General features: G+C 68.6%; 54 protein-coding genes and 1 tRNA gene (2 of these 55 cut by a window edge). 20 read left to right on the top strand and 35 right to left on the bottom strand.

The window, feature by feature from the left end; all coding sequences use genetic code 11:
- The 8 genes from F9C11_RS12665 to F9C11_RS12630 all read right to left on the bottom strand — a co-directional run.
- Nucleotides 1-191, bottom strand: the beginning of a protein-coding gene (locus tag F9C11_RS12665) for a serine hydrolase (protein ID WP_409185056.1). The gene continues 703 nt to the left of window position 1, outside the view; only the first 191 of its 894 coding nucleotides appear in the window; it begins with the start codon at nucleotides 189-191; its stop codon lies off the left edge, out of view.
- Entirely contained in the window at nucleotides 188-1,576 is a 1,389-nt protein-coding gene (locus tag F9C11_RS12660) for a serine hydrolase (RefSeq protein ID WP_409185055.1), read from the bottom strand. The genes F9C11_RS12665 and F9C11_RS12660 overlap by 4 nt, the downstream gene beginning before the upstream one ends.
- Before the next feature lie 119 nt (nucleotides 1,577-1,695).
- Nucleotides 1,696-2,583, bottom strand: coding sequence for a serine hydrolase (locus F9C11_RS12655; protein WP_409185054.1), 888 nt, complete (start codon nucleotides 2,581-2,583; stop codon nucleotides 1,696-1,698).
- Nucleotides 2,584-2,772: 189 nt separating this feature from the next.
- Nucleotides 2,773-4,428, bottom strand: a complete 1,656-nt coding sequence (locus F9C11_RS12650; RefSeq protein WP_409185053.1) for a PucR family transcriptional regulator — start codon at nucleotides 4,426-4,428, stop codon at nucleotides 2,773-2,775.
- Nucleotides 4,429-4,505: 77 nt separating this feature from the next.
- Nucleotides 4,506-5,612: an o-succinylbenzoate synthase gene (gene menC / locus F9C11_RS12645; RefSeq protein ID WP_409185052.1), complete on the bottom strand. Its 1,107-nt coding sequence runs from the start codon at nucleotides 5,610-5,612 to the stop codon at nucleotides 4,506-4,508.
- Nucleotides 5,609-6,487, bottom strand: a complete 879-nt coding sequence (locus F9C11_RS12640) for a GNAT family N-acetyltransferase (protein WP_409186888.1) — start codon at nucleotides 6,485-6,487, stop codon at nucleotides 5,609-5,611. Before F9C11_RS12640 ends, menC begins: the two co-directional genes overlap by 4 nt.
- A gap of 47 nt (nucleotides 6,488-6,534) precedes the next feature.
- Entirely contained in the window at nucleotides 6,535-7,692 is a 1,158-nt protein-coding gene (locus F9C11_RS12635; protein WP_409185051.1) for a M20 family metallopeptidase, read from the bottom strand.
- Nucleotides 7,689-9,164, bottom strand: a complete 1,476-nt coding sequence (locus F9C11_RS12630) for an amidohydrolase family protein (protein ID WP_409185050.1) — start codon at nucleotides 9,162-9,164, stop codon at nucleotides 7,689-7,691. Before F9C11_RS12630 ends, F9C11_RS12635 begins: the two co-directional genes overlap by 4 nt.
- Before the next feature lie 151 nt (nucleotides 9,165-9,315).
- On the opposite strand from F9C11_RS12630, the gene F9C11_RS12625 reads away from it, so the two are divergent.
- Nucleotides 9,316-9,699, top strand: coding sequence for a VOC family protein (locus tag F9C11_RS12625; RefSeq protein ID WP_409185049.1), 384 nt, complete (start codon nucleotides 9,316-9,318; stop codon nucleotides 9,697-9,699).
- Between the two features lie 32 nt (nucleotides 9,700-9,731).
- Here the strand turns inward: F9C11_RS12625 and F9C11_RS12620 are convergent, their stop codons facing one another.
- The 6 genes from F9C11_RS12620 to F9C11_RS12595 form a co-directional block, all read right to left on the bottom strand.
- Nucleotides 9,732-10,619, bottom strand: coding sequence for an MBL fold metallo-hydrolase (locus F9C11_RS12620; protein ID WP_409185048.1), 888 nt, complete (start codon nucleotides 10,617-10,619; stop codon nucleotides 9,732-9,734).
- Nucleotides 10,594-11,820 carry an MFS transporter gene (locus F9C11_RS12615; RefSeq protein ID WP_409185047.1) on the bottom strand — a complete coding sequence of 409 codons (1,227 nt, stop codon included), beginning with the start codon at nucleotides 11,818-11,820 and terminating at the stop codon, nucleotides 10,594-10,596. The genes F9C11_RS12620 and F9C11_RS12615 overlap by 26 nt, the downstream gene beginning before the upstream one ends.
- On the bottom strand, nucleotides 11,817-13,070 hold the full coding sequence (locus tag F9C11_RS12610; protein ID WP_409185046.1) for a carboxylesterase family protein: 1,254 nt from the start codon (nucleotides 13,068-13,070) through the stop codon (nucleotides 11,817-11,819). Before F9C11_RS12610 ends, F9C11_RS12615 begins: the two co-directional genes overlap by 4 nt.
- Before the next feature lie 108 nt (nucleotides 13,071-13,178).
- Nucleotides 13,179-13,352 carry a hypothetical protein gene (locus F9C11_RS12605; protein ID WP_409185045.1) on the bottom strand — a complete coding sequence of 58 codons (174 nt, stop codon included), beginning with the start codon at nucleotides 13,350-13,352 and terminating at the stop codon, nucleotides 13,179-13,181.
- A 1-nt stretch (nucleotide 13,353) separates the two neighbouring features.
- A complete protein-coding gene (locus F9C11_RS12600) occupies nucleotides 13,354-13,902 on the bottom strand; it encodes an RNA polymerase sigma factor (protein WP_409185044.1) in 549 nt (182 codons plus the stop codon).
- Between the two features lie 42 nt (nucleotides 13,903-13,944).
- Complete coding sequence (locus tag F9C11_RS12595) at nucleotides 13,945-15,351, bottom strand: fatty acid desaturase (protein WP_409185043.1); 1,407 nt, start codon at nucleotides 15,349-15,351, stop codon at nucleotides 13,945-13,947.
- A gap of 127 nt (nucleotides 15,352-15,478) precedes the next feature.
- Here F9C11_RS12595 and F9C11_RS12590 point away from each other — a divergent pair, with 127 nt between their 5' ends.
- The 7 genes from F9C11_RS12590 (at nucleotide 15,479) to F9C11_RS12560 (ending at nucleotide 23,541) form a co-directional block, all read left to right on the top strand.
- The gene (locus F9C11_RS12590; RefSeq protein ID WP_409185042.1) at nucleotides 15,479-16,720 is read left to right on the top strand and encodes a PucR family transcriptional regulator; all 1,242 of its coding nucleotides are present in this window, start codon (nucleotides 15,479-15,481) and stop codon (nucleotides 16,718-16,720) included.
- 112 nt (nucleotides 16,721-16,832) lie between these two features.
- Nucleotides 16,833-18,527 (top strand): GMC oxidoreductase, encoded by a 1,695-nt coding sequence (locus F9C11_RS12585; RefSeq protein WP_409185041.1) that lies wholly within the window; start codon nucleotides 16,833-16,835, stop codon nucleotides 18,525-18,527.
- Between the two features lie 546 nt (nucleotides 18,528-19,073).
- Entirely contained in the window at nucleotides 19,074-19,223 is a 150-nt protein-coding gene (locus tag F9C11_RS12580; protein ID WP_409185040.1) for a lasso RiPP family leader peptide-containing protein, read from the top strand.
- A 129-nt stretch (nucleotides 19,224-19,352) separates the two neighbouring features.
- Nucleotides 19,353-21,191, top strand: coding sequence for an asparagine synthase-related protein (locus F9C11_RS12575; RefSeq protein WP_409185039.1), 1,839 nt, complete (start codon nucleotides 19,353-19,355; stop codon nucleotides 21,189-21,191).
- Complete coding sequence (locus tag F9C11_RS12570) at nucleotides 21,175-21,429, top strand: lasso peptide biosynthesis PqqD family chaperone (RefSeq protein ID WP_409185038.1); 255 nt, start codon at nucleotides 21,175-21,177, stop codon at nucleotides 21,427-21,429. The genes F9C11_RS12575 and F9C11_RS12570 overlap by 17 nt, the downstream gene beginning before the upstream one ends.
- On the top strand, nucleotides 21,426-21,869 hold the full coding sequence (locus F9C11_RS12565; RefSeq protein ID WP_409185037.1) for a lasso peptide biosynthesis B2 protein: 444 nt from the start codon (nucleotides 21,426-21,428) through the stop codon (nucleotides 21,867-21,869). Before F9C11_RS12570 ends, F9C11_RS12565 begins: the two co-directional genes overlap by 4 nt.
- Entirely contained in the window at nucleotides 21,850-23,541 is a 1,692-nt protein-coding gene (locus F9C11_RS12560; RefSeq protein ID WP_409185036.1) for an ABC transporter ATP-binding protein, read from the top strand. The genes F9C11_RS12565 and F9C11_RS12560 overlap by 20 nt, the downstream gene beginning before the upstream one ends.
- A 411-nt stretch (nucleotides 23,542-23,952) precedes the next feature.
- Here F9C11_RS12560 and F9C11_RS12555 read toward each other — a convergent pair whose 3' ends face one another.
- Nucleotides 23,953-24,153 carry a hypothetical protein gene (locus F9C11_RS12555; RefSeq protein WP_409185035.1) on the bottom strand — a complete coding sequence of 67 codons (201 nt, stop codon included), beginning with the start codon at nucleotides 24,151-24,153 and terminating at the stop codon, nucleotides 23,953-23,955.
- A 23-nt stretch (nucleotides 24,154-24,176) separates the two neighbouring features.
- On the opposite strand from F9C11_RS12555, the gene F9C11_RS12550 reads away from it, so the two are divergent.
- A complete protein-coding gene (locus F9C11_RS12550; protein ID WP_409185034.1) occupies nucleotides 24,177-24,572 on the top strand; it encodes a hypothetical protein in 396 nt (131 codons plus the stop codon).
- Between the two features lie 13 nt (nucleotides 24,573-24,585).
- On the opposite strand, the gene F9C11_RS12545 is transcribed toward F9C11_RS12550, so the two are convergent.
- The 3 genes from F9C11_RS12545 to F9C11_RS12535 form a co-directional block, all read right to left on the bottom strand.
- Nucleotides 24,586-24,659 (bottom strand) — tRNA-Leu (locus F9C11_RS12545).
- Nucleotides 24,660-24,741: 82 nt separating this feature from the next.
- Nucleotides 24,742-26,070 (bottom strand): NAD(P)/FAD-dependent oxidoreductase, encoded by a 1,329-nt coding sequence (locus F9C11_RS12540; protein ID WP_409185033.1) that lies wholly within the window; start codon nucleotides 26,068-26,070, stop codon nucleotides 24,742-24,744.
- An 84-nt stretch (nucleotides 26,071-26,154) separates the two neighbouring features.
- On the bottom strand, nucleotides 26,155-26,838 hold the full coding sequence (locus F9C11_RS12535; protein WP_409185032.1) for a uracil-DNA glycosylase: 684 nt from the start codon (nucleotides 26,836-26,838) through the stop codon (nucleotides 26,155-26,157).
- Nucleotides 26,839-26,890: 52 nt separating this feature from the next.
- Here F9C11_RS12535 and F9C11_RS12530 point away from each other — a divergent pair, with 52 nt between their 5' ends.
- Nucleotides 26,891-28,381 carry a S10 family peptidase gene (locus F9C11_RS12530; protein WP_409185031.1) on the top strand — a complete coding sequence of 497 codons (1,491 nt, stop codon included), beginning with the start codon at nucleotides 26,891-26,893 and terminating at the stop codon, nucleotides 28,379-28,381.
- Nucleotides 28,382-28,421: 40 nt separating this feature from the next.
- Here F9C11_RS12530 and F9C11_RS12525 read toward each other — a convergent pair whose 3' ends face one another.
- On the bottom strand, nucleotides 28,422-29,024 hold the full coding sequence (locus F9C11_RS12525; protein WP_409185030.1) for a DNA-binding response regulator: 603 nt from the start codon (nucleotides 29,022-29,024) through the stop codon (nucleotides 28,422-28,424).
- Complete coding sequence (locus tag F9C11_RS12520) at nucleotides 29,021-30,160, bottom strand: sensor histidine kinase (RefSeq protein ID WP_409185029.1); 1,140 nt, start codon at nucleotides 30,158-30,160, stop codon at nucleotides 29,021-29,023. Before F9C11_RS12520 ends, F9C11_RS12525 begins: the two co-directional genes overlap by 4 nt.
- Before the next feature lie 135 nt (nucleotides 30,161-30,295).
- On the opposite strand from F9C11_RS12520, the gene F9C11_RS12515 reads away from it, so the two are divergent.
- From F9C11_RS12515 to F9C11_RS12495, 5 genes are all read left to right on the top strand, one after another.
- Nucleotides 30,296-31,180 (top strand): ABC transporter ATP-binding protein, encoded by an 885-nt coding sequence (locus tag F9C11_RS12515; RefSeq protein WP_409185028.1) that lies wholly within the window; start codon nucleotides 30,296-30,298, stop codon nucleotides 31,178-31,180.
- A gap of 18 nt (nucleotides 31,181-31,198) precedes the next feature.
- Nucleotides 31,199-31,918 carry an ABC transporter permease gene (locus F9C11_RS12510; protein ID WP_409185027.1) on the top strand — a complete coding sequence of 240 codons (720 nt, stop codon included), beginning with the start codon at nucleotides 31,199-31,201 and terminating at the stop codon, nucleotides 31,916-31,918.
- A gap of 156 nt (nucleotides 31,919-32,074) precedes the next feature.
- Nucleotides 32,075-33,595 carry an alpha/beta hydrolase gene (locus F9C11_RS12505; protein ID WP_409185026.1) on the top strand — a complete coding sequence of 507 codons (1,521 nt, stop codon included), beginning with the start codon at nucleotides 32,075-32,077 and terminating at the stop codon, nucleotides 33,593-33,595.
- 101 nt (nucleotides 33,596-33,696) lie between these two features.
- Nucleotides 33,697-35,202: an alpha/beta hydrolase gene (locus tag F9C11_RS12500; RefSeq protein ID WP_409185025.1), complete on the top strand. Its 1,506-nt coding sequence runs from the start codon at nucleotides 33,697-33,699 to the stop codon at nucleotides 35,200-35,202.
- Between the two features lie 28 nt (nucleotides 35,203-35,230).
- Nucleotides 35,231-36,745: an alpha/beta hydrolase gene (locus F9C11_RS12495; RefSeq protein ID WP_409185024.1), complete on the top strand. Its 1,515-nt coding sequence runs from the start codon at nucleotides 35,231-35,233 to the stop codon at nucleotides 36,743-36,745.
- 42 nt (nucleotides 36,746-36,787) lie between these two features.
- Here the strand turns inward: F9C11_RS12495 and F9C11_RS12490 are convergent, their stop codons facing one another.
- The 7 genes from F9C11_RS12490 to F9C11_RS12460 form a co-directional block, all read right to left on the bottom strand.
- On the bottom strand, nucleotides 36,788-38,503 hold the full coding sequence (locus tag F9C11_RS12490; RefSeq protein ID WP_409185023.1) for a S8 family serine peptidase: 1,716 nt from the start codon (nucleotides 38,501-38,503) through the stop codon (nucleotides 36,788-36,790).
- 83 nt (nucleotides 38,504-38,586) lie between these two features.
- On the bottom strand, nucleotides 38,587-39,585 hold the full coding sequence (locus F9C11_RS12485) for an ABC transporter ATP-binding protein (RefSeq protein ID WP_409185022.1): 999 nt from the start codon (nucleotides 39,583-39,585) through the stop codon (nucleotides 38,587-38,589).
- Nucleotides 39,578-40,603, bottom strand: a complete 1,026-nt coding sequence (locus tag F9C11_RS12480; protein WP_409185021.1) for an ABC transporter ATP-binding protein — start codon at nucleotides 40,601-40,603, stop codon at nucleotides 39,578-39,580. Before F9C11_RS12480 ends, F9C11_RS12485 begins: the two co-directional genes overlap by 8 nt.
- A gap of 5 nt (nucleotides 40,604-40,608) precedes the next feature.
- The gene (locus F9C11_RS12475; protein WP_409185020.1) at nucleotides 40,609-41,565 is read right to left on the bottom strand and encodes an ABC transporter permease; all 957 of its coding nucleotides are present in this window, start codon (nucleotides 41,563-41,565) and stop codon (nucleotides 40,609-40,611) included.
- Nucleotides 41,558-42,484, bottom strand: coding sequence for an ABC transporter permease (locus tag F9C11_RS12470; RefSeq protein ID WP_409185019.1), 927 nt, complete (start codon nucleotides 42,482-42,484; stop codon nucleotides 41,558-41,560). The genes F9C11_RS12475 and F9C11_RS12470 overlap by 8 nt, the downstream gene beginning before the upstream one ends.
- Nucleotides 42,485-42,587: 103 nt before the next feature.
- Nucleotides 42,588-44,216 (bottom strand): ABC transporter substrate-binding protein, encoded by a 1,629-nt coding sequence (locus F9C11_RS12465; protein ID WP_409185018.1) that lies wholly within the window; start codon nucleotides 44,214-44,216, stop codon nucleotides 42,588-42,590.
- A gap of 205 nt (nucleotides 44,217-44,421) precedes the next feature.
- Nucleotides 44,422-45,375: an exopolyphosphatase gene (locus F9C11_RS12460; protein ID WP_409185017.1), complete on the bottom strand. Its 954-nt coding sequence runs from the start codon at nucleotides 45,373-45,375 to the stop codon at nucleotides 44,422-44,424.
- A gap of 180 nt (nucleotides 45,376-45,555) precedes the next feature.
- On the opposite strand from F9C11_RS12460, the gene F9C11_RS12455 reads away from it, so the two are divergent.
- Both F9C11_RS12455 and F9C11_RS12450 read left to right on the top strand, forming a co-directional pair.
- Complete coding sequence (locus tag F9C11_RS12455; protein ID WP_409185016.1) at nucleotides 45,556-46,296, top strand: oxidoreductase; 741 nt, start codon at nucleotides 45,556-45,558, stop codon at nucleotides 46,294-46,296.
- The gene (locus tag F9C11_RS12450; RefSeq protein ID WP_409185015.1) at nucleotides 46,293-47,027 is read left to right on the top strand and encodes an SDR family oxidoreductase; all 735 of its coding nucleotides are present in this window, start codon (nucleotides 46,293-46,295) and stop codon (nucleotides 47,025-47,027) included. The genes F9C11_RS12455 and F9C11_RS12450 overlap by 4 nt, the downstream gene beginning before the upstream one ends.
- Before the next feature lie 4 nt (nucleotides 47,028-47,031).
- On the opposite strand, the gene F9C11_RS12445 is transcribed toward F9C11_RS12450, so the two are convergent.
- The 7 genes from F9C11_RS12445 to F9C11_RS12415 all read right to left on the bottom strand — a co-directional run bounded on the left by F9C11_RS12445 (nucleotide 47,032) and on the right by F9C11_RS12415 (nucleotide 53,333).
- On the bottom strand, nucleotides 47,032-47,925 hold the full coding sequence (locus tag F9C11_RS12445; RefSeq protein WP_409185014.1) for a LysR family transcriptional regulator: 894 nt from the start codon (nucleotides 47,923-47,925) through the stop codon (nucleotides 47,032-47,034).
- A 55-nt stretch (nucleotides 47,926-47,980) separates the two neighbouring features.
- Nucleotides 47,981-49,027 carry a lytic transglycosylase domain-containing protein gene (locus F9C11_RS12440; RefSeq protein ID WP_409185013.1) on the bottom strand — a complete coding sequence of 349 codons (1,047 nt, stop codon included), beginning with the start codon at nucleotides 49,025-49,027 and terminating at the stop codon, nucleotides 47,981-47,983.
- A 727-nt stretch (nucleotides 49,028-49,754) separates the two neighbouring features.
- The gene (locus F9C11_RS12435) at nucleotides 49,755-50,276 is read right to left on the bottom strand and encodes a DUF501 domain-containing protein (RefSeq protein WP_409186887.1); all 522 of its coding nucleotides are present in this window, start codon (nucleotides 50,274-50,276) and stop codon (nucleotides 49,755-49,757) included.
- A gap of 393 nt (nucleotides 50,277-50,669) precedes the next feature.
- Nucleotides 50,670-50,879 carry a hypothetical protein gene (locus F9C11_RS12430; protein ID WP_409185012.1) on the bottom strand — a complete coding sequence of 70 codons (210 nt, stop codon included), beginning with the start codon at nucleotides 50,877-50,879 and terminating at the stop codon, nucleotides 50,670-50,672.
- A gap of 10 nt (nucleotides 50,880-50,889) precedes the next feature.
- Nucleotides 50,890-51,255 carry a septum formation initiator family protein gene (locus F9C11_RS12425; RefSeq protein ID WP_078870811.1) on the bottom strand — a complete coding sequence of 122 codons (366 nt, stop codon included), beginning with the start codon at nucleotides 51,253-51,255 and terminating at the stop codon, nucleotides 50,890-50,892.
- Between the two features lie 193 nt (nucleotides 51,256-51,448).
- Complete coding sequence (gene eno, locus F9C11_RS12420; protein ID WP_409185011.1) at nucleotides 51,449-52,735, bottom strand: phosphopyruvate hydratase; 1,287 nt, start codon at nucleotides 52,733-52,735, stop codon at nucleotides 51,449-51,451.
- Nucleotides 52,736-52,850: 115 nt separating this feature from the next.
- Nucleotides 52,851-53,333 carry a VOC family protein gene (locus F9C11_RS12415; RefSeq protein WP_409185010.1) on the bottom strand — a complete coding sequence of 161 codons (483 nt, stop codon included), beginning with the start codon at nucleotides 53,331-53,333 and terminating at the stop codon, nucleotides 52,851-52,853.
- Nucleotides 53,334-53,403: 70 nt separating this feature from the next.
- Between F9C11_RS12415 and F9C11_RS12410 the strand changes: the two genes are divergently transcribed.
- Nucleotides 53,404-53,808 (top strand): tetratricopeptide repeat protein, encoded by a 405-nt coding sequence (locus F9C11_RS12410; protein WP_409185009.1) that lies wholly within the window; start codon nucleotides 53,404-53,406, stop codon nucleotides 53,806-53,808.
- A gap of 206 nt (nucleotides 53,809-54,014) precedes the next feature.
- Entirely contained in the window at nucleotides 54,015-54,197 is a 183-nt protein-coding gene (locus tag F9C11_RS12405; protein ID WP_409185008.1) for a hypothetical protein, read from the top strand.
- Between the two features lie 150 nt (nucleotides 54,198-54,347).
- On the opposite strand, the gene F9C11_RS12400 is transcribed toward F9C11_RS12405, so the two are convergent.
- A complete protein-coding gene (locus F9C11_RS12400) occupies nucleotides 54,348-55,139 on the bottom strand; it encodes a murein transglycosylase (protein WP_409185007.1) in 792 nt (263 codons plus the stop codon).
- A 268-nt stretch (nucleotides 55,140-55,407) separates the two neighbouring features.
- Here F9C11_RS12400 and efeU point away from each other — a divergent pair, with 268 nt between their 5' ends.
- On the top strand, nucleotides 55,408-55,996 hold the 5' portion of the coding sequence (gene efeU / locus F9C11_RS12395; RefSeq protein ID WP_409185006.1) for an iron uptake transporter permease EfeU. 263 nt of this gene lie beyond the right edge of the window; only the first 589 of its 852 coding nucleotides appear in the window; it begins with the start codon at nucleotides 55,408-55,410; its stop codon lies off the right edge, out of view.

The raw sequence follows: 55,996 nt of genomic DNA, 5'->3' as shown, positions 1-55,996 counted from the left end.
AGCCGTCCGGCGGCGACCTCGCGGGCGTAGGCGAGCGCCACCGGGATCTTGAACACCGACGCGAGCACGACCGGGTCGTCCCCGCCCACCGACACTTCGGGCCCTGGCACGCCGATCTCGCGGGCGTGCAGGAATCCCTCCGTGCCAGCGTCGGCGAAGACGGCCTCGATCCGCGCCTGGATCCCGCTCATGAGGAGACCCGCCGGTCCGCGCGTCCAGTGTGGACGAACTGCGCGCGGCCGGCGCCGTCGTCGCCGACGAACGCGTGGGCCAGATAGACACCGGGAAGCTGCTCGGTTTTCGCGACGAAGGTGTCTCCCTGGTACGGGAACAGTTCTTCAGTGGTCGGCGGCGGGCTGAGTTCCGCGAAAATCCCCTTGGGAGTGCGGGTCAGCCAGAGCTTGCCGTTTTCTTCGGTGACGACCGTGTCGGCGACCATCGACGAGTACTCGCCCACGTAGCGGGAAAGGTCGGCCGGGGCGGCGGCGGGGTTCGGCTCGGGCAGCGGCGGGACCGTGACGCCGGCGAGTTCGTCCAGCAGCTTGGTGTAGATCTCGTGGTACACCTGCAGCGGGTTGCCGCCGTTGGTCAGCAGCGCGATCGCGACGCCGCGCTCGGGCACCACGCGCAGGAAGGCCGACTGGCCGATGGTGCCGCCGTCGTGGCCGATCACCTTGCCGCCGTCCCAGTCGAAGAGCATCCAGCCGAGGCCCCAGTTCTCGGCCATGAGCCCGAGGCAGGGCACGTCCACCTGGGGTTCGCGCATCGCGAGCAGCGATTCCGGCAGCACCACCTGTGCGCCGTCGTCGGCCTTGCCCTCGTTCAAGTGCATCCGGACGAACGTCAGCAGGTCGCGCGGGCGCATCGCGAGCGTCGACCCGGCCGGCGAGTTCGAGCGGGTGAGCGCCCAGACCGGCGCGGGCACCGGGTCCTCGCCCGGCGTCGGCGACACGTGCCCGATCGCGGCGCGGTAGCGGATCGCGTCATACGGGCCGGACGCCGCGTGGGTCAGGCCGAGCGGCGCGAAGAGGTGGTCGCGCACGCAATCGTCCCAGCACTTGCCGCGCAGCACCTCGATGACGCGGCCGAGCACGCAGTACCCGGCGTTGTTGTAGGAGAAGCGCTCGCCCGGCGGGAAAAGCTGCGGCACGTCGGACAGCGTCGCGACGAGCTTCTCCACGCAGTCATCGCCGGTTCCGGTGTCGGTGAAGACGTCGCCCTCGAAACCGGCGGTGTGACAGGTCAGCTGCCGGACGGTGATCGCCGCCGCGGCTTCCTCGTCGCCGAGCGCGAACTCCGGCAGGTAGTCGCGCACCGGCCGGTCGAGGTCCAGCTTGCCCTCGTCGACGAGCTGCATGGCCAGCGTCGTCGTCCACACCTTGGTGATCGACCCGATCTGGAACACCGAGTCCACAGTGGACTCCACGCCGGTGCCCTTGTTCACGACGCCCGCCGCGTGGTCGATCACCTCGCCGTCGGCGAGCACCGCGATCGCGGCTCCGGGAACCTGATGCTTGGCCAGCAAAGCGGCGAAATTCTCCTGAAGCCAGGTCTCGATTTCGGAAATTTTCGACATGTGCACCTTCTGTCCGGAGGAGGGTGGACCGGCGTTTCGGAAATGCTAGGTCGGTGGCGGACGTCACTTGTTCGTCCGGACCGAGGAGAGCGCGGGGAAAGTTCCTCCGCTCCGACGAATCAGGCCGTGCGCAGCGACTCCACTGCCGTCGCCGCGGCGAAACCGATGAACGCGTCGCGCTCGGGCACCCGGGAGCGGGCGTCCTCGGCGCGGGTGAACACGGCGACCGAATACCGGCCGCCGTCCGGGTACTCGACCACGCCGACCTCGTTGCGCACCGCGGGCAACGTCCCGGTTTTGCCGCTGGTGCGGATGCCGTCGTCCGGGAACCCGGACCGCAGCCGGTGCGGCCAGACTTGCAGTTCCATCCAGCGCCGGACGTCCGCGCACGCTTCCGGCGCGGCCGCTTCGTCGCGCCAGATCAGACCGAGCAAGCGGGTCATTTCGGCGGCGGTGGTGCGGCAGGACTTTTCCGGTTGCAGCGCGCGCAACCCGGAAACCTGTTCGTAGGTCAGTTCGGCGAGCGCGCGTTCGTCGTCCTCGTACGAGAGGCCGAGATCTTCGCCGATCGTGGCGAGCAGTTCGGCGCAGTCCTGCGGAACGACGGTCTGGGTGAATCCGAGCCGGCGCAACGTGCTATTCACCGCGGTTTTGCCGATCTCGGCGAGAATCAGATCGGTGGCGACGTTGTCGCTGATTCCGATCATCAGGATCGCCAGATCGTGCCAGGACATCGAGACTTCGTGGCGGAAGGTGGCGAGACCGTACGGGCTCGGCGTCGGATGCCCGGGCTCGACCGTGACGCGGGCGCCGAGATCGAGCGTTCCCTCGGCGGCCTGGCGGGCCAGCTCCAGCGCGATCGGGACCTTGAACACCGACGCGGGGACGACCGGGACGTCCTCGCCGATGCCGAGGCCGCGGGTCCCGTCGACCTCGGCGGCGTGCAGCCGGACCTCGACGCCGACCTCCTCGGCGCGGCGGGCGATCGTTTCGGACGCGGTGGCCATGGCTCTCCTGTCTACAGTGGACGCTTTGAGCAGGAAGTGCTTGGCGTGAAGGGGAATCGCCGCCTGCCGGGGTTCCAGTGTGGCGGAGGAGGGAGGGGCGGGGTTAGTGCGATGGCGGGAAAGGTGCGGGGGAATTTCCGGTCAGGGGAGGTCGTGAGTGGTTATCCCGGTTCTAACCGGCATCGCCACTCACGACCCCTCGTCGGCCCTTTCCACGCGCGGCAGCAAGTGCAACTGCACCATCGCGGCGAACCGGTCCCCCGGATCGTCGAGGTCGATGCCGCCGACTTCGGCCAGCCGGCGCAGCCGGTAGCGGAACGTGCTCGGATGCACGTACGCCGCGGCCGAGGCGGCGCTGATGTCGCCGAACGAATCGAGCCAGCACCGGAGGGTGTGCACCAGCTGGGACTGGTGTTTGGTGTCGTATTCCAGCAGCCGCGCGATCGGTCCGGTCGCGACGTCGCCGCGCGCCGCGGAAAGGTCGGCCAGTTCCAGCATCAACGCCTCGATGTGCGCGTCGTCGGAGGTGATCACCCGCTTGGAGCCGCCGTTGGTGAGCAGCACGCGCAACGCCCGGTCGGCTCCGTCGCGAGACGCGCGCAATCCGGATCCGTCGAGGGCCAGCGGGCCGATGCCGATCGCCGCGGCGACCCGGCGGCCGGTGCGCTCCAGGAAGGTCGACGCGACGCGCACCGAGCGTTCGCGGCAATCGCCGTGGTTCCCGGGCATCGGGACGATCCCGTACGCGACGTCGCCGACCAGCGCTACCGCCGATCGGGGCTGAACCGCGCTGAGGTGCATGGCGAACGCGTCGGCGACCCGCTGGCGTTCGGTGACCAGCCGCAGGTCGTCGTCGGGCGCCTCGAGCAAGCCCATGGCGAGCACGATCGTCGGCTGCCCCAGCAATCCGAGCCGCGCGATCGCTTCCTGCGCGCCGGAGCCGCCTTCGAGCGCGGTGCTGACCAGATCGGCGCGCAACCGGCGTTCGACGTCCGCCCCCGCGCGCAGCCGAAGCATATGCAGGGCAACGATTTTCGACGCGTCGATCAACGCCGCGGTACGCTCTTCGCTTAGCTCTTTGTCGACAGCTGCCCAAATCGACCCGAGAATCTCGTCCCCGGCCCGGACCGCGAGCGCGGCCCGGATCATGACGATCTTCTTGTCGTAGCCCTCTCCCGGATAGACGTACACCGGGCCTTGCTCGCGGTAGAGCCGCTCGAAAACGCCGTCCTTTTCCAGCTCGCGAGTGAACCGTTCGGGCACTTGGCGGCCGAGAATCGTCTCGACGCGCGAGGGGTCGGCCTCGTCTTGGCGGCCGGAGAACGCGAGCACGCGCGAGTTGCGGTCCTCGATGGTGACCGGTGCGTCCAGCAGCGCGGCGATCGCGTTGGCAAGCGCGAAAAGATCACCCGACGGCATCCCGCCGAGCGTCTGCGGGGAGACGTCGCCGACGTCGCCCTCCGCGAGCAACGTGCGGAGCATCGCGGCCAGCTGCGCCCACGAAGCGCCGCTGGCGAGCCCGAGCAGCGCGACCCCGGAGGAATTGGCCGCCCGCACCAGTTCCGTCGATGCGGCCACCGGCGACCGCACGACCAGCGCGGTCGCCCCGCGCGCGGCGACCGTGTGCAGGAGCTGCGCGATCTCGCCGGATTCGCGCACCCCGACGCCGAGCACCACCGCCTGCGCCGGGAACTCCGCGTCGTCGTGCGGATCGTGGATCACCACCCCGCCGAGCTGCCGTCGCGTGTCCCGTCCTACGGCGACCGGTTCGAGGAGCACGTCCCCGAGCGCTTCGAGGACGCGTCCCAGACTCGTGTGCGGCTTGCTCGGCACCGGTGTCAGCACCCCCCGAAGGTAGATCCGGCCTCACGCGGACCGGCTGGTCCGATTCGACCAAATCTACCTCCGGAATTCGTAGCGGGCTACGAACCGATCCACACCTTGGCCGTGGTCACCTCGTCCAGCAGCTCCGGAATCGGTGCCACGCCGAGGCCCGGTCCGGTCGGCACCGGCAGGTGGCCGCCGGACAGCACGAACGGTTCGGTGATGTCGGTCTGGTAGAACCGGTCCGACGCGGAGGTGTCGCCGGGCAGGGTGAAGTTCGGCAGCGAGGCCAGCGCGACGTTCGCCGCCCGGCCGAGCCCGGTCTCGATCATCCCGCCGCACCACACCGGGATCCCGTGCGCCGCGCAGACGTCGTGCACCCGCCGCGCTTCGAGGTAACCGCCGACGCGCCCGGGTTTGATATTCACGATCTGGACCGCGCCGAGTTTGATCGCGTCCGCCGCCGCGCGCGCCGACACGATCGATTCGTCGAGGCAGATCGGCGTCCGGATCCGGCGGGCCAGTTCGGCGTGGCCGAGCACGTCCTCTTCTTCCAGCGGCTGCTCGATCAGCAGCAGGCCGAACGGGTCGAGCTTGGCCAGCTGCGGCGCGTCGCCGAGGGTGTAGGCGGTGTTCGCGTCGACCTGCAGCAGCACGTCGTCGCCGAAGCGTTCGCGGACCGCGCGCACCGGCTCGACGTCCCAGCCGGGTTCGATCTTCAGCTTGATCCGCACGTAGCCCTCGTCGAGATATCCGCCGACGACGTCGAGCAGCTGCGGGATGGTGTCCATGATCCCGACCGAAACGCCGCACGGCACGGAATCGCGGACCGACCCGAGTTCGGCGGCGAACGACCGTTCGTGCGCGCGGAGTTCGGCGTCCAGCACCGCCATTTCCAGCGCGCCCTTGGCCATCCGGTGGCCCTTGAACTTCGCCAGCAGCGGCGTCACCTTCGCCGCGGTCACGTCTCCCGCGGCCAGCAGGGCCGGGATCAGGTGGTGCTGCAGCACGTGTTCGGCGCCGTCGTTGTACTCCGACGAGTACAGCGGCCCGGCCATCGTCACGCATTCGCCCCAGCCCTCGCCGGCCGGCGTGACCGCGCGCAGCAGCAAGAGTTCGCGGACGGACTGGGTGCCGAACGAAGTCCGGAACGGGGCGACGAGCGGCATCTGCACCCGGCGCAATTCCACACCGCTGAGTTTCACTGCTCCTCCTTGGAGATCACGTAGAAGCCGGTTCGGTCGAAGCCGGTCACCCGGCCGCCGTCGGCCATCAGCCCGCCGAGCGATTCGCGCAGCGCGGCCCGCCACGCGTCCGCCCGGCCGGGATCGGTGCTGCGCAAGCCTTCGATGTCCGGCGGGACGGCGACGAGCACCACCGGGGCGTCCGCTTTGCCTGCGGCCGGACCGCCGTCCGCGGCGACTTCGAGGGCCACTGCCGCGCCTTGGCCGAGCAAAGCCTTCGCGTCGGTGCGGATCGGTTCGCCGAACGCGGCGGTCCGCACCGTCGGACTGGCCAGGTCCCAGGACACCATCAGCCGGTCGGTGTCGCCGGAACCGTTGATGCCGTCCGCCATCGGACCGTAGAAATCCCGGAGGTAACGCACCGGGAGCGCGCCGAGTTTGCCGAGGTTGAAATAGGCGTTGCGACGCACCAGCGGATCGAAGGTCCACTTGATCGCCGAGACGTCCTGCGCGAGCGCCCAGCCGCGCTGATGCAATTTCAGCGCGTACCCGATCCCGCGCCCCGCGCCCGCCTTCGAAACTCCGGCGATGTGACTGTGCAGGCTGCCTTTTCCGGGGTTTCCGAAAAAGGCGACGCACGCGCCGAGCAATTCCCCGTCGGCGAACGCGCCGGCCACGTAATTCCCCGCCGACGACAGCGCGCGCAGCAGTTCGGTGGTCACCGGCCGGGTTCCTGGCGCGGACCGCCAGATCGTCTCGAACAGCACCCCGACCGCGGTCATTTCCGCGATCTCGGTGATTTCCCGGACTTCGACCCCCGAGGCGGCGGCCGCCGACTGAGCGGCCGCGACCGCCTCGGCGCACGTTTCCGCCGCGCCGGGTCTTTCCGTGTTCATCGCAAGATTCGTCACGGGATGATCCTTTCCCGGCTTCCCCGCCGACGTCACCGTCGCGCTCGACCAGAATCGCCGTCCGGATTCGTCGGAACCGACGGACTTCCCTTGCTCAGCACGTTCTCCACCAACGCGGCCAGCAACGCCGTCCGCCGCGGCAATTCCGCGACCAGGACGTGTTCGTGATCGGCGTGCGCTCCGCCGCCGACCGCACCGAGCCCGTCGAGTGTCGGCACGCCCAAGCCCGCGGTGTAATTGCCGTCCGAAGCCCCGCCGACGGCCGCTTCGGTCAATTCCGGCAAGCCGAGTTCAGCGGCCAATTCCTTGGCCAGCCCGTACAACGCGGCCGAGGAAACGGCGTCGAGCGGCGGGCGGTTGATCCCGCCGGTGATCCGTACTTGTGCGCCTTCCAGCACCGGTCGTAACGCGCGTACTTCCCGGTCGACGCGAAGCTGTTCTTCCTCGTCCCACACCCGCACGTCGACCTCGACCGCGGCTGTGGCGGGCACGGTGTTGACCGTGGTCCCGGCCGAAAGCACGGTCGGAACCACGCTGGTCCCGCGTTCCGGACTGGCGAGCGCGGCGACCGCAAGCACCTGGTGCGCGATCTCGATCCCGGCGTTGATCCCCTTTTCCGGTTCGAGTCCGGCGTGCGAGGCACGTCCGGTCACCTCGATCCGGTAGTGGGAAACGCCTTTCCGCCGAGTCTTGAGCGCGCCGCCGTCCGCGGAAGCCTCCAGCACGAACGCCGCCGCGCAGCCCCGCGCTTCTTCCTCGATCAGTCCGCGAGAAGACGGCGAACCCAGCTCCTCGTCCCCGGTAACCAAAATGGACAGTCCACTTCGGTCAGGAAGCGAGGCCGCGACGTGCAACGCCATCACCACGCCGGTCTTCATGTCGAAACACCCCGGACCGCGCAAGACCCCGTCCCGCACGGAAAACGGATGCGTCTCCAAAGACCCCATCGGCCAGACCGTGTCATGGTGCCCGAGCAGCAGCACCCGCGGCGGACCTTCGCCGAATCGCCAGCGCAGATGCGTCCGTCCATCCAGGACAATCCGTTCCGGCTCCACGCCAAGCAACGACTTGCCGACACCGGTCAGCACGTCCGCGCTGTGTGCCACCGCGTCGAGGTCGGCGGACGGGGATTCGCAGCGCACCAACGTTTCGATGTCCGCGAGCAGAGCGTCCAGGTTGAACTCGGTCATCGCGGCTCACCCCGCAGCGGCTGGCCGGGGAACGCGTCGGGGAGCAGCTGCCCGTCGCGTACCACCGGAGTGCCCGCGACGAACAGGTGCCGCACGCCGACCGCGGGCCGGGTCGCGTCGAAATACGTCGCGGTATCGGTGATCGTGTCCGGATCGAGGACGACGATGTCCGCGTCCGCGCCGACGTTCAGCCGGCCCTTGGTCCGCGCACCGGGCGCGACCTCGTCGAGCACCCGCGCCGGGAGATAGGAACAGCGCCGGAAGGCTTCCAGCCAGGTCCAGACCCCGGCCTCGCGCACCATCAGCCGCAGCGACTTGGAGAACGTCCCCGCCGTGCGCGGATGCGTCGCGCCACCGGGCGGAAGCGGCCACTCGGTGGATTCGTGGGCCCCGTTCTGCCAGTACACCGGCATCGCGTCGCTCGCGACGATCGAGTCCGGGAACGCCAGCGCCTGGTGCAGCAGGGTGCGGTCGACCGGGTCGTCCTCGTCGAGGAACTCGAGAATGCACGGCGCACCCGGCATCTCCGCACGGACCTGCAGCAACCGGCCCTCGTCCGCGATCCGCTCACCGGTCTCCAGCAGGATCACCCGCGACGGGTTGAGGCCCTTCATCTTCAGCCGCTCCGGCGAGATGAAGGCCGCGCCGACCGCGGTGCTGCCCGCGCCGTACGGATAGGCCTCGACGGTCACTCGCGACCCGGCGGAACGCCCCGACTCCAGCGCGGCGAGCACGCGGTCGACGTGCCGGATGGAGGTGCTGTTGACGTGGCAGTGGTGCATTGCCGCGCCGGTCTCGGCCGCGACGATCGCGATCTCCTCGGACCCGTCGACCGGAGTGCCCGGATCGACCTCGACCAGCTCGCGGACGTGCGTATACGTCGGCGCTTCCGCCTGTTTGGCCAGCTTCGCCAAGGCCAGGAACTCGGCCGGATCGCTGGCCGGCGCGTACCCGAGCAGCACGCCGACGCCGAGCGCGCCCGCCGCCAGCTCACCCTCCACCAGCGACAGCCAGGCGGCCAGCTCCTTCTTCGACGAGGAGCGCTGCCAGTCCGGAATCCCGAGCACGGAAAGCCCGGTGTTGATGTTCGCGTCCGGCTCGATGCCGGCGAGCACCTTCGCCCGCGCGGAACCCCACGAGGCCGAGAAGCCGTAGTGCAGCGGACGCCCCGCCGCGGCGGCGTCGGCGTAGGCCCGTTCGACCGGCATCAGCCCGGCCTCCAGATCGAGCGCCGTCGTGACGCCGTCCATCGCCTGCAGCCGCTGTCCGGCGATCGAGTGCACGTGGCTGTGCAGATCGATGAACCCCGGCCCGACGACGTACCCGGCGACGTCGATCTCCACCTGGTCGTCCGCGCTGGGCAATCCCGGTCCGACCGCGATCACCTCGCCGCCGGATATCAGCACGTCAGCTGTGCCGTCGAAGCCCGTGGCCGGGTCGATGACGCGACCGCCACGCAGCAGTGTCCGCATGCTTGCCTCCTCGCCTCGCTGCTGGCGACCCTAGGAGGTTTCCCGGGCGGTACGTTCGTGCGCGCGGACGAATCCGGGACGGCAGATCTCTCCGCGCGCACAAACCGGAATTCGCTGGGCGAGCGCGCGCGAGCGCCCTAAGCTCGCGCACATGGCCTGCCGGATCACCGAACTCATCCTCGACTGCGCCGACCCGCAACGGATGGGCGATTTCTGGTGCGAAGTCCTCGGCTACGTCGAACTGGGCTGGGACGGCGAAGACCTGGAAATCGGCCCGCCCGGAGCCGGTTTCGGCGGCCCGCAGCCGACGCTGATCCTCAGCCGCAGCACCGACCCGAAACCCGCGAAACTGCCGCTGCACCTGGACGTGAACCCGACCGACCGGGATCAGGACGCCGAACTGGAACGCCTGCTCGCGGCCGGCGCGCGCCCCGCCGACGTGGGCCAGACCGGCGAGGAGTCGTGGCACGTGCTCGCGGACCCGGAGGGGAACGTGTTCTGCCTGCTCCGCAACCGAGTCGACCCGGTGTCGTGAGTGTTCATCCCGGTTAGAACCGGGATCGCCACTCACGACGCCCGGCGCCACTCCCGCCACCGGAACTGCCCGGTCTGGATCAGGTCAGCGGCGAACTCGAACCCACCCCGGACCCTCCCCGCCGAAGGCGCGGGAAAGTGCGTCGGAAGCAGGACCGAACCACGCTCGCCCTCGAGAATGCGGCTCCGCACTTCCGCCGCCTTCCCCGGGTCGACGCAGTACCGGGTGCTCAGCTCCGGATGCCGGATCTGCACCCCGTGGTGCATCGTGTCCCCGGCGAGCAGCAGGGTCCCGGCACTGCCGCGGACCCGCACGCACACGTTCCCCGGCGTGTGCCCGGCAGCGGGAACCAGCTCGGCGTGCTTGCCCACCGCCGCGTCCGGAGCGACGAAACTCAGCTGCCCGGCCTGCTCGATCGGCAGCACACTGTCGGCCAGGTAGTCGCCCGTCCGGCGCATGGCCGCCGCACCAGCCTCGCTCGACCAATACCGAAACTCTTCCTCCACCACGAGATGCGGGGCGTGCGGGAAGACCGGCTCCCGCCGCACAGTGGCCGCGCCGACGTGGTCGGCGTGCAAGTGGGTGAACACGACCGCGTCCACCTCCGCGGGCCGCAACCCGGTCGCCAGGAACTGCCGCATCCACCGGTCCGGCAGCTGGTCGAATTCCGCCCGGCGCCGGTCCTTCCCCGCCCCGACGCACGCGTCGACCACCAGCACTTCGTCGGCCGAGCAGACGAGGAACGACTGGATGGCGAACACCAGCTTCCCCGCCGCCCGGTCGAACCACGGCTCCCGCGTGTACCAGTCGGCGAGGTCCGGTTCGAGTCCGGGGAAGAACTCGCCGGGCTCGATCAGCAGCCGGTCGTCCTCGATCAGGGGGACTACCGCGACGTCACCGAGATCGAACCAGTGCGGCATCGCGCTCCCTCCGCGCCTTCGTCCGCACCCGGCTCAGCCCGACCGCGCAAGCGATCGCGACCAGCACCGGAACGGCAGTCGCCAGGACGATCGTCTGGGCCGACAACGCCAGCGCGAGCAGCAACCCCGCGACCCCGGGTCCGACGATCGACCCGATCCGCCCGAGCGCCGCGGCCCAGCCGACGCCGGTCGTGCGGGTGCTCGCCGGGTAGATCGAGACCGCGAGCGTCAGCTGGCCGATCTGCCCCGCCGTCACCCCGAAACCGGCACCGGCCAGCAGCACGAACAGCAGAGTCTCGCCGACCGGCACCGTCGCCACGAGCACCATGCACACCGCCCCGATCGCCGGCATCAGGATCAGCGCCCGGGCGATCCCGATCCGCGCGGCCAGCGGGATGAGCACCAGACCGCCCGCGATCCCGCCCAGCGTCAGGAACGCGAGTCCCAGCGGAGCCTTCCCGGCGGCGAAACCGTATCCGGTGAGGAGGGTCGGAACCCACGAGATCAGCACGTACGCGGTGATGAAGATGAGGAACGAGAACGCCCAGATGAGCGACGTCGGCAGGCGCAGCCCCGGGCCGAACAGCTTGCTCACCTTGGCCTCCTGCTTCGCGCTGCTCTCCACCGCCGGCTCCCGAGCAGGCAGCACGACAGCCATCACCGCGGCCAGCAGCAGCGGAGCCAGCCCAGCGACGTAGAAGACCCCGGCGGACCCGACGCTGTGCAGCAGTTTGCCGCCGAAGAACCCGCCGAGGCTGCTCCCGGACGCGAGGCCGAGCGTCACCGCCACCGAAACCAGCTCCCGGCGGCCCTCCGCACTGTGTTTCGTCGCCAGCGAGACCCCGGCGGGCAGCACCAGCCCGAGACCGAGCCCGGTCACCAGACGGGCGGCGGCGAAGACCGGCATGGACTTCAGGGGCAGGATCGCGGCGGTCAGCACGGTCGCGCCCGCGAAGATCAGGACGCCGGTGAGCACCACCGAGCGCGCCCTCATCCGCGCGCCGACGTAACCCGCGGCCAGATATCCCGCGACGACCCCGATGTTGGTCAGCACCAACGGCAGGGTGAAAGCGGCGGGCGCGGCATTCCATTCGTGCGACAGGGTCGGGATCGTGAACGACAACGCGGCGGTGTCGAAGCCGTCCAGGAGGACAGCGAGGAAGCAGAGCAGGACGACCGGCCAGTGGATGCTCTTGCTCATGGCGTGTTCTCCAGTGTCTGAGGGAAATTCCCGATCCGGAAACCGCTCCGCGGCCCGGGTGAGCCGGACCGCGCGAATTCGGTCCACCACAAGCGCATCTGGGCGCCAAGGCGTTCGACCTCGGCCCAGCTCGTGCCGCCCAGCATCGGGCTCCCGCGCCAGGATTCCGGGGTGCCCAGCAGGAAAGGCAGTTCCAGGCAATGGATCGCGCCGTAGCCGCCGTGTTCCGGAGTCCAGTCGAACTCGTAGGAGTACGCGCCGTACTGCTGTGCCAAGGCCCGCGCCGGGCGACCGAAAAGCGGCTCGGTCTGGTCCGCGATCGCTTGCCGGAGCACGGGGTCCGGCACTCCGATCGCGAACGCCGCGCACTCCTGCGACGCGTACCCGATCATCAAGTCCGGCAACGGATCGGCCAGCCGAATCTCGAGATCGACTATCCCGAACGGCGGCCGGGTCGACGTCGGATCCTTCGCGGCGTTCCACCGCAGAGTCCGCTGTTGCGCGGCAAGCAGCTGATCGACGGAGGCGGTAACCGGGTCTCCGCCGACCGCGTCGACGAAGTACCGGCCGATCTCCCGCGCCGCGGCGCGTTCCTGAATGATCGCGGGGTCCGGTGAACTTTGGACGATCGCCCGCCGGATCAGCGCCCGACTGTCCGGAATGGACAACAAGGCCAGCGTCGAAAGCGCGCCCGCGGACTGCCCGAAGACAGTGATCTCGCCCGGGTCGCCGCCGAACGCCGCGATATTGTCGCGCACCCATTCAAGCGCGAGCATCTGGTCCGCCAAGCCGAGATTGCCCTCGCTGACGTCGTCGTGGACCAGGTAGCCGAAGGCTCCCAGCCGGTAGTTGACCGACACGACGACCACGTCGCCGTCCGCGGCGAGCCGCCCGCCGTCGTACCAGGGAAGCGTGCCGCCTCCGCTCAGGAAACCGCCGCCGTGCAGCCATACGAGCACCGGACGGGCACCAGTCAGCGCGGGCGTCGCGACGGCAAGGTTGAGGCAGTCCTCGGACTGGGGCGGTTCGTCTCGCGGCGGACCCATCGCGGCCTCCAGCCGGGAGCCAAGCTGCGGGCAGATCGGCCCGGGCTGCGAGGCGTCAGCGCGGGGCTCGGCCGGTCGCGGCGGCTGGAACCGTTCGGCGGTGCCGTATCGCACGCCGCGGAACCGCAGCAGACCGTCGTCGCTTCGAGTGCCGAGGACGGGACCGGACGGTGGCCGGGCAGTGACAGGCTGGCATTCGGTCATCGCGGCTCTCCTTTGAGCGGGTGTCCGGCACCTTCGACCCGCAGTCAGGCTAAGAAAGTCCGGAATGCCTGACCAATGCTCTTTGCCGCCCGAGACATGTTTGCCCGGCTATACCTCTCCGCGGTGTTCGGCACGCACTCGCACCGGTTCGGTCCGGTTGCCGCCGGAGAACACGTCCGAGAGCTTCCCGATCAGCATCCCCAGCAGCGGGAGCCAGATCGGGCACAGCATCAGCGCCAGCAGCGGTCCCATGATCTTGAAAATCTCGAGGAATCCGTGCATCTCAAGGTCCCGCCTTTTCGGTCTCGGCCAGCAACGTCGCGAGCGTGCGCACCGCACGGTGCTGCAGCGCCCGGACGCTGTTGGGGTTCTTGTTCATGGTTTCGGCGACCTCGGCGACGGAGAGCCCGGCGAAAAACCGCAGCCGCACGCACTCGCGCTGCGGTTCGCTGAGGTCCGCCAGACACCGGCGCAGCGCCGCCGCTTCGATGCGGGCCAGCGCGAGCCGGTCGGCGCCGCCGCGGAGGTCCGGTCCGTCGTGGTCTTTCCCGTCGAGCAGTTCCCGCCGGTAGCGGGCTGATTTGCGGTGGTCGCGCAGCAGGTTGTCGGCGATCGTGTACAGCCAGCCGGTGAACGAGCCGCCGTCCGGGCAGAAGTCCGGCAGTTTCCGCCACGCGCGCAGGAACGCCTCGCTCGTCAGGTCCTCGGCGACCGTCGCGGTCGGCACCCGCATCCGCAGGTAGCGGAAGACCGGCGGCGCGTGTTCCTGGTAGAGGACGGCGAACGCGGCCTGGTCGCCAGAGCGCGCTCGCCCCAGCAGTTCCGTCTCCACTTCGGCCTCACTCCCGTAGCCGCGACGCCGCGACGATCTTCATTACGCCGCCTCCCGCACCACGGGCACGAAGTCGACCTTGTCGCGCACGCCGCAATCGGGGCACGTCCAGTCGTCCGGGATCTCCGACCACGCCGTTCCGGCGGCGAACCCCTCCAGTTCGTTGCCCTCCGCGACGCGGTAGACGTAGCCGCAGCCGGGGCACCGCGCGGCGTCCACGTCGTCGGCCAGCTTCGCCCGGGTGTCCGCGGCCGGTTCGTTCGCGGCGGCAGCGACGACCGGGTACTTCTTCAGCAGCGACGGCAGTTTGCCCGGCTGCACGTTCGCTTGCCGGAGGTCGCCGTCGAAATGCCGGTACACCCGCGGGTCCATCACCTTGCGGAACCACGCCGGAACCAGCGCGACGACCAGCATCCCGGTGTAACCGGTCGGCAGAACCGGGCTTTCCTTGAAGTCACGCAAAGTCTGGAACCGGCGCGTCGGGTTGGCGTGGTGATCGCTGTGCCGCTGCAGGTGATACAGCAGCACATTCGTCGCGACATTGTTGGAGTTCCAGGAATGCGCCGGGCTAACCCGCTCGTACCGGGTTTTCGCCCCATGCGTGACCTTCTTGCGCAGCATCCCGTAGTGCTCCAGGTAGTTCACGATCTCCAGCAGCGAGAACCCGAACACGGCCTGAAGCACCAGATACGGCAGGATCCCGACGCCCAGCCAAGCGAGCAGCGCACCCCACAGCACCACGCTCATCAGCCACGCGTTGAGCACGTCATTGCCGAGATGGAACGGGTGACTTCCCTTGCGGGCATAGCGTTTCCGCTCCACCCCCCAGGCACTGCGCAGCGAACCGAAGACCGTCCGCGGCCAGAACCGGTAAAAGCTTTCCCCCAACCGGCTCGACGCCGGGTCCTCCGGAGTGGCGACGCGCACGTGGTGCCCGCGGTTGTGCTCGATGTAGAAATGCCCGTAAAAACACTGTGCCAGCGCGATTTTCGCGGCCCAGCGTTCGGTGCTTTCCCGTTTGTGGCCGAGTTCGTGCGCGGTGTTGATCGCGATGCCGGCGACTGTGCCGAGAGTGATCGAGAGACCGATTTTTCCGCCGACGGAAAGATCGCCGCGCGCGAGCATCCACGCGCCCGCCACGAAACCGGCGTATTGCAACGGCAGGAATAGATAGGTGATCCAGCGGTAGTAGCGGTCCTCCTCCAGCGCCGCCATCACTTCGTCCGGCGGATTGGTGTGGTCGTATCCGGCGACGAGGTCGATCAGCGGCACGAGGACCAGCACGACCAGCGGACCGAGCCACAACGCGGCGGCGGACCCGGTCGCGGCGTGCAACGCGATCGCGCCGAACGGCAGCAGCGGCACCACGAGCCCGAGCGGCCACAGGTGCCGCTTCCGGTCGTGCCAGGCGGTTTCGCCGTTCGGTCCGGCGAGGCGGTACTTCTTCATCGCGGCCTCCACGCGGTCTGTCGTTTTGCTGAAGGTAGGGATCCGTGAGCGGCGCGACACTGTGCGCGAAACCGAAACGTCCGGCTGCGTTGGGTCCCGGGCACGAACCCGGCGTACGGTGCTGCCTGTGACGTCGACGGCAGCCGCCACGCTGGCCAAGGTCGCGGACTCGGTCCTGGCCGAGCTCGCGCTGCTCCGCGCGCGAATCGCCGAGGAGGTCACCACCGAACTGCCTACGCTCGCGCCCGACGCGCAGGCCGCTGAGCTGCTCGACAGCACGGTGCGGGAGAACCTGGTCGCCGCGCTGGGCGTGCTGGGCGGCGCGACGGAGCCGGTGGACGTCGGGGCGCCGCCGGTCGCGCTGGAGTTCGCACGGCGGCTGGCTCAACGCCGGGTGCCGATCACCGCGATGCTGCGCGCGTACCGCCTCGGCCAGGCGGCCTTCCAGCAGGAGATGATCACCCGGATCGCCGCCGAGCCGGTGGATGCGGCGGACGTCGCGGTCGCCGCCACCGTGCTGTCGCAGGTCGCCTTCACCTACATCGACAAGATCTCCGAAGAGGTCGTCGAGGCCTACCAGCTGGAACGCGACACCTGGCTGCGGCACCGCAACGCGGCGCGGCTCGCGAAGGTGCGGGCTGCGTTGTCCGGCAAGCCCATCGACACCGCCGACGTCGAGAAAACCCTCGGCTACGCGCTGTCGGAACGGCACGTCGGCGCGGTGCTGTGGTGCGGCCCTGAACTGGACGAAAGCGACCGGTTGACGGCCCTCGAACGACACGCCGCGCTGCTCGCGAACGCCCTCGACACCACGCCGCTGGTCGTGGCCCCGGACGCCTCGACCGTGTGGGCCTGGTTCCCGACCTCGGCGCTCGACCTCGACGCGGTGTCCGCCGCGCTCGCCAGTTCACCCGATCCGGTGCGCGTCGCGTTGGGCGACCCGGCGAGCGGCCTGGCCGGATTCCGCACCACCCACCAGCAGGCCCGCCAAGCCGAGGCCGTCGCGCAGATGACCGAGCGAACCCAGCCGCGCCCCGTCACCGCGGCGGCGCAACTCGGGCCGTTGGCGCTGGTCGCGGCGGATCCGTCGGCGGTCGCGGGCTGGGTCCAGTCGGTGCTCGGCGCGCTGGCCGACGACGACGAGGGACACCGCCGGATGCGCGAAACGGTGTGGGCGTACCTGTCCAGCGGGAGCAGCCTGATGATCGCCGCGCAGGAGCTGCACCTGCACAAGAACACCATCCAGTACCGGCTGCGCAAGGCCGAGCAGGAACGCGGCCGTCCGCTGTCCGAGGGACGGATCGACGTCGAGGTGGCGCTGCTGGCGTGCCGGTTGCTGGGCCCGGCGGTGCTCCGGCCGGTGGACTGATTTGTGCCGCGGGACCAGTCGGGTCCCGGCGTCCCGGTCTTCGGACCGATGCCCGCGTCCGGCCGGGCGGGAAGGCTTCCGGGGAACGAGTTCGCCACCTGCGAGGACCACGATGAACGACACCCGCGAAGACACCGACGTCCTCGTGATCGGCTCCGGCTTCGGCGGTTCCGTGAGCGCACTGCGACTGTCCGAAAAGGGCTATCGCGTCACCGTGCTGGAAGCCGGGCCCCGCCGTACCGAAGATACGCTGCCGAAAACCTCGTGGGACGTCCGGAATTTCCTGTGGGCACCGCGACTTGGCTGCTACGGGATTCAGCGCATCCACCTGCTCCGAGACGTCGTCATCCTCGGCGGCGCGGGCGTCGGCGGCGGCTCTCTCAATTACGCCAACACCCTCTACGAACCGCCCGCACCGTTTTTCGAAGACCCGCAATGGGCGCACGTCACCGACTGGCAAGCCGAACTGAAACCGCACTACGACCAGGCCCGCCGGATGCTCGGCGTCACCCAGAACCCCACCGTCACCGCGGCGGACGAGGTGCTCCGGGAAGTCGCCGACGACCTGGGTGTCGGCTCTTCCTTCCGGCTCACCCCGGTCGGCGTTTTCTTCGGCGACAAGGACACTCCCGCCGGAACCGTAGTGCCAGACCCGTTCTTCGGCGGCGCCGGACCAGCCCGCCGAACCTGCACCGAATGCGGGTCCTGCATGACCGGCTGCCGCGTCGGCGCCAAAAACACCCTGGACCGCAATTACCTTTATCTGGCCGAACAACTCGGCGCGCACGTCGTCCCGATGACCACCGTGTTCGACGTGCGCCCCGCGGACGGCGGCTACCTCGTCACCGCGGTCCGCACCGGGAAGTCGCCTCGTCGCAGGAAAAACGTGCGCACTTTCTTCGCCCGCGACGTCATCTTCAGCGCCGGTACCTACAACACGCAGAAACTGCTCCACCAAGCCCGCGAAACCGGCGCGTTGCCGAACATTTCTGCCAGCCTCGGCCGATTGACCCGAACGAACTCCGAATCCATTCTCGGCGCGAAATCGAACCGCAAGGACGTCGACTTCACCCGCGGCGTCGCGATCACCTCGTCCATCCACCCGGACGAACACACGCACATCGAACCGTGCCGCTACGGCAAAGGCAGCAACGCGATGTCGCTGCTGCAAACCGCGCTCACCGACGGCGGCACATCCGTCCCGCGCTGGCTGACCTGGCTCGGCGCGTTCGCCAGGAATCCGCGCAACCTCACCTGGTTTTCGCCGCGCCGCTGGTCCGAACGCACCATCATCCTGCTGGTGATGCAAACGCTCGACAATTCCATCACGGTCGCAAGCAAACGCACCCGCACCGGACGGCACAAACTGACGTCCAGCCCCGGCCACGGCGAACCGAACCCCACCTGGATCCCCGCCGGAAACGACGCCGCCCGCCGTGTCGCGGAGAAAATCGACGGCATCGCCGGCGGCACCACCGGCGAGATCCTGAACATCCCGATGACCGCTCATTTCCTCGGCGGCTGCGCGATTTCCGACGATCCGGACCGCGGCGTCCTGGACCCGTACCACCGCGTCCACGGCCATCCCGGCCTGCACGTCGTCGACGGTTCGGCGATCTCGGCGAACCTGGGGGTAAACCCGTCGCTGACGATCACCGCCCAGGCCGAACGCGCGATGTCCCTGTGGCCCAACCGCGGCGAGCAAGACCGGCGGCCCCCGCTGGGCGCACCGTACGAACGCATCGCCCCGGTCGCCCCACGGAATCCCGCGGTCCCGGCCGACGCTCCCGGCGCGCTCATTCCCTGACCGCACGGCAGCCCCCGGCACCATTTCCGGAGCGGAATCCAGTACGCATCCAGAAGCATTTCGACCACGGGGCCAATGCACCGTTCCGCATATTTTTCATCAAAAACAAAACCGACCTCTCCGTCGGCCCAACTGATTCGCCTGAACGCGCGAGTGCCCGGACCCGGCCATCCTGCTAGCGTGTTCTGCGCGGAGGACTTCGCACGTGGCAGAAAGTTCATCAGCGATCGCTATCGAACCCATAAGAAATTCCAGCAGAAAGTGCGAACAGAGGAGGACTGGTTTCTGTGAAGACCCTTCCCGAGCGCTATCAGGCCCCGGAGGCATCCTCTGCCGGATGCTTCGCGACCGACACCCGGCGGCTCCGCCGCGGCGCACGCGACCACCGCCGGCACGGACGTCGCCGCCGCTGAGCAGGCGAACGACGCGCGGGTAGCGCTTGCTGCCCGCTGAGCTGAACCCGACGTGGCTGGAGGTCGAGTCAACCGGTCTTCAGCCACGTTCGTCATCCCGGCGTTTCCTCGATCGCAGAAAGGACTGGTTTCCGTGAGAACCCTTCCCGAGCGCTATCAAGCCCCGAAAGCAGTCGCGGCCGGCCGTTTCGCGACCGACACCCGCCAGCTCGGCCGGGGCGCGCTCGACAGCCGCTGGCGCGGGCGCCTGCTCTATCGTTCCGGCCGCACCTTCGCCCGCTGAGCAGGCATGGACGATCACCCCGGGGAAATCGCGCCCTTTCCCCTCCGCTGAGCAGGCGGCCCGCACCTGGCGTCAGCCCGCTGAACCGACTTACTCCCGTCGTTCGAATCGATCCCGGTCGGGGTGCCGATGAACGCAGAGCCGAGCAGTCTTGTCGTCCTCCCCGACTCGCCGGGCGGAGCCGCGCTGCTGCCGCGAGTCCCTTACCCGCGGCCGAACGTCCTGTTCCATTCGTCCGGGCGGCCGTGGCTGGCCGGTCGCTGGAAGCCCGGGGAAATCCAGGTCGCCGTCGCGGGCCGGGCCCGGATCGCCGTGTTCGGGTTCTGCCCGCTGCCTGCCGAGCGGCTGACCGCCTGCGCCGCCCGATCGCGGACCGTGGCCGACGCGGACGCGCTCGCCCGCGTCCTGCCCGGCAGCGCGCACCTCGTCGCGTCGGTGAACGGGCAGGTCCGGCTGCAGGGCACGCTGGCGAACCTGCGCCGGGCCTTCCATGCCCGGATCGGCTCCGTCCCGGTCGCGGGCACCCGCGCCGACGTGCTGGCCGCGATGACCGGCGCGGACCTGGACGAGGATCTTCTCGCCGCGCAGCTGACGCAGATGCAACTGCTTCCCCCGCTGATCGAGAAAAGCTGGTGGCTCACCGTGCACCCGGTGCCGCCGGATTCCTACGTCGCGCTGGCCGGCGACGACACGGTCCGCACCGCCCGCTGGTGGCATCCGCCGGAGCCGGTCCTGCCGATCCGCAAAGGCGCTCCCGCGGTCCGCGCCGCGCTGCGCGAAGCAGTCGCGAATCGCCGCCCCGCCAAGGGCAGGCTGTCGCTCGATCTGTCCGGCGGAATGGACTCGACCACGCTGTGTTTTCTCGCCGCCGAGCAGACTTCCGACCTGTTCACGTTCCGGTGGACCGGAGGCAGCGTCGCCAACGACGACCCGTTCTTCGCCGCCGAAGCGGCTCGGCGGCTCCCCGGTATCGAGCACCTCGAACAGTCCGACGCCAGCGCGCCCGCGCTGTTCGCCCCGCCCTATGCGACGGACGACCTCGAAGCACCGTGGACGATGACCCGAGGGCTGAACGGCTCCGCCCACGGCGTGCGCGTGCTCGCCGAGCACGGTTCCGGCCTGCACCTGGCCGGGCACGGCGGGGACGAGGTCTTCAGCGGAACGCCCAGCTACCTCCACACCTTGGTCCGCCGTCGCCCGCTCACCGGCCTGCGGCAGCTCCGGGTCTACCGCAGCCTGGGCCGGTGGTCGTGGCCGCGGACCCTGGCCGCGCTAGCCGACCGGCAGAGCTGGAGCGACTGGTGGCGGGAGTCGGCCGACCAGCTGACCGACCCGCTGCCCCGGCTGGGCACGCCGGACCTGGGCTGGGCCGACCCGGTCCGGGCCGCGCCGTGGGCCACCGGCGACGCGCTCGCGACGACGCGGCGGGTGCTGTACGAAATCGCCGCCGAGGCCGCCCCGCTGGCCGCCGACCGCGGCCAGCACCAGGCGCTGACCAGCCTGCGTGCCGCCGGACCGCTGTGTCAGCAGATCCAGCGGGAGTACGCCGCCGACGGGGTCCCGCTCGACCTCCCGTACCTGGACGACCGGGTCGTCGAAGCCGCGCTCGCGGTCCGGACGTCCGATCGTTTCCCGCCCTGGCGGTACAAACCGCTGCTCGCCGACGCGATGCGCGGGCTGGTTCCCGACGTCATCCTCGACCGCACCACCAAGGGCAACTACCAGGACGACGATGACGCCGAGGCGCACCGGCACGTACCCGACCTGCTCGACTACTTCGCCGATTCGGCCCTGGCCGCTCGCGGCCTGCTCGACCTGGACGCGCTCCGGGCCGCCCTCCTCGAACCGCGGCTGGACGACGAGGTGGAAGCGCACTTGGAGACCACGCTCGGCTGCGAAATGTGGCTGCGGGCGATCGCCGAGAACCGGCCAGCGACCGACCGGAGGACCCATGCACCTGCACCCTGACACCGCACTCACCGAAACTCCGGACGGCTCGGTCCTGCTCAACAAACGCACCGGAAGTTATTGGCAGGTCAACCGAACCGGCGCGCACACCCTCGACCGCCTCCTCGCCGGAGAGACCGCCGAGCAGATCGCCGCCGAACTCGCCGCCAGGTACGACATCGACGCCGCCCAGGTGCGAGCCGACATCGCCGCGATGACCGAAACCCTGCTCACCGCCGGATTGGTCGAACCGGCATGAGCCAGCCGACCGTGGTACCGCACCGAATTCACCTGCCGTGGCACCGAAAACTGCTGCCATTGCTGATGGTCGGCGTCGCGACCGTGCTGACCGCGTTGTCCCCCAAGCATCTCTGCGCGATCCTGCGCTTCGCCCGGCGAGGTGCGCGGCCCGCCACCTTCGAGCAAGCCCGCACCGCGCGTCGATCAGTAGTCGCGATCAGCCTGCGCTGCGCGGGCGACGGTTGCCTGCTGCGTTCCGTCGCGTCCGCCCTGCTGTGCCGCGCGCACGGCACCTGGCCGACCTGGCGTACCGGCGTGCGCACGCAACCCTTCAGCGCCCACGCGTGGATCGAAGCCGATGGCCAAGTTGTCGACGAAATCCACCCCGCAGGATATTTCGCCCCTTTGCTGACCGTCGCCCCGCTAAGGACCGCTCGGAATGACCGTCACCGCCCCTGACACCAGTCCGCCGGCCACCGACGAGCCCGTCCAGTCCCGGGCCGGCCTGCGCCACCTGTTCGCCACCACCCGAGGGCACCGGAAAACCATTGCCGTCGCACTGCTTTTCACCCTAGTCGGTGCCGGACTTGGCCTGCTGCAGCCCATGCTGGCCATGCATACCATCGACGCGGTCGGAGAAGGCGGGACGGTCGGGTGGCTGCTGGTCGCACTCGTAGCCGTGTTCATCGCCGAGGCCGTCGCGGACACCATCGGCAGATACTGGCTGGAACGCTCCGGAGAAGGCGTCGTATTAGGCCTGCGAATCCGCCTGGTCAGCCACCTTTTGCGGCTGCCCATGCGCCTGTACGACCAACACCGCATCGGCGACTTGCTGTCCCGCACGACCGCCGACACGACCCTGCTGCGCGACACCCTCGCCTACGACCTGGTCGAAATGCTGACCGGAAGCTTCGTAGTCATCGGCGGCACCGTCGCCATGCTCCTGCTGAGCCCCTTGCTGTTCGGCATCGTAGCCGTCATAGTCGGCGGTGTCGGCGGCGTGACGCTTTTTGTCTTGGCGCGCATCCGAAACGCCACCGAAAGCGCGCAAGACAACCTGGGACTGATGGCCGCGGAACTGGAACGAGCCCTCAGCGCCATCCGCACCATCCGAGCCACCCGCGCGGAAGACCGCGAAACCGCCCGCATCGGCCACTACGCGCGCACGACCTATCAAGACAACGTCCGAGCCGCCCGCCTCAACTCCATCGCAGCACCAGCCGTAACCCTCTCCGCACACGGCGCCCTCATCGCGGTTCTGGTCACTGGCGGAGTCCAGGTGGCCAACGGAAACCTCACCCTTGCCGAGCTAGTCGCTTTCCTTCTCTACGTCAGTTATATCGCCGTCCCCAGCGCCGGTTTGTTCGAAGTGGCCGCCACGGTCCAAAAAGGACTGGGCGCTTTCCAGCGGGTCCACGACCTCACTCAACTCCCCACAGAAACCGACCAGGCTCCCCCTTCACCGGCTTCCCCCGCCACCGCCCCAGTCCTGGAATTCCGAGACGTCTGGTTCAGCTACCACCCCGACCGCCCAGTACTGCGAGGCGTCTCCTTGACCGTCCCGCGCCGAGGCCACGTCGCTTTGGTCGGCCCTTCCGGAGCCGGAAAATCCACCATTCTCGCGTTGATCGAACGCTTCTATGAGCCGGACCGAGGAACCATCCTGTTCAACGGACACCACCCGTCGATCACCGAATGCCGCCGAAGAATCGGCCTGGTAGAACAAACGACCCCCATCCTGCACGGCACCCTGCGAGACAATCTCACCTACGCCGCCCCCGACGCGACCGACGAGCAAATCCGGGATGCTCTGGAGAAAACCAACCTGACAGAATTCGTCACCCGCCTCCCGACCGGTTTGGAAACCCCCGCAGGCGAACACGGCGGCATGCTGTCCGGAGGCCAACGGCAACGCCTGGCCATCGCGAGAGCCCTCCTGGCGCGCCCGGAACTCCTCCTGCTGGACGAACCAACGTCCCAACTGGATGCGGTCAACGAGGCTGCGTTTGCCCGGACACTGGAACAGGTGGCTGGGGAGTGTGCGTTGCTGGTGATCGCCCACCGTCCGGCTACGGTGCGTCGGGCGCAGAAGGTGCTTACTTTGGAGAACGGCCGGATCAGCACGCTGTAAGCCACCCCAGCCCGGTGGCCCGCACGCCGATTACAGTTGCTGCGCGATCGCTGGCAAACAACCGGACTTGGACGAGATCGAGGCACATTTCGTCGCGCTGCTCGGCGGAAAATGAGCACCGCCGGTAACCGCAACCCCGGCTCACGACAATCGCTCGGCCACCGAGCCGTAGCGGCGCGCTCCCGTGCAGTTCTACTCAGACAGTCGTGAGTGTGCCTTCGCGTTTCCTCTGCCAGATACCCAATTAAGGGTGATGGGATACGCGATGTGCCGGACGCGATGAAGGCAGCGGGGAGACAGGCTGGAGAAAAGACCGGATGTCTGCGCCGTACGGAAGCAGCGGGCAAGATCGCCGGCGCGATCAGGGCAGGAAAGGCCGCGGCTTCCGCCGGGCGCTGCCGCGAGTCCATGTCAACCACCTTCGTGCAATGGTGCGACCAGGCACAGCGGTTCGGCGACAACCTGGACCTCGCGGCCGAGCGGTCCCAGCGCGGCGACCACACCGCGGCCGGGGTCTTCCCAGCCCTCCGACGATGCGGGGACCGCGCTGGTGGTGTCGCTGGCCGATGTCCGGGCATGGAACCCGGCCGCGCTGGACGAGATCTGCTCCACCCTGCGGTCCCGGGGCCGCCTTGATGCTGCGTGAGCGACTGCGGATTGCCCAGGAAGACGGACGAGGTCCTGCCAGCCCGGTTTTCCCGGACTCGCTCGGCGGGCTCCGCGACCCATCGAACACCCGGCGGGACATCCGCAACGCCCGGGGCACCGACGAGTTCGCCTGGGTCAAGTCGCATGCGTCCCGGAAGACCACCAGTACTGTGCTCGACGACGCTAGGGTCAGCCCGCGAGAGATTGCCAACCAGCTCGGCCACAGCAAGCCGTCGATGACGCAGGACGTGTACATGGACCGCACGACGGTCTCGCCGGAGAACGCCGTCGCGCTGGAAAGCATGTGGCTCGACCCGGACTCCGGGAATTCCGGGGATAAACCGGGGGTTGATCTTGAACCCGGTTCGGAAGAACCGTCCTGACCAGCCGAAACGGTGCCCCCGACGGGGTTCGAACCCGCACTGGGTCGATTTTAAGTCGACTGCCTCTGCCAATTGGGCTACGGGGGCCCACCCACCCTAGCGAACCCGCCCCAGGACACGACAAAGCCGGGCCACCCGAAGGCGACCCGGCTTCACCACAACAACCAACTCAGCCCTTGCTGGCCCGGTTGAACTCTTCCTTCGGGTTGTTGATCTGCCCCAGCGAGATGACCTCCCGCCGGAACAACCCGCCCAGCATCCAGTCGAACAGGATGCGGATCTTGCGGTTCCACGTGGGCATCGCCTTGAGGTGGTACGCCCGGTGGAAGAGCCACGCCGGGAAGCCCTTGATCTTCAGGTTCAGTGCGTCCGCCACGCCCTTGTGCAGGCCGAGGCTCGCGACCGCGCCCAGGTTCTTGTGGTAGTAGTCCTTCGGCTGTCCGCCGCGGATCACCTTGATGATGTTCTTCGCCAGCAGGCGGGCCTGGCGGACCGCGTGCTGGGCGTTCGGCGGGCAGGTGGCCGTCGGGTCCTGTTCGGTGCGCGAGAGGTCCGGGATGGCCGCGTTGTCGCCGGCGGTCCAGACGTCCGGGTGGCCGACGACCTGCATCGCCGCGGTGGCCTCGACGCGGCCGCGCTTGTCGAGCGGCAGGTCCGAGCTCGCGAGGACCGGGTTGGCCTTCACGCCCGCGGTCCAGATGATCGTGTCGGTGTCGAACTCGGTGCCGTCCGAGAGCACGACGTGGCCGTTTTCGAACGACTTCGCCGCGGTCGACAGGTAGACCTCGATGCCGCGCTTCTCCAGCTGCTGCACCGTGTACACGCCCAGCGTCTCGCGCACCTCGGGCAGGATCCGCCCGGCCGCCTCGACCATCACCCAGCGGATGTCCGACGGCTTGATGTTCGGGTAGTAGTTCTCGACCGCGAAGCGGGTCATGTCCTCGAGTTCGGCCAGCGCCTCGATGCCCGCGAACCCGCCGCCGACCACGGTGAACGTGAGCAGGCGCTTGCGCAGCTCGGGGTCGAGCGTGCTGGCCGCCTCGTCCAGCTTGGTCATGATGTGGTTGCGCAGGTAGATCGCTTCGCCGATGGTCTTGAAGGCGATGCCCTCCTCGGCGAGACCCGGGATCGGCAGGATCCGCGCGACGGCGCCGAGCGCGACCACGAGCACGTCGTAGTTCAGCGTCTCGACGTGGCCGTCGGCGGCCTCGACCGTGACGGACTTGCGCTCGTTCTCGATCTTCGTGACCCGCGCGGTCAGCACGTGGCAGCGCTTCAGCACGCGGCGCAGCGGCACGACCACGTGCCGCGGCTCGATCGCGCCGGCCGCCGCCTCGGGCAGGAACGGGGCGTAGGTCATGTGCGGCTGCGGGTCAACGACGGTCACGGAGGCCTCGTTGGCGCGCAGCATCTTCTGAAGCCCGTACGCGGTGTACAGGCCGACGTATCCACCACCGAGGACGAGGATCCGAGTCGGTTCCGACTTCGCAGCAGCCATGTACCTATAGTCGCACTTCCGAAGCTGCTTCGCTCGGGTACCCCACCCCGCTGTGACCAGCATCGCCACGCTGGTTGTCACGATTCAGATGAGGCCTGCGGCCGAGGCCGCGGCGGTGAACGCGGTCACCACCATGGGCTGCGTCACACGACCGGTCTGGACATTGCGCGGTGACACGTGGTAACAGCCGAACACCGCAAGGTCGCCGAGCTGCAGCCGGGCGCCGTGCGCGAAGGCCGGACGGGGTTTCGGCACCGGCCAGCCCGCCGCCGAAAGCACTGGCAGGAGCGCTTGCCAGCCGAACGCGCCGAGCACGACGATCGAACGCAGGGTCGGCCGCAGCAGGTCCAGTTCGTCGGCCAGCCAGTGCCGGCAGGTGTCCCGCTCAGCGGGGGTCGGCCGGTTCTCCGGCGGCGCGCAGCGGACCGGCGAGACGAGCCGGGTGCCGCGCAGCGTGAGGCCGTCGCCGATGGCGGCCGACACCGGCTGCGACGCGAGACCGACCTCGTACAGCACGCGGAAGAGGAAGTCCCCGGACGGGTCGCCGGTGAACATCCGCCCGGTGCGGTTGGCCCCGTGCGCGGACGGCGCGAGCCCGACCACGGCCAGCGCGGCGTCCTCCGCGCCGAAACCGGGCACCGGCCGCGCCCAGTACGGCTCCCCGGCGAACGCGGCCTTCGTCCCGGCCACGCCTTCGCGCCACTCGACCAGCCGCGGGCACGCGCGGCACCGCACCAGCTGCGCGTCGAGCTCGGCGAACGTGCGCATCGATCTCCTCCGCTCGGTGTGCTGCCACGGTAACGCGGGATAGGTTGGGGCCATGGCCGACACCACCGCGGACGAGACCGCCGAGAAGACCAAGGACGAGGAGACGAAGGCGGCGGAGCCCGTCGACGACCTCGTCACGACGCAGCACACCCTCACCGTCAAGCGGCGCAAGCTCGCCTACACCGCCCAGACCGGCCGGATCGTGCTCCGCCAGGAGGTCAAAAAGGACGGCAAGTTCGAGGGCTACCAGGCCAAGGCCGAGGTGTTCCTCACCGCCTACACCCTGGACGACGCCGACCCCGGCACGCGGCCGGTCACCTTCGCCTTCAACGGCGGCCCCGGTTCCTCCAGCATCTGGCTGCACATGGGCCTGCTCGGGCCGCGCCGGGTGCTGTCCGGCGACGTCGACGACCCGGTGCCGCCGCCGTACGGGCTCGAGGACAACCCGGAAAGCCTGCTCGCGCACAGCGACCTGGTGTTCATCGACCCGGTCCAGACCGGCTACTCGCGGGTGGCCGAGGGCGGCGAATCCCAGCCGTACACCGGATTCCAGGGCGACGTCGAATCGGTCGCGGAGATCATCCGGCTGTGGGTTTCGCGCAACCAGCGCTGGCTGTCGCCGAAGTTCCTGGCCGGCGAGTCGTACGGCACGCTGCGCGCGGCCGCGCTGGCCGGGCATCTGCAGGAGCGCTACGGCCTCTACCTCAACGGATTGATGCTCATCTCGTCCGTTCTGGACCTCGGCACGTTGCGCTTCCACGAGGGCAACGACCTGCCGTACTCGCTGTACCTGCCCACGTACGCGGCGATCGCGCACTACCACGGCCGTCACGGCGACCGTCCGCTCGACGACGTGCTCGCCGACGCCGAGGACTTCGCCTCGAAGGAACTGCCGTGGGCGCTTTCCCGCGGCGCTCGGCTGTCCACTCAGGACCGTACCGAGGCGGTGCAGACGCTCGCGTCGCTCACCGGGCTCAGCGAGTCCTATGTGGACCGAGTGAACCTGCGGATCGAGCACGTCCGGTTCTTCACCGAACTGCTGCGCGACCAGGGCAAAACCGTCGGCCGGATGGACGGCCGGTTCACCACGTGGGAGCCGGACGGCGGCGTCGAGCACATGAGCGACGACCCGTCGGTGTCGCGGATCATCGGCGCCTACTCCGCCGGGTTCAACCACTACGTGCGCGCCGAACTCGGCTACGAGAACGACCTTCCGTACGAGATTCTGTCCACCGAGGTGTTCAAGGCCTGGTCCTACAAGGAGTTCGAGGGCCGATCGGTGTCCGTTGTGGACACCTTGAGCGCGGCGATGCGGGCCAATCCGCACTTGCAGGTCCACGTCGCCTTTGGACACTACGACGGCGCGACGGCGTACTACGCGTCCGAGTACGTGCTCGCGCAGCTCAAGATTCCCGAGGAACTGCGGGAGAACATCGACACGGCTTACTACCCGGCCGGGCACATGATGTACGTGCACGAACCGTCGCGGGTGCAGCAGTCGAAGGACCTGGGCAAGTTCGTGAAGAAGGCGTCCAACCGGTGACCTCGTGAGTGCCTATGCCGGTTAGAACCGGCATAGGCACTCACAACCAGTCGTGCTCCCGCGCGTACCGCGCCGCCTCGTGCCGGGTCCGCGTCTGCGTTTTCTGCATCGCGTTGGACAGGTAATTCCGCACGGTCCCCGCCGCCAGATGCAGCTGCGTCGCGATGTCCGCGACCGAATACCCCTCCCGCGTCGCGCGCAGCACGTCGATTTCCCGTACTGTCAACGGACAATCGTCCACCACGGCGAGCGCCGAGACGTCCGGGTCGATCCAGCGTTTGCCCTCGGCCAGCGTCCGGATCACCTCCGCGATGTGCGCCGGTTCCGCCGATTTGCTGACGAATCCCTGCACGCCGAGCTTCAGCGCCTTGCGCAGCACGCCCGGCCGTGCGTGCCGGGTCAGCATCAGGACCACCTGCTCCGGCCGCTCCCGCCGGATCCGCGCGACCGCGCCCAGTCCGTCCACATTGGGCATCTCCAGGTCGATCACCAGCACGTCCGGCCGATGCGCCAGCGCGGCCCGCACCGCCGCCTCGCCGTCCTCCGCCTCGGCGAGCACGGTGATCTCGCCTTCCATCGGCAGCAGCGCGGCCATCGCCTTGCGGAGCAGGGCTTCGTCGTCGGCGAGCACCACCGTCGTCATCGCGCCCCCTTTTCGGGAAAGGACGCGGCGGTCACGAATCTGCCGTCCTTCTGTTCCACCGTCAGTTCTCCGCCCTGATCCGCCAGCCGGTCCGCCAAAGTGGACAGTCCACTCAGTACCGGCGCGGCACCGTCCGCGACCCCGTCGTTGACGATGCTGATCCCCGTTTCGGTCAAGGTGATCCGCACCTGCCGGGCTTGCGCGTGCCGGAGGATGTTCGTGGCGGTCTCGCGCAGCACCTGGCCGAGCAGCTCGTCCGCCCCCGTGCTGACCTGCGCCTGCCGGTCGATGCGCACATGGATCCCGGCCGCCTCGAAGAGGTTCTTCGCGTTCTCCAGCTCCGCGGACAGATTGAGCCGCCGCTGGGCGTAAGCGAGTTCCTTGGTCTGCACGATGGTTTCGCCGACGAGAGCGTGCACCTCGCGCAATTCCTCCTGGGCCCGGTCGAGATCCCGGTGCAGCAGCTTCTCCGCGAGCGCCACCTTCAGCTTGACCACGTGCAGTGTGTGTCCCTGGATGTCGTGCAGCTCGCTGGCGAACCGGACGCGCTCCCGGACCACCGCCAGCTCGGCTTCCTTCTCCCGGGACTCTTCCAGTTCCACGACGAGGTCGTAGAACTTCTGGCTGGCGAACATAAACGCCGTCGACAGCGCCGCGGCGATGGCCGGCGACACGACGAAAGCGAGCACTCGCGCGCCGGCCTTGTCGTCGTACATCAGCAGATTCGTCGCGCCGATCGCTCCGGTCAGCACCGCGAGGCCGACCAGCGCGGCGAGCCGGTGCCGCACCAGCGGCGGGATCAGGAACGAACCGACCATGGTCAGCCCGAAGAACGCCGCGCTCTGGTCGCTGAGCGCCCCGGCGAGCCAGACGAACGCGGTCAGCACCAGGCACGGCCGCGCGACGCGGAGGAAATCGCCGGCCGTCCAGCGTTCCGCGGTGACCACCGCGGCCAGCAGCCCGACCAGCTGGATGACGACGTGCCACCAGGTCTTCGACGCGAAGGCCACCAGCGCCACCCCGACGAGCAGCAGCGGCGGCATCACCGTCATGAGGTTGAGCCGTCGCAGCCGGTCCTGGACCGCGCCGCTGGCCCAGGCCGTGCGGCGCGTCCACGGGGGACGGATCTCGATCATGGTGCTCCAGCCTCGGCCGCGGAATTCGGACCCAGCATGCCGCAGCCGCGCTGGCCCCACCAGTGACGCTGCGTCATGTTTTCGGCTGACGTGACCGCACTACTCGAGACCTGCGGAAACGGCTGGAATCGGAGCATGCCCACGACCCCAGTCATCGCCGTCGACCGGCTGAATCTCACCTACGGCGATTTCCAGGCCGTGCGCGACCTCTCGTTCCAGGTCGCCCGCGGCGAACTGTACGCGCTGCTCGGCACGAACGGCGCCGGGAAGACCTCGACGCTGGAGACCGTCGAGGGGCACCGGGCACCCAGCTCAGGCACCGTGCGGGTGTTCGGAAAGGACCCGCGCGACCGGGCTTCGGTGCGTCCCCGGATGGGGATCATGCTGCAGGAAAGCGGTTTTTCGCCGGACCTGACCGTGCGGGAGTCCGTCCAGCTGATCGGCAGCCTGACCCAGCGCAGCGACACCGTCGAGCGGCTGCTCGGCATCACCGACCTCACGCGCAAAGCCACCACCAGGGTCTCGCAGCTCTCCGGCGGCGAGAAGCGCCGGCTGGACTTCGCGACCGCCGTGTACGGAACTCCGGACCTGGTCTTCCTCGACGAGCCGACCACTGGTCTGGACATCCAATCGCGCGACGCGCTGTGGAAGGCGGTGGACCGGCTCCGCGAGGACGGCACCACCATCGTCCTGACCACGCATTACCTCGAGGAAGCCCAACAGCACGCCGATCGCATCGGGCTGATGCACCAGGGCACGCTCAACCGCGAAGGCACCGTCGCCGAACTGACCCGGACGCTGCCCGCGACCATCCGCTTTGGACTTCCAGCGCATTCGCCAGCACCGCCGCTGCACGCGACCCGCGAGGAAGACGGCCGGTTCCTCATCGAGACCTTCGGCCTGCAGAAAGACCTGCACACCCTGCTCGGCTGGGCACAGGACCGCGCCGTGGAACTGACCGAACTGGAGGCCGGACCGACCCGGCTCGACGACGTCTTCCGCGCCATCAGCAACGCGTAATCACCGAAAGGTTTCCCCATGCTCTCGATTGCCCGCGGCGAATTGCTTCAGCTCTTCCGGAATCGCCTGGTACTAGTCACCGCATTGATCCTGCCGGTCGCGTTCAGCGCGTTCTTCATTTCCCGGCACGAAACTTTCGCCCAGCTCGGCAGCCTCGGCTATATCGCGGCACTCACGCTTTTCTTCATCACCGCGATCGGCCTGTACACCACCACCGTCACCATCCTCGCCGCCCGGCGGCAGAACCTGTTCCTCAAGCGCCTGCGCTCAACCGCGGCGAGCGACCCCGGCATTCTCGTCGGCCTGCTCCTCCCGATCACCGCGCTCACCACGATCCAGGTCGGCGTCATCCTCGGCGTCCTCGGCGCGGTCGCCGGCGCGCCGAAGAACCCGCTGCTGCTGGTCGTCGCGGTCGTCGCCACCATCGCCATGATGGTCGCGCTCGGCCTCGCCACCGCCGGTCTCACGAACTCGCCGGAGCACGCCCAGGTCACCACGCTGCCGGTCACGCTCGCGGTCCTCGCGGTCGCAAGTTGGATCGGAATCACCGGAACCGAACAGCTGTCCCTGCTGAAACGCCTTCTTCCCGGCGGCGCGGCCACCGAACTCGTATTGAATTCCTGGAATGGCGGAACCTCGGCCGCCGACTCACTCGTCCTGCTCGGCCCGATCGCGGCGTGGCTGATTCTCAGCGGCACCCTGGCGGCCCGACTATTCCGCTGGGAACCGCGCCGGTGAAACCCCTTCCGGGACCGAGGAGACCGGAGTAACGTCGGCCTCGCTTCCGATCGTCGACGTGTCCGCGGCAGCCGAATGTCCGGGTGCCCAGCTGATTTCGTGCGCTTTCCCGTCAGTTTCCTGAGTTCGCTTGATCTCGGCAAAGGATGGAAGACAGTGCGAAAACAACTATTCGTCGCGCTGGCGGCCGCCGCGTTGACGGCGCCCGCCGCTCCGGCGTACGCGGCTCCCCCGAAGCCCGGGGTGAACTGGGGAGCGTGTCCGGCCGACGCCGCCGCGCCGCCGCAACTGCAGTGCGCGTCGCTCGAGGTGCCGCTGGATTACCGGCAGCCGGGCGGAAAGAAGATCAGCATCGAGGTCTCGAGGCTGCGGAGCACCGATCCGGCCGCTCGGCGCGGAGTGCTGCTGTTCAACCCGGGCGGCCCGGGCGGCCCCGGTCTGACCTTCCCGCTGGACCTGGTCCGGTCCGGCGTCCCGACCAGCGTGCTAGCCCGGTACGACCTGATCGGCTTCGACCCCCGCGGCGTCGGCCACAGCAGTCCGGTGAACTGCGGCCTGAGCCCGGAGCAGCTGGTGATCGCTCCGAAGTACGCGCACACCGAGGCCGACGTCGTCGCCGCCTCCGCGTTCGCCAAGGGGATCGCACAGCAGTGTGCGGCCTCGGAATCCGCCCCAGTGCTGCCCTATCTGACGACCGCGAACACCGCGCGGGACATGGACCAGATCCGGGCCGCCCTCGGCGAGGCTAAGATCTCTTACCTCGGCTACTCGTATGGCACGTACCTCGGCGGGGCATACGCGACGCTGTTCCCGGACCGGACCGACCGGATGGTGCTCGACAGCGTTCTCGGGCCGGGCGGGTACGACGTCACCGCGGCGCGGCGGTTCGCCGAAGGCATGCAGGACCGCTTCCCGGACTTCGCGAAATGGGCCGCCGTCCGCGATTCCGTCTACGGTCTCGGCGCCACCCCGGCCGCCGTCACCGCGACCTTCGGAAAGCTCGCGGACAAACTCGACAAAACCCCGGTGGCCGGGATCGACGGTTCGTACTTCCGGTTGGAGACGCACAACCTGACATACCAAACCCAGACATTCCCGAGGCTGGCGCAAGCTTGGCAGTCGCTCCTCGCGAACCAGGTACCGCCGGGCGCGGTGCCGCCTGCCCCGACGCCCGCCGAACAGAGCGAGACCGGCACGATGATCTCCATTCTGTGCGGGGACAACGCGTGGCCGCGACAGATTTCGACCTACCAGGAAAACGTCGCGCAGGACCGCGCCAAGTACCCGATGCTCGGCGGCTTGACGGCGAACGTGTGGCCGTGCGCGCACTGGCCGAAGCAGCCGATCGAACCTCCGGTGCAGTTCAGCGACCAGGGTCCGGCGAACCTGTTGCTGGTCCAGAACACCCGGGACCCGGCGACCCCGCTGTCTGGCGCGCTGGAAACCCGCGCGCAGTTCGGCGACCGGGCCCGGATGGTCACCGTGGACCAGGGCGGCCACGGCGCCGCGCTCCCGTACACGAACAGCTGCGGATTCGGTGCCGTCGCGGAGTTCCTGGTGAACGGCACGCGTCCGGACACCGACAAATTCTGCGGCGCCGAAACGAACACTCGCCGGCTCAGCCAGCAGCAACAGGAGGCGGCCGACCGGATTCTCGACCGGATGACGCGACACTGAACCGGCGATGGGCGGGACGATGAAAAAGACGGTGGGGCCGGTAATTCCGCCCCACCGTCTTTTCCGTCCCGCGGTCAGCTCTCGACAAAGGAAGGAAAACCGTGCGAAGAACATTGCTCGTCGTACTCGCCGCCGCCGCGTTGACCGCGACGGCGCTTCCGGCATCGGCTGCTAAACCCGCACTGCACTGGGGCCCGTGCCCGGCCGACATATCCTCTCCAGTCCTGCAATGCGCGGCCCTCCAAGTACCGCTGGACTACCGGAACCCAGGCGGCAAGAAGATCAGCGTCGAAATCTCCCGCCTCCCCAGCAGCGACCCGGCCAAACGACGCGGCGTCCTGCTGTTCAACCCCGGCGGTCCCGGGGGCCCCGGACTGACCTTCCCGCTGACCTGGGCGAGCCTCGGCGCACCGGCAAGCCTGCTCGCGGAGTACGACCTGATCGGCTTCGACCCGCGAGGAGTCGAGCACAGCACCCCCGTGAACTGCGAGCTGAGTCCTGAACAGCTTGTGCTCGCGCCCAAGTATGCGCACAACCGCGAAGAAGTCGTCCAGGCCTCGGCAACTGCGAAGCAGATCGCCCGAAAATGCGCCGATTCGGCCTCCGCGCCGATCCTGCCGTACATCACCACCGCGAACACCGCCCGAGACATGGACCAGATCCGCGCCGCCCTCGGCGAAGCTAAGATCTCCTACTACGGCCTGTCATATGGCACCTACCTCGGCGGCGTATACGCCTCGCTGTTCCCGGACCGCACCGACCGCGTCGTGCTCGACAGCGTCGTCGGGCCGGGTGGTGTCGACGTCACCACCGCACGGCGCTTCGGCGAAGGAATGCAAGACCGTTTCCCGGACTTCGCGAAATGGGCTGCCGTCCGCAATTCGAGTTACGGTCTCGGGGCCACTCCCGCCGAAGTCACCGCGACCTTTTTCGCCCTCGCGGACAAGCTCGACCGGCACCCCGCAGGAGGCCTCGACGGCTCCCTCTTCCGGTTGGGCACGCACAGCCTGAGCTACCAGACGTTCTCCTTCCCCCGGCTGGCGCAGATCTGGGAAGCGCTTCTCAATGACCAGCCCGGCTCGGCACAGCTGCCCGCCGTGAATGCGGACCAAAGCCAGCGATCCACCATGATCTCGGTGCTGTGCGGGGACAACGCCTGGCCGCGGCAGATTTCGACCTACCAGGAAAACGTCGCGCACGACCGGGCCAAGTACCCGATGCTCGGCGGCTCGGCGGCGAACGTCTGGCCCTGTGCGCATTGGGCCAAGCAGCCGCTCGAACCCCCGGTGCAGTTCAGCGACCAAGGACCGTCGAACCTGCTGCTGGTCCAGAACCTGCGCGACCCGGCGACCCCGCTGTCCGGTGCGCTCGAAACCCGCGAAGTGTTCGGCAATCGGGCGCGAATGGTCACTGTGGACCAAGGCGGCCACGGCGTGGGACTTCCGTTCCTGAACGGTTGCGGTTTCGCCGCCGTCACCGACTACCTGGTGCACGGAACCCGCCCGGCCACCGACAAATTCTGCGGTGCCGAAGCGAACGCTCGCAGACTCAGCGAGCAGCAACAGCAGGCAGCCGACCGGTTGATCGATCAACTGCGGCAGTACTGAACCGACGATCGACTTAAGAAGGAAAACCGTGCGAAGAACATTGCTCGCCGTACTCGCCGCCGCCGCGTTGACCGCGACGGCGGCCCCGGCGTCCGCCGCTCCTCCCTCAGTGCACTGGGGCAAGTGTCCAGCAGACATCTTGGCTCCAGCACTGCAATGCGCGTCGCTCGAAGTACCGCTGGACTACCGCAATCCAACCGGCAAGAAGATCAGCGTCGAAATCTCCCGCCTCCCCAGCAGCGACCCGGCCAAACGACGCGGCGTCCTGTTGTTCAACCCGGGCGGCCCCGGTGTACCCGGTCTCACTTTCCCGTTGGAAATGACTCAGTTAGGCATTCCCACGAGTCTGCTCGCCGAGTATGACCTGATCGGCTTCGATCCGCGCGGAATCGAGCACAGCAGCCCGGTGAGCTGTGACCTGAAACCGGAACAGATCCTCGCCATCGTGCCGAATTACGCGCACAACGCCGCCGAAGTCGAAGCGGCCGCAGTATCCGCCAAAAAGATCTCTCGGCAATGCGCTAGTTCGGCCTCCGCGTCGGTCCTGCCGTACATCACCACCGCCAACACCGCCCGAGACATGGACCAGATCCGCGCCGCGCTCGGCGAAGCTAAGATCTCCTACTTCGGCCTGTCATATGGCACCTACCTCGGCGGCGTATACGCCTCCCTGTTCCCGGACCGGACCGACCGCGTCGTGCTCGACAGCGTTCTCGGACCGGGCGGGTACGACATCACCGCGTCCCGGCGCTTCGCCGAAGGCATGCAGGACCGCTTCCCGGACTTCGCCAAGTGGGCCGCTGTCCGCGATTCGAGCTACGGTCTCGGCTCCACGCCAGCCGAAGTCACCACGACCTTCTTCCAGCTCGCCGACCAACTAGACCAGCATCCCACCGCGGGATTCGACGGTTCGCTTTTCCGGTCGGCAACGCACGGCCTGATCTACCAGACCTCGACGTTCCCCCTGTTGGCGCAGCTATGGCAAGCCTTCCGCACCGGCCAGGCGCCTCCGGCTGGTGCGCTGCCGAGCACCACCGGGCCGGTCCAGAGCCAAGTGGGCACGATGCTCTCGGTGGTGTGCGGCGACCACGCGTGGCCCCGGCAGATCTCGACCTATCAGGAAAACGTCGCACACGACCGGGTCAAGTACCCCATGCTCGGAGGCTCGACCGCGAACGTCTGGGCGTGCGCCTTCTGGCCGTATCAGCCGGTCGAATCGCCGGTGCAGTTCAGCGACCAAGGGCCGTCGAATCTGTTGCTGCTCCAGAACCTGCGCGACCCGGCGACCCCGTTGTCCGGCGCGCTGGAAACCCGCGCGCAGTTCGGCGACCGGGCGCGAATGGTCACTGTGGACCAAGGCGGACATGGCGTCGCTCTGCCGTCCTTGAACAGCTGCGGCTTCAACGCCGCCGTCGACTATCTCGTGCGCGGTGTCCGTCCGGCGACCGACAAATTCTGTGGCGCCGAAGCGAACGCCCGAACGCTTACCCCGCAACAACAGCAGGCAGCCGACAAGATCATGAACCGGCTGCGGCAGTACTGAAAGCAGGTGGTGGGGCGGATCGCCCGCCCCACCGCCGCTCGCTCAACGCAGGAACGCCGAACCCCGCGTCACCGCGGAATAGGCGTCCACCGAACCATGTCCGTAGAAACCGTTGAACGACGCGTCACCCAAGCAGGTAGCCGTGAACGAAGCGTCCCGGCCCTCCTTCAGGTAATCGACCGTCCTCGGCACCGGGCACGCGATCGGCGAGGCAGTGCCTTCCAGCACCCGCTGCACCGCGTCCGGGTCCATCGAAACCGAATGCCCGGTCTTCTTGCCGTACTGGGAAACGATCAGCGCGGCGACCCCAGTCGCATGGGGAGCGGCCATCGAAGTCCCTTGCAGCCACTGGTAATAGCCGACCCGGCCGTCCGCCGCCGTCGCCTTCTGCACGCCGAGCGCGACGCCGGCCGGAGTCACATTGCCTTCCGCGTCGATGTTGCCCGCCGCCACGCCGACATTGCGCGGGTACGTGGAAAGGATCTCGTTCTCCACCGTCCGGTACCACGGCGTGCCGTAGCCGTCCCGGAAGAATCCGCCCGGGGCGGAAACGGAAATCTGCTCGGTCCCGTAGTTCGAGTAATCCGCTTTCTTCTGCGTCGGACCGAACGAGCCGACACCGATCGTGTGCGGACCTTCGACCGGCAGCGAGAAGCACGAGGAATTGTCGATCTTCCGCGGGTGCGTCCCGTTCGCCGGATAGTCCGGGCTCGTGACGTCGTCGTGCGGCGCGGCCAGCTCGTCGTGCTGGTTGCCGAGCGCGACCACCATCGTCACGCCCTTGCCGTGCGCGTAATTCAACGCCCGCGTGGTCGCCTCGATGACCGTGCGTTGTTCTGCTTGCTCCGCAGCGGAATCCGCCGGATTCGACCGGCAGTTGTACAGCCACGGGTCCACGTAGAAGCTCATGTTGACGACGTCGAGTCCCGCGTCGCCGGAATACGTCAGCGCGTCGACCGTCGGCTGCAGGAAGAAATACCCGGAATCCTGTCCGGCGCGGACGTTCACCAGCGTCACATTCGGCGCCACCCCGGACACGCCGAATCCATTGGCCGCCGCGGCGATCGTGCCGGCGACGTGCGTGCCGTGGCCGTTGTCGTCGTGGTCCACCGGGTCGACACAGCCGCGGTATTCGCACGGCCCGTCGACCACAGTGCCGTTGACGTCGGCGACGATGTCCTTGGTGAAGTTGCGCGAATCGGCTTTGTCGAAGTTCGGCGCGATGTCCGGGTGACTGCCGTCGACACCGGTGTCGATGATGCCGACCTTCACCCGCTTGTCGCCCGCCTGCTTGGTGCGCGCGAGGTCGGAGCGGGTCGATTTGAGGCCCCAGAGCTGATCGTCCAGCGGGTCGGTGCCGACCGCCTTGTTCGCCGCGGCCTTGCGCGACACCCTGCCGCGACCTTCCTTCTCGACCGCGTCCGGCTTCTCCTTCTTGCCCGCCTTCGGCGCGCTGCCGATCGCTTTCGCCTTGGCCGCGCCGAATACCGCGCGGTTGGCCGAAACCCGTTCAGCGAAGCCAGAAGCGGGCGCGGTGGCGGTGATCAACCCGACCGCGGTATTGGTCGCGACAATCGTGCCGCCCGCGTCGCGCACGGCCTGCTGCGCGGCAGCGACACTCTGGCCATCCCGCGCCAGCACGCTGAATTCCGTTACCGGGCCGGCGGGTTGGGCCGACGCCGCAGGAAGAGCGACGCCGGACACCGCACCGAACAATGGCACCGCGAGTGCCACTGCGAGTAATCTTGGTCTTTTCACGAGTCCTCCTCAGGAAAACCGACAATGCAACGTACATAGCGGACACCGCGTACAGCAATCGGCAAACCGGAGGAATCGCCTGGTTAGGGAACCACCGATTTCACCTCGGCGAAGTGACAAGCCGACAGATGCCCGTCCGTCCGTGGTTCCAGCTTTGGCACCTCCGTCGCGCAAATGTCCGCGGCTTTCCAGCACCGCGTCCGGAAACGGCAGCCCGACGGCGGGTCGATCGGGCTCGGCACGTCGCCTTCCAGCCGGATCACCTGCCGCTGCCCGCGCACCGCCGGGTCCGCCACCGGCACCGCCGACAGCAACGCCTGGGTGTAGGGATGGGACGGCCGCTCGTAAATCTCGTCCTCAGTACCGATTTCGACGATCTTGCCCAGGTACATCACCGCGACCCGGGTGGACAGATGCCGCACCACCGAGAGGTCGTGCGCGATGAACACATAGGACAGTCCGAACTCGCCCTGCAGTTCCCCGAGCAGGTTCATCACCTGCGCCTGGATCGAAACGTCCAAAGCGGACACCGGCTCGTCGCAGATGATCACCTTGGGCCGCAACGCCAGCGCCCGGGCGATGCCGATGCGCTGCCGCTGCCCGCCGGAGAACTGGTGCGGATACCGGTTCACGTGCTCGGGGTTGAGCCCGACCACCTCCAGCAGTTCCTGCACCTTCTTCGCCCGCGAACCCTTGGGCGCGACATCGGTGTGGATCTCGAACGGTTCGCCGACGATGTCGCCGACCGTCATCCGCGGATTCAGCGACGTGTACGGGTCCTGCAGCACGATCTGGATTTCCCGGCGCATGCGCCGCAGTTCCGCACCGCGCAGCTTGAACAGGTCGCGGCCTTCGAAGGTCGCGCTGCCGCTCGTCGGCTCCTCCAGGCGCATCAGCACCTGGGCGAGCGTCGACTTGCCACAGCCGGATTCCCCGACCACCCCGAGCGTTTCGCCCGGCTGCAGCTCGAAGGACACGCCGTCGACGGCCTTCACCTGCCCGATCGTCCGCTTGAACAGCACCCCGGTGCGCACCGGGAAGTGCTTGACCAGTTCGCGCACGCTGAGAATCGGCTCACCCACGGCTCTCCACCACCTCCTCGGCGAAGTGACACGCACTGACCCGGCCGAACCCGAGCGCGTGCGAGGACGGCCGCTCGTCGCGGCACCGCCCCACGGCCCTCTTGCAGCGCGGATGGAACGGGCACCCGGACGGAATGTCGAGCAGGCTCGGCGGCAGGCCCTTGATGGTTTCCAGGGTCTGTCCTTTGAGGTCCAGCCGGGGCAGCGAATCCATCAGCGCGGCGGTGTAGGGATGCCCGGGCGAGCTGAACAACTCCCGCACGTCGGCCTGCTCCACGATCCGCCCGGCGTACATCACCGCGATCCGGTCCGCGACCTCCGCGACCACGCCGAGATCGTGCGTGATGAGGACCAGCCCCATTCGCCGTTCCCGCTGGATGTCCGCGAGCAGGTCCATGATCTGCGCCTGCACGGTCACGTCCAGCGCGGTCGTCGGTTCGTCCGCGATGAGCAGATCCGGGTCGAGAGCCAGCGACATCGCGATCATCGCGCGCTGCCGCATCCCGCCGGAGAACTGGTGCGGGTAGTCCTTCACCCGCCGTTCCGCCGCCGGGATCCGCACCAGATCGAGCAACTCGATTGCCCGTTTGCGCGCGTCCTTTTTGGACATTCCTAATCGGACGCGCAACTGCTCCTCGATCTGGAACCCGACGGTGAACACCGGGTTCAGCGCCGAAAGCGCGTCCTGGAAGATCATCGCGATCTCCGCGCCGCGGATCTGCCGCCGCCGGTCCGCCGACGCGGTGAGCAGATCCTCGCCGCGATAACGGATCGACCCGCCGGTGATCACGCCCGGCGGCGTGTCGAGAATCCCCATCACGGTCTGCGCCGTGACGCTTTTGCCGGAGCCGGATTCGCCAAGCACGGCAAGGGTTTCCCCGGCATGCACCGAATACCCGACGCCGTTGAGCACGCTGGCCACGCCGTCGGAAGTGCGGAACTCCACGTGCAGGTCTTCGACCTCGAGCAGCAGCTCGTGCTCCGTCGTCGGACCAGCTGAACTGGACACTGTGGACATTGCGGCTACCTCGACTTCGGGTCGAGCGCGTCGCGGATCCCGTCGCCGAGCATCACGAATGCGAGCACGGTGACGGTGACGAACGCACCGGGGAACAGGAGCATGTGCGGGACCGCGCGGAAATAGTCGCGCGCGTCGCTGATCATGACGCCCCACGACACCACCGGCGGCCGCACGCCGATGCCGAGGTACGCCAGCGTCGCCTCGGCTCCGATGGCCGCGCCGAGCGCGATCGTGGCGTACACGAGCACCGGTGCGAGCGTGTTCGGCAGCAGGTGCCGGAACACGATCCGCGGCGTGCTCGCGCCGAGCGCACGGGCCGCCTTCACGTAGTCCAGCTGCTTGGCCACCAGCGTCGCGGACCGCATGATGCGCATCGCCACCGGCCAGGTCAGCACCGCGATCGAGCACACCACCTGCACGATGATGGTGACCTGCCCGGGATTCGTGCCCGGCGCGTTGAACGTGGTGAGGATGACGATCGCGCCGAGCACGAACGGAAGGCCGGCGAAAATGTCGCCGAGCCGGGACAGCAGGCTGTCGACGATCCGGCCGTAGTAGCCCGCGACGATGCCGATCAGCGATCCGAAAAGGACAGTCAGCAGCGTCGCGAAAACGCCGACCAGCAACGAGGCCCGCGCCCCGTAGATGGTCCGCGCGTAGACGTCGTAGCCCTGGTTGTCGTAGCCGAACCAGGCGTCCGCGGACGGGCCTTCGTTGGCATGGGTCAGATCGCTGTATCCGGCGGGGCGGTGCGAGAACAGCCCCGGCGCGATCGCGATCAGCACGACCAGCAGGATGATCAGCGCGGAGATTACGAACGCCGGCTTGCGGCGCAGCTGCCGCCACGCGTCGCCCCACAGACTGCGCGGCTTCTTCGGACCGGCGTCGGCCGAGCTGTCCACATGCGACAGCTGTGCCGCGTCGATCCCTCCGCCGCCGACGAGATTCGGGTCAGTCATAACGGATCCTCGGGTCGAGAACGGCGTAGAGCAGGTCCACGATCAGGCTCATCAGCAGATACACCAGCACCAGCAGCACGACGACGCCGACGACGGTCGCGCTTTCCCGGTTCTGGAGGCCGCGGAAAATCAGCCCGCCGAGACCGTTGATGTTGAACACGCCCTCGGTCACGATCGCGCCGCCCATGAGCGAGCCGAGGTCGGTGCCGAGGAAGGTCAGCACCGGAATCACCGAGTTGCGCAGCAAGTGAATACCGATGACCCGGCTGTTGGGCTGCCCCTTGGCGATGGCGGTGCGGATGTAATCGGCGTGCCGGTTTTCCGCGATCGACGTTCTCGTCAGCCTCGCGACATAAGCCATCGAAAGGCTGCCGAGCGCGATTCCCGGCACGATCAGCTCGCCGAAGCTCGGATCGTCCGAAACGCTGGCGTCGATGATGCCCAGGTTCACGCCGAGCACGATCTGCAGCACGATCGCGGTGACGAACACCGGGAGCGAGATCAGGAACGTGGTCGAGACCAGCACCAGGTTGTCGAGGAAACCCTTGCCCCGCAACCCGGTCAGCACCCCGGCGGTCAGGCCGATGACGGCCTCGATGAGCACCGCGACGAGCGCGAGGCGCAGCGTGATCGGATAGGAGGTGGAAATCAGTTCGCCGACCGAGGAGCCGTTGAACGTCTCGCCCCAGTCGCCGCTGAACAGGCTTCCGAGATATTTGAAGTACTGGACGAACAGGTTGTCGTTGAGGTGGAACTTCTCGGTCATCAGGTCGATGTAAGCCTGCGGGCAGGCTTGCTGACCGCATTTGCCGGAGAACGGGTCCCCGGGAACGGCCCACACCAGGGTGTAAATGAGGAAAGTGGTGCCGAAGAACACCGGGATCAACTGGAGCAGGCGACGCAGGACGTAGCGAATCATGCGTGGTTCCTAAGAGTGCGCGCCGGGCTCGTGAGTGGCGATCGCGGTTCTAACCGGGATCGCCACTCACGAGCTGCGTGGTGGGAACGGACGAGTCAGCGCATCACTTCTTGAGGACCTCGACCGACGAGTAGTCCGCGCGGCGGCGGAAGTCGAGGACCACGGTCTTGGTGTGCTTCGACTTGGCCGCGACGCCCTTCTCGTCCCACACCGGGATCGAGGGCAGGTCCTTCGCGATCAAGTCCTCGGCCTGCTGGTACAGCTTCACCGCGGCGTCCTTGTCCGCCGTCGAGTCCGCCTGCTTGAGCAGGGCGTCCACCTGCGGGTTGGAGTACGTCGAGTCGTTCGACGAGGCCCCGGTCCGGTAGAGCGGGTTGAGGAAGTTCTCAATGGACGGATAGTCCGCCGACCAGTCGGAACGGCCCATGCCGGTCAGCTTGTGCCCGGTCACGATGCTGCGCCACTGGCCGAAGTCGGTCGCCGGAACGAAATCGCATTCGACGCCGAGGGTGTTCTTGATGCTGTTGCACGCGGCCACCAGCGGTTCCTTGCGGCCGCCGTCGGCGTTGGAGGCGATGGTGAGCTTGCCCTTGAACCCGGACTTCGCGAAAAGCTCCTTCGCCTTCGCCGGGTTGAACTTGCAGTATTCGCCGCACACGCCGGGCCGGAAGCCCGCGATGCCTTGGGAGACATAGCTGTCCGCGGGCACGTAGGTGTCGTGCATGACCGTCTTGGTGATCTGCGCGCGGTCGATCGACATCGAGATCGCGCGGCGCAGGTCGAGGTTGTTGTAGCCGGGCACGTAGTACGGCACCGCGATCGTGCTGATGCCCAGCAGGTGCCCGGTGACCAGGTTGTCCTTGAGGTCGGTCTTGTACTTCTCCGCGGTGAGCGCGGACGGCGGCAGCGTCTCGATGAAGTCGAGCTTGTTGCTCAGCAGGTCCTGGTAGGCGGTTTCCTGGCTGGCGTAGATCTTGTCGACCAAGTCCTTGAACTTGACCTTGTCCGGGCCCTGGTAGTCGTCGAACCGGGTCAGCTTGATCTCGACGTTCGGCGTGCGGCTGACGAACTTCATCGGGCCGTTGCCGATCGGGTGCTTCGCGAAGGCCTCCGGGTCCTTGAAGAAGGAGTCCGGCAGCGGCGCGAACGCGGTGTAGCCGATCTTGGTGGCGAACACGGAGAACGGCGCGTCCAGGGTCACCTGGAACTCGTAGTCGCCCTTGACGACCAGGCCGGACATCTTGTCCTTGGTCGGCTTCGCCCCCTTGTCGGCGGGGTGGACGTCGGAGTAGCCCGCGATGTTCTCGAAGAACGTGCTGTTGATCTGGCCGTTCGCCGAGTTGGCCCCGTAGTTCCAGGCGTCGACGAAGTTCTTCGCCTTGACCTCGGTGCCGTCGTGGAACTTCCAGCCGTGCTTGATCTTGATGTCGTAGACCTTGGAATCGGTCGTGGTGATCGACTCCGCCATCAGATTGAACGGTTCGCCGCTGTCGCCCTTGTACGCGACCAGGCCGGAGAACATCGGGTCGACGGCCTTGGAGCCGCCGAGTTCGTTGGTGTTCGTGGGGATCAGCGTGTTCTGCGGTTCCGTGCCGTAGACCGTGAAGGTCCCGTTGGGATCCGTTTCCCCCGACGACCCGCTGCTGGATCCGCCGCCCCCACAGGCAGTCAGGAGCAGTGACAAGGTTGTCACGACAGCGGCCGCGCTCCAGAGCCTGGATGAACCCCGCATGTCCCCTCCGTTTCTCGCGTCCGAATAGCGAGATGGAGGCTAGCTCGATCAGCCCTTCGTAACCGGATCACCGGGTTGCACCTGAATAACGACACCGTTCATCACCCGGTCAGCTCACAACTAACTGCGCTTGATGACTTTCGGTGGTTTTGGTACGGGTTTGGCCGCGGGGTGCGCGCCCGGTGATCTCGACGTCGCGGAGCGTTCAGGCGAGCGACAAAGCGATGCCGTCGAGGATGTCGTGCTCGCTCACCACCAGCTGGTCCGGACCACCGCGCGCGGCGAGTTCCTCGGCGAGCACCTGGACGACGACCGCGCCGCCGCCGATCACGTCGACCCGGCCGGGGTGGATCACCGGGTTCCCGGCGCGGGTCGCGCGGTCGGCCGAGAGGAGCTGTCCGGCGAGCTGGTCGATCTGGCCGTGCGTCAGCTTCGACAGGTGCACGCGCTCGGAGTCGTATTCGGGCAGGCCGAGCGAAACCGCGGACAACGTGGTCACCGTGCCGGCGACGCCGATCCAGGTGCGGGCCTTCGCGACGTCCACGACGTCGAACGCCTCGGCGAGGATGCCGCGGGCCAGTTCGCGGGCGGCGGCGATCTCCTCGGCGGTCGGCGGGTCCCCCTTCAGCGCGCGTTCGGTGATCCGGACGCAGCCGATGTCGACCGATTTCGCGGCGGTCACCTCGGCCTCGCGGCCGTTCCAGGTGCCGAGGACGAGTTCGGTGGAGCCGCCGCCGACGTCGACGACCACGAACGGCCCGTCGTCCGGGTCCTGCTCGCCGACCGCGCCGGTGAAGGACAGCCGGGCCTCCTCGTCGCCGCTGATCACCTCGGCCTCGACGCCGAGCGTCTCGCGGGTCATCGCGAAGAACTCGTCGCGGTTGCTCGCGTCGCGGGTCGCGGAGGTGGCGACCATCCGCACCTTCTCGACGCCCTTGCGCCGCGCGGCGACGGTGTAGTCCGCGAGCGCGGCGCGGGTGCGTTCGAGCGCTTCCGGCGCGAGCCGGCCGGTGGCGTCGACGCCCTGGCCGAGCCGCACGATGCGCATCTCGCGGTGCAGGTCGCGCAGGTCGACCGTGCCGTCGTGGCGCGGGGTCAACTCGGCGACGAGCAGACGGATGGAGTTGGTCCCACAGTCGATCGCAGCTACCCGAGGCATGGCTCCGACTTTACTTGGTCTCCGGCGCTTCGCAGGCGAGGCGGGCATAGGCAGGCCCTATGCCCCCACGGCGACATTTGGTCTTTGCCTTTCCTTCTTTTCCGGTTCTACGGTTGACGTGTTCGCCGCGGTTCGGTTCGCGGCGGTTTTCCTCTCTTTTTCCTCGAAAGGTTTATTGGCATGCCCGATTACGGGATAGCGGGAAAACGCGCGGTGGTCACCGGCGGTTCCCGCGGAATCGGCGCGGCGATCGTGGCGCAATTGCTGGCCGCGGGCGCGACCGTGCTCACCACCGCCCGCGCGGCCGGCCCGGTGCCGGAGGGCGCGTCGTTCGTCGAGGCCGACGTCCGCACGCGGGCCGGAGCCCAGACGGTCGCGTCCGCCGCCGACGAGGTCCTCGGCGGCGTCGACCTGCTGGTCCACAACGCGGGCGGCGCGCGTCCGCACCCCAGCGGCCTGGCCATCCCGGACGACGAATGGCAGGACGCGCTGTCGATGAACCTGCTGGCCGCAGTCCGCCTGGACGCGCTGCTCGCCCCGGGCATGGCCGACCGCCGATCGGGCGCGATCGTGCACGTCTCCACTGCCGCGGTCCGGCCGCCGTTCCCGCCGTTCCTGCACTACGTGGCGGCGAAAACGGCGCTGGAGGCGTACAGCCGGGGCTTGGCCGCCGAACTGGCCCCGTCCGGCGTCCGCGTCAACACCGTGTCCCCCGGCCGGACCGCCACGCCCGGCGGGTTGGCGACGCGGGAACAGTGGGCGAGCCTGTCGTCCGGCGTTTCGGCCTTCCCGGAGGTCCCGCTGGGCCGCGACGGCGAACCCGACGACATCGCCAACGCCGTGCTGTTCCTCCTGTCCGGCCAGGCGAGCTGGCTCACCGGAAGCGGACTGGCCGTCGACGGAGGCGAATACCCGCGATGAACGCTTATCAGGGAAAAACGGCGGTCATTACCGGCGGCAGTACCGGAATGGGTTTCGCCACCGCGAAATTGTTCGCCGACGGCGGCGCGCGGGTGATTATCACCGGCCGTTCCCGCTCCCGTTTGGACGCGGCTTTGGCTCAACTCGGCGCGGATGCGCTAGCTGTCCGCGGCGATGTGGCGTCGCTCTCCGATCTGGACGCGCTGGCCGCCCAGGTACCCGGCCCGATCGACGCCCTGTTCGTCAACGCCGGGATCGCCCGCACGGCACCGTTCGAGTCGGTCACCGAGGAGCAGTTCGACGCGGACTTCGCGGTCAACGTCAAGGGCGCGTACTTCACCGTGCAGAAGCTCGCGCCGCTGCTGCGCTCCGGGGCGGGAGTCGTGCTGACGACCTCGACCGCGAACGTCATGGGCCTGCCGGAAACGAGCGTCTACTCGGCAGGCAAAGCGGCATTGCGGTCGATGGCCCGCACGCTCGCCGCCGAACTGCTGCCGCGCGGAGTCCGGGTGAACGCGATCAGCCCCGGTCCCATCGACACCGAGATCCTCGAAGCCGGGATGTCGGCGTCGGAAGCCGCGCAGTTCAAAGCCGCCCGAGCCGCGGCGAACCCGATGAAGCGGCTGGGCACCCCCGAAGAGATCGCCCGCGCCGTCGCGTTCCTGGCCTTCGACGCCACCTTCACCACCGGCATCGAACTGGTCGTAGACGGCGGCGACACCCAGCTCTGACAGTTCAGGCGGCCGGAGACACGGACTCGGACCAAGTCTCCTGCCGCAGGAACTCGAGCAACGCCATCTCCGCCGGCCCCGCCCCGGGCCGGACCGCCGCGACGACGGGCTGGGACACGACCGGAAACACCGGCCGGACGAGGTGCTCGTGGCCTTCGGGCACCGCCGACGCCGGAACGAGCGTCACTCCCAGCCCGTGCGCGGCCCACCGCACCGCCGTCGAGGTCTGCGACACGCGCGCGACCGCGGTCGGCTTCACTCCGTTGTCGCGCAACACTTCGGTGAGGAATCCGTCGAGCGCGCTGGCCGGATCGAACCGGATCCACTGCTCTTCTTCCAGCTCCCGCAACGCGATCCGGTCCTTGCCGAGCAACCGGTGCTTGGCGCCGAGGACGACCACGAACTCCTCGTCGCCGAGGTGGTGCCCCTCGTAGAGCCCCTCGTCGCACGCCGAGCCGAGCAACGCGACGTCCAGCACTCCACGCCGGGCGAGCTGCTCCAGTTCAGCCGGATTCGGCTCCTCGAAAACGGTCACCGCCAACCGCGGATATTTGCGCCGCAACGCCGCCAACGCACCCGGCAACTGCCGCGTCCCCAACCCCATCTGCGCCGCGACGAGCAACTCGCCGACCAGCTCGGCAGCTCCCGCCCGCGCGGTCGCCTGCGCGCGCCTTGCTGCCCGCACCGCGACCTCAGCGTCCCGGAGAAACGCCCGCCCGACGACGGTGGGCACGAGACCGGTGGGCGTACGGGAGAAAAGCTGCACGCCGAGTTCGCGCTCGAGCCCCCGAATCTGCTGCGAAACGGACGGCTGAGCGACGTGAAGCGCCTCCGCCGCAGCGGTCACCGACCCCGCCTCGGCGACCGCCAAGGCGTACTCGAACTGACGAAGACTCATCGGCTCCCCTGCGGTGTGGCGAGGGTTTGTAATGGTGTAATCAAGGCTACCTTGATCAGCTGGTAGCCGCCGGGCTGCTGCTCGCCGAAAAACAGGTCGGTGTCGACGGCGGTGTCGGTGTCGTCGTGGTCGAGGTGCTGGATCCGCAGGTCGGAGTGGTGGACCCGGTAGTCGGCGTTTCAGTCGGACTCCCGGACTGGCTGCTTTGCGGCGGCAGCACGGTAGGCGTCACCGACGGACGGCCGGTCGAGGCTGGCAACGACGACTCGGTAGTCCGCGGCTGATCCTCCTTCGCCGGCGGCGGGGAACTGGACGTCGGCGGCGCGGGAACCGAACTGTCCGGCACCTGCGCGACGCCCTTGCGGTATGCCTCGGCCCAGAGGATGACGGTGGTGACGTAGGCGTCGGAGTTGTTGTAGCGGTAGATCGCGGTCCGCAACTGGTCTGGATTGGCCAGGTCGAGGCCGCCGGAGCAGAGATAGCGCGCCGCCGCGAGCGAAGCGTCGAAGAGATTGCCCGGGTCGGCCTTGCCGTCGCCGTTGCCGTCCGCCGCGTAGCTGCGCCAGGTCGCCGGAATGAACTGGAACGGCCCGACCGCCCGGTCCCACACCGGATCCTGGTCGAGAACGCCGTGGTCAGTGTCCGGAATCGCCGCGTACGGACCAGTCCCGTTGAGCTGCGGCCCGAGAATGGGCTGGAGCGTCGTCCCGGCAGCGTCGACGTACCCGCCCCGCGCGTGATTCGACTCGATCCGCCCGATGCTCGCGATGAGCGCCCAGTCGATATGACAGCCCGGCTGCTCTCTCCCCAGCACGTCCGCCGCATGCCGATACGCGACCAGCGCGGTAGCCGGAATCCCGAGCGGCCCGTCCGGAAGGTCGTACGCAGGGAGCGGAACCGGTGCGGGCGCGTCCGGCAACCGCCCGTCGACGGCGACCCCGCGGATCCCCGGGTCGTAACCCTGATCAGGCCTGACGTCCGCCGAATGCACCACCGGCATCCGTCCGACCCACCCGACGACCACCCCCGCCCCGACGGTCGCCGGAAGCACCCCAAGAACCCCCGCGAGCACCGCGACCACCGTCCGATGCCGCGAAGCCACCCGCCGAGCCCGATAACGCCCCCACCGAACACGAACCCGCGCACGCCCCACCCACCGGGGTTTGTCCGGCGGCGGACTGACGAGCGCTCGGGTTCTTTTGCGCTGGCCCGCTTGGGGTTCCGTGGAGGTGGGAGTGGTTGCTGTTTTGGTGGCGGCTTTGCTGTCGGCGCTTTCGCCAGCCGACTCTGTTACCTCGCCGCTGGCTTTTTCGCCACCGCGTTCGTCACCCGCGGCGCTTCCGGCAGCCGGATCGCCTTTTCCACGACTGGCTTCGTAGCCCCCGCCGCTTTCGCCAGCTGAGCCGGCGACAACGGTTTCGCCCGCTACTTCGCCGCCTTCGTCACTCGCGCCGTTCCCGCCAGCCGCGCCCCACTCATGACCGACGCTCTCGCCACCGACGCCGCTTTCGTCAGCCGCAACGCCATTGCTCAATTCGGCCCGACCGGCTTCGTCATCAGCTGGGCCAGCAGCCTGATCGTCCGCGCTGTCTTCGCCGACCGCCCCACCACTGGCGATTTCGACCCGGCCGTCCGAGGCAGGAGACGCCTCAGCGCGCACCGCCCGCCGAGATCTGCGTGGCACCCGCACTGTCCGCCCCTCCCCGACGCGCCCGGCGGTGCACCCGGGCTCGCCTGCTCGGTGTGAAGCTCCGGTGCGCGCCGCGAAGCTCTCCCACCCAGGCGGGCACCGGCCTCTCCTGTGCCTATCCGCGCCCGAGACCGGAGCGTTACCCGGCGCAGTCGCCCGTCGGCCAGCCCTGTTCGCGGACCCAGGCGAGGGTCTCGTCGCCAAACGGGTTCACCCCCGGTCCGGCCGCAAGCGTGTGCGCGAGGTGGACGTGCAGGCATTTCACCCGCCCCGGCATCCCGCCCGCGGTCACCTGCGTGCCGAGCGACTCGATGGCGTCCCGCTCCGCGAGGTACGTCTCGTGCGTGCGCTGGTAGGCCGCCGCGAGTTCTGGGTCGGTGGTGAGCCTCTCGGTCATCTCCTTCATCACGCCGGACGCCTCCAACGTGCCCACCATCGACGTCAACCGCGGGCAAGTCAGGTAATACAACGTCGGGAACGGCGTCCCGTTCTCCAACCGCGGACTGGTCTGGACCACCGAGGGATGCCCGCTGGGGCACCGCGCGGCCACCGCCCGCAACGCCCGCGGCGGCCGTCCGAGCTGCTGCGCGATGACCTCCCGGTCGGCATCGGTGACGGGCTCGAATCGGGGTGTCTCCGTGCTGCTGTTCACGCTCCCCAGGCTAATGCCGCCGTCCGCCCGCCCCCTCGCGACCTCCGCCGAAACGGCCGAGTTGTCCACAACCGGCACACCGTGTGGACAACTCGCCGCAGCCGCCTCCACGCCCCTCGCGATGTGGTTAGCGTGGAGGACAGCCCGAAGCTTCGCCGCCAAATCCAGCCGCCGGAAAGAAAGGTCAATCGGAAATGCTGCTCGAAAACCCGAAGCACCAACACCGCGCAGATCGGGGTCCGCCCAGCCTCGGGAACCATCGACACCGACGACCTTAAGGAGCCTGCCTACGACCCATCCGCACCAAGCCCGAACGGCTTATCCGCCGGGACCCCGCCACCTCAATGACCCCGGCCGACCGCCAACCGTCCAGACACCCAGCCCAGCCGCCAGCCTCACCGCTCAACAGTCCCAGCCAACCATCAGCCGCCCAGCCAAGAACCCCACCAACTCAACGACCCCGGCCAGCCGCCAGCCGTCCCAGCCTCCAGCGGTCCGGCGCATCCGCCAGCCCGCCCAGCCGCCAGCCGCCCAGCCGTCCGGCGCCAGCCGCCAGCTCGTCCGGCACCCAGCCGCCAACTGTCCAGCCAAGCCGCCAACCGCCAGCGTCACCCCAGCAACCTCAACCCCCGGAAACCTGCGCCCACAGGTTCTCGTACCAAGGCGCCTGCGGAGCAGGCTGCTGCCCCGGCTGAGCAGCCGTCGGCGATCCCGGCTGGTCCTCCGGCAGCTGGACCATCCACGGGGTCTCGCCCGGCTTCACGTACCGCAGCCGACGTCGGGCTTCCGCCTCGATCTGGGCCGGGTCGCTCAGCTGGGCCTTGCGGTCGCGCAGCTGGGCGACCTCGTGCTGGAGCTGGGCGAGTTGCGCTTCCTGGTCGCGGACCTCGGAGCGCTGGGAAAGGTAGGTGCGCAACGGAACAGCGACGGTGAAGGCCAGCGCGCACACCACGATCGCCACCACAGCGGCGCGCCGGGTGGTCGACATGCCGAGCACCTTGGCCGCACCGGAGGCGCGTTTCGCCGCAAGGCCGCGGCGCAGCCGGGCCCTGGTCGTCTCCGTCGTGCCCGCGCCGGTGCGGCGCCGGGCCGACGCGGGGCGGCGGGCCCTGCTGGACCCGCTTCCCGCTGCCCGGCCGCCGCGGCGGCTGCGCGCCCTCCCCCGGTCGGCCATGTGCCCCTCAGGCCTCCGCGCTGAACCGCGGGAAGGCGAGGTCGCCGGCGTAGCGCGCGGCGTCCGCGAGGGTTTCCTCGATGCGCAGGAGCTGGTTGTACTTCGCGATCCGCTCGCCGCGGGCCGGGGCGCCGGTCTTGATCTGGCCGACTCCGGTGGCGACCGCGAGGTCGGCGATGAAGGTGTCCTCGGTCTCGCCGGACCGGTGGCTCATCATCGACTTGTAGCCGTACGACGTGGCCAGCGACACCGCGTCCAGCGTCTCCGACAGCGTGCCGATCTGGTTGACCTTCACCAGCAGCGCGTTCGCCGCGCGGCGGGTGATGCCCTCCTCGAGCCGGTCCGGGTTGGTGACGAACAGGTCGTCGCCGACGAGCTGGACCTTGTCGCCGATCTCGGAGGTCAGCTGGACCCAGCCGTCCCAGTCGTCCTCGCTCAGCGGGTCCTCGATGGAGACCAGCGGGTAGTCGCGCAGCAGTTCGCCGTAGTACGCGGACATCTGCTCCGCGCTGCGCTTCGAGCCCTCGAAGGTGTAGGCGCCGTCGGAGTAGAACTCGGTCGCGGCGACGTCCAGCGCGAGCGCGACGTCCCGGCCCGGCGTGTAGCCCGCCTTCTCGATCGCGGCGAGGATCAGGTCGAGCGCCTCGCGGTTGTTGGCGAGGCTCGGCGCGAAACCGCCCTCGTCGCCGAGGCCGGTGGCCAGGCCGCGGCCCTTCAGCACGGACTTCAGCGCGTGGTACACCTCGGTGCCCCAGCGCAGCGCCTCGCGGAACGACTCCGCACCGATCGGCGCGATCATGAATTCCTGGATGTCGACGTCGGTGTCGGCGTGCGCACCGCCGTTGAGGATGTTCAGCATCGGCACCGGCAGCACGTGCGCGTTCGGCCCGCCCAGGTAACGGAACAGTTCCAGCTCGGACGATTCCGCGGCGGCCTTCGCGACGGCCAGCGAGACGCCGAGAATGGCGTTCGCGCCCAGTCGCGACTTCGCCGGCGTGCCGTCGAGGTCCACCAGCTTCTGGTCGACGATCCGCTGGTCGACCGCGTCGACGCCGACCAGGTCCGGGCCGATCTCGTCGAGCACCGCGGCGACCGCGCGCTCCACGCCCTTGCCGTTGTAGCGGCCGGTGTCCCCGTCGCGCAGCTCGACCGCTTCGTGTTCGCCGGTCGACGCGCCGGACGGCACGGCCGCCCGCGCCAGGGTGCCGTCGTCGAGCGCCACCTCCACCTCGACAGTCGGGTTCCCGCGCGAATCGAGAATCTCGCGCGCGCCTACCTGCTCGATGAGAGCCACGCTCTGCTCCTTGGTGGGTCGTGCCTGCGGTGACGCCGCCCAGAGTAACCGCCCAGCGGGTTCACCCGTTGGAGGCCAGGCCGGTGCCGGGCCGTTCCGCTGCGTGTTCTCCAGCTCAGCCGGGCACTTCGCCGGCCGCCTGGTCCTCCGGCCGGACTTCGCGCCATCCCGACGGCAGCTCGACCTGGTCGGTCACCTGCTGCCAGAACGTCCAGCTGTTGCCGCCGGGATCGGCGACGGTGAAGATCCGCGCGCCGTAAGGCTGGTCCTGCGGCGGTTCCGGCGCGTCGTCGTCACCGAGCGCCGCGCAGACCCGCTCGTACTGCGCGTCGACGTCGGTCACGTACACGACGTTCAGCTGCCCGACCGGCCCTTCGACCCCCTTGGCTTCCCAGTATTCGGGACCCACCCCGGCCAGCTGGACGCGCGCGTCGCCCGCGCAGAGCGTCGCCTGGAAAACCTCGCCCGCCCCGTCCTCGAAGCGGACTTCCTCGGTGAAGCCGAACACCCTGGTCAGCCACGCGAGCGCGGCGGTCGCGTCGCTGTAGTAGAGGTACGGCGCCAGTCCCACGTAACCGGGTTCCTGATCGCTGCTCATGGCGGAACAGTCCATCACGACTCGTCTGACGGTCGTGCAACGCCCTCCGCGCCGGTATCGTGAAGCGACCATGACGGACGCCGCAGCAGCCCCCGAACCCGACGGCGAATCGCGCTTCCGCAGGTTCCGCAACGCCGAGCACCTGGTCGCCCGGCGACGCCCGCTCGACGCGCTCAAAGAACTCGAACCCCTGCTCGCCGACGAGCCGGACAAGCCGAGCGTGCAACTGCTCGCCGGGCGCGCGTACTTCCACTCCGCCCAGCTGCGCCGCGCCGAACACGCGTTCACCCGCGTACTGGAGCTGGACCCGACCGACCACTACGCCCGGTTCGTGCTCGGCCGCACCCTCCAGCGCCTCGGCCGTTTGGCCGAGGCGCTCGCACAACTGCGGATGGCGTCGGCGATGAACCCGGTGCCGGAGTATCTCGAAGCGATCAGCGAGGTCAGGGCGAGAATCACGCTCAGCGACCGCTGACCCCGCCCGTCCCGAACGTGCACCCGCGCAGGCACTCGCGGGCACCCGCCGGATCCCGCGCGGTCCCGGCGCGTCTTCTGAAGTGAACAGGGCAGCGGGGAAGCCTGGCCATCCGGCGACCCGGCTCGGCCGGTCGGCCGATCCGGGCAGACCGGGCGAAGCGCGATCCTTGGTGTCATCACAGAGAGCGATTTGAGGAGGCCGACATGACCGCGCTGACCGTGATCGGAGCCACCGCCGGACTGCTCGTGCTGGTGCTGATGGCGCTGGCGCCGGCACTCGTCGAACTGAACGAACGCCACCCGGTCCAGCCGCGCAAGCAGCCGGTGCGCGCTGAGACTCTGGCGCAGAAGACGGTGCGTGTGAGCGCCGCGCTGCCGACCCACTGACTGCCGCCAGCTCAGCCGACCGCTATACGAAAGCAAGCCAGCACATTCGGGGCTTAGTGCCCGATTCGCCGAAAGCAGACCGAGCGAACCGCCGCACCCGAAACAAGACATCGACCGGGGCAGCGAAACCGCCCGGACAACGGGCCCCGCTCAGGGTGCGACGCTCTCCTCCGCGTATGAATCCGCCGCGGTGAAGACGTCCTGTACGTAGTTGACCGCCGGGTTGTAGAGCAGCATCGCCTTCCACCAACCCGCCGGGGCGCCCAGGTCGTCGTCGCCCGAGCAGAGGTAGCGGGCCGCCGTGAAGGCCGCGTCGTCGAGGTTGCCGGGGTCGGCGGCTTTGCCGTCGCCGTTCGCTCGTTGGGCGTGTTTGTGCCATGCGGCAGGCATGATCCGCAGCGGGCCTACGCGGTGGTCGGCAGTGCGGTCGCCGTCGAGTTTTCCGGCGTCGGTGTCCGGGCCTTCGGCTGGGCCGGGGTTGACCGGCATTGTGCCGTCCGGTCCGGGTTTTTCCGTTCCGAAGGACAGGTTTCCGATCGCGGCGAGCGTCGCCCACGACAGGTGGCACGACGGTTTCTGCCGCTGCATCCACATTTCCGCGCGCCCGTACGCGGCGAGCACGCGCGCGTCGAGCCGCGTTTTTCCGGCTACCCGGGTGGCCCACGCGTCCAGTTCCGCTTGATCGGACACGAGCGGGCGGTCCGGCGGGGCGGCCAAACCGACCCGAGGGGCTTCGGAGCCGGGTTGCGGGCGCGGCTCCGTTTTGGCCGAGACCGGCGGCGGGGCGGCCGCGGCGGGTGGCCCGGGCGGGTTCGGGTTCCGGATCCCGATGGTCACCACCAGCACGACCCCGGTCAGCACCAGACCCAGCGCGAACGCGATGCGGCTCGGATAACGGCGCGGTGGAGACGGCGTAATGGTCGGCTGAGTGGTATCGGCCACTCGGACAGGTTACTGATGAACCCGCGAGGGGGACGCTGGACTGGGCGAATGGCAAGCGGATGGTTAACTCCATGCCCGAGAAGCCCAGGTCACACAATTCGTTACGTGACCCCTCGGCGACGCTCTGACCTGCGGTTACCCTAACCTAACTCCCCACGGAACGTCGTTTTGCCCATTTTGCCGGACCCGGTCAGCGAACTTCCCTCTGGACTTACAGGCAAGCCTTACCTAAAAACATCAGGTCAGGTAGTCGAAGGAGGGCTGAACAGTGGTGTTTTCCAGCGCGCTCATCGGGCTGCGCGAAGGCCTCGAAGCCGCGCTCGTGGTCAGCATCCTGGTCGCCTTCCTGGTGAAGACCGAACGACGGCACGCGCTGCGGTTCGTGTGGCCCGGGGTCGGCGCGGCCGTGCTGCTGTCGATCGGCGTCGGCGCGATCCTCACCTACAGCACCGCGCAGCTGAGTTTCGAGCATCAGGAACTGCTCGGCGGCAGCCTTTCCATCGTCGCGGTCGTCTTCGTCACCGCGATGATCTTCTGGATGCGCAAGGCTTCCCGGCACATCGCGGCCGAATTGCGCGGGAAGATGGAGGACGCGCTCAAGGTCGGCCCGGCGGCGGTGCTGCTGCTTTCGTTCCTCGCGGTGGGCCGCGAAGGGCTCGAAACCGCCGTTTTCTTCTACTCGGCCGTGCAGACCGCACAATCCGACACCCTGCAGCCGCTCGTCGGGTTCGTGGTCGGGATCGCCGCCGCGATCGTGCTCGCCTATCTGCTCTACCGCGGCGCGGTGCGGTTCAACCTGGCGAAGTTCTTCACGATCACCGGCGTGCTGCTGGTGTTCGTCGCCGCCGGCGTCCTCG

Origin of the sequence: Amycolatopsis sp. VS8301801F10 (assembly GCF_046195355.1) — a bacterium.
Classification (GTDB): Bacteria; Actinomycetota; Actinomycetes; order Mycobacteriales; family Pseudonocardiaceae; genus Amycolatopsis.
Note: the sequence above shows the minus strand (reverse complement) of the source record. Positions and strands in the feature narration are given on the sequence as shown.

What these genes read in the sequence shown, in the direction of transcription:
- F9C11_RS12660 (WP_409185055.1), bottom strand. Translation starts at nt 1,576, where the DNA reads ATGTCGAAAATTTCCGAAATCGAGACCTGGCTTCAGGAGAATTTCGCC.
- F9C11_RS12655 (WP_409185054.1), bottom strand. Translation starts at nt 2,583, where the DNA reads ATGGCCACCGCGTCCGAAACGATCGCCCGCCGCGCCGAGGAGGTCGGC.
- F9C11_RS12640 (WP_409186888.1), bottom strand. Translation starts at nt 6,487, where the DNA reads ATGAACACGGAAAGACCCGGCGCGGCGGAAACGTGCGCCGAGGCGGTC.
- F9C11_RS12635 (WP_409185051.1), bottom strand. Translation starts at nt 7,692, where the DNA reads ATGACCGAGTTCAACCTGGACGCTCTGCTCGCGGACATCGAAACGTTG.
- F9C11_RS12630 (WP_409185050.1), bottom strand. Translation starts at nt 9,164, where the DNA reads ATGCGGACACTGCTGCGTGGCGGTCGCGTCATCGACCCGGCCACGGGC.
- F9C11_RS12625 (WP_409185049.1), top strand. Translation starts at nt 9,316, where the DNA reads ATGGCCTGCCGGATCACCGAACTCATCCTCGACTGCGCCGACCCGCAA.
- F9C11_RS12620 (WP_409185048.1), bottom strand. Translation starts at nt 10,619, where the DNA reads ATGCCGCACTGGTTCGATCTCGGTGACGTCGCGGTAGTCCCCCTGATC.
- F9C11_RS12615 (WP_409185047.1), bottom strand. Translation starts at nt 11,820, where the DNA reads ATGAGCAAGAGCATCCACTGGCCGGTCGTCCTGCTCTGCTTCCTCGCT.
- F9C11_RS12610 (WP_409185046.1), bottom strand. Translation starts at nt 13,070, where the DNA reads ATGACCGAATGCCAGCCTGTCACTGCCCGGCCACCGTCCGGTCCCGTC.
- F9C11_RS12605 (WP_409185045.1), bottom strand. Translation starts at nt 13,352, where the DNA reads ATGCACGGATTCCTCGAGATTTTCAAGATCATGGGACCGCTGCTGGCG.
- F9C11_RS12595 (WP_409185043.1), bottom strand. Translation starts at nt 15,351, where the DNA reads ATGAAGAAGTACCGCCTCGCCGGACCGAACGGCGAAACCGCCTGGCAC.
- F9C11_RS12585 (WP_409185041.1), top strand. Translation starts at nt 16,833, where the DNA reads ATGAACGACACCCGCGAAGACACCGACGTCCTCGTGATCGGCTCCGGC.
- F9C11_RS12575 (WP_409185039.1), top strand. Translation starts at nt 19,353, where the DNA reads ATGAACGCAGAGCCGAGCAGTCTTGTCGTCCTCCCCGACTCGCCGGGC.
- F9C11_RS12570 (WP_409185038.1), top strand. Translation starts at nt 21,175, where the DNA reads ATGCACCTGCACCCTGACACCGCACTCACCGAAACTCCGGACGGCTCG.
- F9C11_RS12565 (WP_409185037.1), top strand. Translation starts at nt 21,426, where the DNA reads ATGAGCCAGCCGACCGTGGTACCGCACCGAATTCACCTGCCGTGGCAC.
- F9C11_RS12560 (WP_409185036.1), top strand. Translation starts at nt 21,850, where the DNA reads ATGACCGTCACCGCCCCTGACACCAGTCCGCCGGCCACCGACGAGCCC.
- F9C11_RS12550 (WP_409185034.1), top strand. Translation starts at nt 24,177, where the DNA reads ATGCTGCGTGAGCGACTGCGGATTGCCCAGGAAGACGGACGAGGTCCT.
- F9C11_RS12540 (WP_409185033.1), bottom strand. Translation starts at nt 26,070, where the DNA reads ATGGCTGCTGCGAAGTCGGAACCGACTCGGATCCTCGTCCTCGGTGGT.
- F9C11_RS12535 (WP_409185032.1), bottom strand. Translation starts at nt 26,838, where the DNA reads ATGCGCACGTTCGCCGAGCTCGACGCGCAGCTGGTGCGGTGCCGCGCG.
- F9C11_RS12530 (WP_409185031.1), top strand. Translation starts at nt 26,891, where the DNA reads ATGGCCGACACCACCGCGGACGAGACCGCCGAGAAGACCAAGGACGAG.
- F9C11_RS12525 (WP_409185030.1), bottom strand. Translation starts at nt 29,024, where the DNA reads ATGACGACGGTGGTGCTCGCCGACGACGAAGCCCTGCTCCGCAAGGCG.
- F9C11_RS12520 (WP_409185029.1), bottom strand. Translation starts at nt 30,160, where the DNA reads ATGATCGAGATCCGTCCCCCGTGGACGCGCCGCACGGCCTGGGCCAGC.
- F9C11_RS12515 (WP_409185028.1), top strand. Translation starts at nt 30,296, where the DNA reads ATGCCCACGACCCCAGTCATCGCCGTCGACCGGCTGAATCTCACCTAC.
- F9C11_RS12510 (WP_409185027.1), top strand. Translation starts at nt 31,199, where the DNA reads ATGCTCTCGATTGCCCGCGGCGAATTGCTTCAGCTCTTCCGGAATCGC.
- F9C11_RS12480 (WP_409185021.1), bottom strand. Translation starts at nt 40,603, where the DNA reads ATGTCCACAGTGTCCAGTTCAGCTGGTCCGACGACGGAGCACGAGCTG.
- F9C11_RS12475 (WP_409185020.1), bottom strand. Translation starts at nt 41,565, where the DNA reads ATGACTGACCCGAATCTCGTCGGCGGCGGAGGGATCGACGCGGCACAG.
- F9C11_RS12470 (WP_409185019.1), bottom strand. Translation starts at nt 42,484, where the DNA reads ATGATTCGCTACGTCCTGCGTCGCCTGCTCCAGTTGATCCCGGTGTTC.
- F9C11_RS12465 (WP_409185018.1), bottom strand. Translation starts at nt 44,216, where the DNA reads ATGCGGGGTTCATCCAGGCTCTGGAGCGCGGCCGCTGTCGTGACAACC.
- F9C11_RS12460 (WP_409185017.1), bottom strand. Translation starts at nt 45,375, where the DNA reads ATGCCTCGGGTAGCTGCGATCGACTGTGGGACCAACTCCATCCGTCTG.
- F9C11_RS12455 (WP_409185016.1), top strand. Translation starts at nt 45,556, where the DNA reads ATGCCCGATTACGGGATAGCGGGAAAACGCGCGGTGGTCACCGGCGGT.
- F9C11_RS12450 (WP_409185015.1), top strand. Translation starts at nt 46,293, where the DNA reads ATGAACGCTTATCAGGGAAAAACGGCGGTCATTACCGGCGGCAGTACC.
- F9C11_RS12445 (WP_409185014.1), bottom strand. Translation starts at nt 47,925, where the DNA reads ATGAGTCTTCGTCAGTTCGAGTACGCCTTGGCGGTCGCCGAGGCGGGG.
- F9C11_RS12425 (WP_078870811.1), bottom strand. Translation starts at nt 51,255, where the DNA reads ATGTCGACCACCCGGCGCGCCGCTGTGGTGGCGATCGTGGTGTGCGCG.
- F9C11_RS12415 (WP_409185010.1), bottom strand. Translation starts at nt 53,333, where the DNA reads ATGAGCAGCGATCAGGAACCCGGTTACGTGGGACTGGCGCCGTACCTC.
- F9C11_RS12410 (WP_409185009.1), top strand. Translation starts at nt 53,404, where the DNA reads ATGACGGACGCCGCAGCAGCCCCCGAACCCGACGGCGAATCGCGCTTC.
- F9C11_RS12405 (WP_409185008.1), top strand. Translation starts at nt 54,015, where the DNA reads ATGACCGCGCTGACCGTGATCGGAGCCACCGCCGGACTGCTCGTGCTG.